Origin of the sequence: Micromonospora sp. NPDC050200, assembly GCF_040656135.1 — a bacterium.
GTDB lineage: Bacteria > Actinomycetota > Actinomycetes > Mycobacteriales > Micromonosporaceae > Micromonospora.
The window spans coordinates 1-57671 of the sequence record NZ_JBFALG010000034.1 but is presented as its reverse complement, the minus strand read 5'-3'; the positions used below and the strand labels follow the sequence as shown (position 1 = coordinate 57671).

Below are 57671 nucleotides of genomic sequence, written 5' to 3'. Positions count from 1 at the left end.
GCGCCGGGCGCCGAGGCCGGTGGGAGGTCCGGGTTGCGGCCCTGCCGGGGTGGGCCGGACCGCATGGGTGTCGCCACGGTCAGGCCGCCTCCCGGGATCGTTGGTGCGTCGTCTGGCGGGAAGTACAACGACGAAGGGTCCCGGAAGAAGGACTTCCGGGACCCGACGTCGTGACTACCCTCTGCTGCTTACTTGGTGAGCGGCGAGAGCTTCGGGTCGTTCGCGTACGCCTCGGCCGCGTTGGCCTTGGTGACGGCGACCGGCGGGAGCAGGTACGTGTCGACGACCTTGCTGCCGTTGTTGTAGGACTTGGTGTCGTTCACCTCGGGGGTGTTACCGGCCTGCAGGGCCTTCACCATGGCGATGGTCTGCTTGACCAGGTTCCGGGTGTCCTTGTTGATCGTCATGTACTGCTCGCCAGCCATGATCGACTTGACCGACTCGACCTCGGAGTCCTGGCCGGTGACGACCGGGACCGGCTTGCCGGCACCCTTGATCGAGGTGATGATCGCGCGGCCCAGGGTGTCGTTCGGGGAGAGGACGCCGTCCAGCTCCTTGTTGCCGTAGGTCGAGGTCAGCAGCTGGTCCATGCGGGCCTGCGCACCCTCGGCCTTCCAGCCCTGGATGGCGGTCTGCTTGACGTCGGTCTGCTTCGAGGCGACGACGACGTTGCCCTTGTCGATCTCCGGCTTGAGGACGTCCATCGCGCCGTTGAAGAAGACACCGGCGTTGTTGTCGTCCGGCGAGCCGGAGAAGAGCTCGATGTTGTACGGGCCGTTCGGCTTCTTGGCCTTCATGCCGTCCAGCAGGGCCTGGCCCTGGAGCTGGCCGACCTTGAAGTTGTCGAACGCGACGTAGTAGTCGAGGTCCGGGGTGTTGGTGATCAGCCGGTCGTACGCGATGACCTTCGCGCCGGCCTGGTGGGCCGCGGCGACCTGGGTCGACAGCTGCGCGGCGTCGGTCGCGCCGATGACGATGACCTTGGCGCCCTTGGTGACCATGGCGGTGATCTGGGCCTGCTGGTCGGCGACGGTGGTCGACGCGCCCGCGTACTGGACGTCGCTCTTGAAGCCGGCCTCCTTCAGGCCGTTGGTGAACAGGTCACCGGCGAGGACCCAGTTCTCCGAGGTCTTGGACGGCAGGGCGACGCCGATCAGGGAGTCCGCCGCGAAGCCCTTGGTCGGGGCGTCCGAGCCGCCGGACTCCCCGTCACGGCCGGAGCCGCAACCGGTCAGGGCCAGCGTCGCGATGGCGCCGATCGCCACTGTCTTGGCAAGGAGATTGCGCATGAGGAGGTAGTGCCCTTCTGCAGAGGTGATACGGAGTGAGGCCGGTGGCCGTCAGCCGGACACCGTCGTCGTGGCGGGCTCGCGCTCCGCGTCGGACGCGGACGTGGGAGTGGCGGGTGTGTCTCGGCGGAACGAGCGGGTGATGCTGCCGATGACGGAGAAACGCCCCTGGCTCTTGTTGTAGACGTCGAGCGCGACGGCCAGCAGCAGGACCAGGCCCTTGATGATCTGGACGCGGTCGGTGCCGACGCCCAGGAGTTGCAGGCCGTTGTTGAGCACGGCCATGACCAGACCACCGACGATCGAGCCGCTGATGGTCCCGATACCGCCGGAGACGGCCGCGCCGCCGATGAAGACCGCAGCGATCGCGTCCAGTTCCCAGCCGTTGCCGTCCTGCGGACCGGAGGCCGCCGAACGGGCCACGAAGATCATGCCGGCCAGCGCCGCCAGAACCGACATGTTCATCATGACGAAGAAGTTGACCCGCTTGAGCTTCACGCCGGAGAGCTCCGCGGCCCGGGAGTTGCCGCCGACCGCGTAGATGTGCCGGCCGCCGGCGGTGTTGCGGGTGTAGAAGGAGTAGGCCAGGACCAGCGCCACCAGGATGATGCCGGAGACCGGGAAGCTGGTGCCCACGCGGCCGCTGGCGAAGCGCAGCGAGGCGAAGACGATCACACCGACCATGACGGCCATCCGCAGCACCGAGATCCACATCGGCGCGAGGTCGGCGTCCATCTCCCGGCGCGTCTTGCGGGACTGGAACTCCCGCCACACCACGGCCACGCACGCGGCCAGGCCGAGCAGCAGGGTCAGGTTGTTGTAGCCGGTGTTCGGGCCGACCTCGGGCAGGAACCCGGAGCCGATCACCCGGAAGCCCTCGGGCACCGAGATGGTGTTCGCGTTGCCGATGAACTGGTTGCCGCCCCGGAAGAGCAGCATGCCCGCCAGGGTGACGATGAACGCGGGCACCCCGATGTAGGCGACCCAGAATCCCTGCCAGGCGCCGATCACCGCGCCGATGGCGAGGCCGTAGAGGATGGCGACCGGCCAGGGCAGCGCCCAGTCCGCCATCGACTTGGCCACCAGGATGCCGGCGAAGGCCGCGATCGAGCCGACCGACAGGTCGATGTGCCCGGCCACGATCACCATCAGCATGCCGATGGCCAGGATGAGGATGTAGGAGTTCTGCTGGAACAGCGCGATCAGGTTGTCCGACCGCAGGGTCAGGCCGTCCGTCAGGATCTGGAACAGGACGACGATCGCCACCAGGGTGAAGATCATCCCGAACTGGCGGGCGTTGGAGGTGGTGCCTCCGAAGAGGTTCTTCTGCAGGTCCTTGATTCGGCTCATCGTGTCTGCATCTTCTTCGTCGAGGTCATCTGCTTCATGAGGGTCTCCGGGTCCGCGTCCTGCCGGTCGATCTCGCCGGTGATGGTTCCTTCGAACACCGTGTAGATGCGGTCGCAGAGCCCGATCAGCTCAGGCAGTTCCGAGGAGATGACGACGACGCCCTTCCCCTGGTCGGCGAGCCGCTGGATGATTCCGTAGATCTCGTACTTGGCACCCACGTCGATGCCGCGGGTCGGCTCGTCGAGGATCAGCAGGTCGGGGTCGGTGAACATCCACTTCGCCAGGACGACCTTCTGCTGGTTGCCGCCGGAGAGCTTGGAGACGCTCTCGTCGACCGTCGGGGCCTTGGTCCGCAGCTCCCTGCGGTACGACTCGGCCGCCTGGTACTCCGCGACCTCGTCGAGGACGCCGTGCCGCGAGATCTTGGACAGCTTGGCGGCCACCGTCGACGCCTTGATGTCGTCGAGCAGGTTGAGGCCGATCGCCTTGCGGTCCTCGCTGACGTACGCGAGCCCGTGGGCGATCGCGTCCGCCACCGACTTCAGCACGATCTCCTTGCCGTCCTTGACGATCGTGCCCGACTCGTACACGCCGTAGGAGCGGCCGAAGACGCTCATCGCCAGCTCGGTGCGGCCGGCGCCCATCAGGCCGGCGAAGCCGACGATCTCGCCGCGGCGCACGACGAAGCTCTCGTTCTTGCAGACCTGGCGCTCGGCCGAGATCGGGTGCCGGACGTTCCAGTCGCGGACCTCGAAGAAGACCTCGCCGATCTTCGGGGTGTGGTCCGGGAAGCGGCTGCTCAGCTCGCGGCCGACCATGCCCCGCACGATCCGGTCCTCGTCGACCCCGTCCCCCTGGACGTCCAGGGTCTCCACCGTCCGGCCGTCGCGCAGGATGGTGATCTGGTCGGCGATCGCCTCGATCTCGTTCAGCTTGTGCGAGATCATGATCGAGGTGATGCCGCGCGAGCGGAACCCGCGCAGCAGGTCCAGCAGGTGCCGCGAGTCCGCCTCGTTCAGCGCGGCGGTGGGCTCGTCCAGGATGAGCAGCTTGACGTCCTTGGCGAACGCCTTGGCGATCTCCACCAGCTGCTGCTTGCCGACACCGATGTCCTTGATCAGGGTGTCGGGGTCCTCCTGCAGGCCCACCCGGGCCATCAGGTCCAGCGCCATCCGGTTCGCGGACTTCCAGTCGATCGCACCCCGCCTGCGGGGCTCGTTGCCGAGGAAGATGTTCTCGGTGATCGACATGTCCGGGATGAGCGCGAGCTCCTGGTGGATGATGACGATGCCCGCCTGCTCGCTCGCCCGGATGTCGGAGAAGCGGGTCTCGGCGCCCTGGTAGACGATGTCGCCGTCGTACGCACCGTGTGGATAGACGCCGCTGAGGACCTTCATCAGCGTGGACTTGCCCGCGCCGTTCTCGCCGCAGATGGCGTGGATCTCGCCCGCGCGCACCACGAGGTTGACATCGGACAGAGCCTTGACTCCGGGGAACTCCTTGGTGATGGAGCGCATCTCCAGGAGGATGGGGGCTTCGCTCATAGCTCGCTCCACCTCGCCAACGTCATGGATGCCTCCCGATGGGTCCGGCTGTCACATGGTTTTGTTGCCTACCACAACTTATTCACGCGCGGAGGCGATCCGCAAGTTTCCAGGTCACCTGATTTGTAACAATCCGGCAATCTGGAGTTCGCCCAGGTCAGCGGCGCGCCGGCTGGCCGGTTCTCCCGGCCGGTGCCGCTGTCGCCGGTCGCACGCCTCCGGCCGCCGCTGGGCGTGCTGAGCGCCGCGACCTCTCGGCGGCCACCGGCCGTGCTCGCGGGCGGCCCCGCCGGCGAAGGACGACGAGGCGGCCAGCCAGGCCGGCGAGCGCCCGCGAGTGGGACCTGGAGTGGGCCGAGCGGCGGGCCCTCCACGCTCCCTTCGGAGCTGATGACGTCAACGATTCACCGCAGGCGGGCGCTGCCGAAGGTTCTGCTGCCACGGGGACCGGACTGAACCCGGCCGGACCGCGATCCGTACCCCACGGGGCGAGGGTCGGACGCCGTCGTTGAACCGTTCATGTCATCAGCTCCAAAGGGCCGCACGGACATGGTTCGTTGACACCGCGGCCCGCGCCGACCAATCCGGCAGACCGTGCCGCCGGTTCGCCGGGTGGGCCCGGATGACACCTGCCGCCCGGGGCCGTCTGCGGTCCATCCTTCATGCTGGCGAGCGGGGTGGAAATACAAAGATTCCCCGGCGTGCACGCCGGGGAATCCTCGTTCGTCGTCTTGTCGCGGAGCCTGCTCCTGCGGTGTGTGCCCCCGGCAGGATTCGAACCTGCGCCCCCGCCTCCGGAGGGCGGTGCTCTATCCCCTGAGCTACGGGGGCTCGGCGACCCGAGAAGAGTATCAAACCCCGTTCGGGAACACCGAATCGGTATCCGCTGATCCAGTCCGGGTGGGGATCAGGCAGCGACGAGGGTGCGGCCGCAGCTGGGCAGCGGGTGCAGGACGATGCGCCGGGGCAGGCGGCGCGGCCACTCGTTCTTCGGCCACGAGCCGTCCACGATCAGGTGCACGGTGCGCTCCTCGGCGCCGCTGAGCCGCAGCACGAAGTCGCGGGGGAGCGGCGCGTCCACGCCGGGCGTGGTCACCATGAACCGGACCCGGCCCCGGGACGACACCGCGGAGATCACGTCCGCGGCCGGCATGGTGCCGCGCAGGCGTACCCGGCCGATCCAGTAGACCTCCGCGGAGTGTTCCTGGGCGGCCCGGGTGATCGCCGGATACTCGCTGCGCACCCAGCGCTCGACCGCGCCGACGCAGAGCCCGCAGGCCCGCTCCCGCGGCTCCCGCGGACCCAACCCCCAGGCCCGCAGGTACGCCCCGACCGTGCCGGCGTCCAGCGCCAGGTCGAACTGGCGCTGGATCAGCGTGGTCAGGCTCTGCCGCGTCCACAGCTGCTCCTCCAGCCCGAACTCGTCGGGGTGGACGCCCCGCAGGACGTCGATCAGTTCGAGTTCCTGTTCGCGGCTGAGCGTTCCGGGCTCGCCCTGCCGGTGTCCGCGACGGACGGCTGCCACCGCTCCGTCACCGCCGATGGTGTGGCGCCGGCACCAGCTGGTGACGGAACGCCGCGCGTCTCTCAGTGCAACCCCCACGTCCTGCGCAACGAGCCCGAATCGCAACTGGTCACGATATGTGGGTAGAAAAGTCTCCAACAACCGCAATGGGTCAGAGCGCTCAAAGCGCTTCAAACGGGCATGGGTGCCCGGATCGCCGGGGACGGGACGGACGGAGGCCCGCGTCCGCCGGGGCGGTACGCGGGCCTCCGTGGCGCCGGTTGGCGGGGTCAGCCGCCCAGGCGCTTGAGCGCGTTCTGGAGGTTGACCAGATCCGTCTGCTGGGTGTTCTTCATGGTCTGGGCGACCTTGAGCACGTCGTCGTCCCCGCCGTGGTCGAGGATCCCCTGGATCATGTGGATCCCACCCAGGTGGTGCTTGATCATCATGCGCAGGAAGAGCACGTCCAGGTCGTGCCCCTGGGCGGCACGCAGCTGTGCCATCTCCTGCGGCGTCGCCATGCCGGGCATCAGCCCGTCCTGGACGCTGTCCTTGCCGTCCGGCATCCAGGCCATCGCCGGCTCGGAACCCGTCGGGTCCAGCCCCCACGACCGCAGCCAGGTCTGCATGGTGCCGATCTCGCCCTGCTGGCCGGTGGCGATGTCGCCGCCGATCTGGCGTACCTCCGGGTCGGTGCCCTTCTGGAAGGCGATCAGCCCCATCTCCACCGCCTGGGCGTGGTGGCTGGTCATGTCCCGGGCGAAGCCCGCCTCCGCCGAGGTGTCACCCGGACGGGTGAGGCTCGGCGTCAGCAGGCCGCCCGCGTACCCGAGGAGGAGGCCGACCACGATGGCGGCGGCCACCGCCAGGGTGCCGAAGCGGCGCCCGGACCGCGGGTCACCGTCCTCGGTGACCGGGGTCTCGTCGGGCGCGCTCTCCGTCGTGGCGGGTGCGGTCATCGGATGCCCCTCTTACTGGGTCTGGTCACGCGGGGTGGTGCCGGTGGCCGTGATGCCCTGGCCGCAGTTGGCGTTCGGGCCCTCGACCGAGGCGTTGACACGCAGCGTCTTGATGAAGTCGTCGATCCGGCCGTCGTCGGCCTTGTCGACCTTGAGCTGGTAGCCCCAGGCCTGCAGCGAGATCGGCTTGTCCAGCCCCTCGAACGGGCTGAGCATCAGCTTCTCCGTGCCCTGGACCTTGCTCTTGAGCGTCGCCACCTGGTCGGCCGGCAGGTCGGGGCGGTAGGCGATCCAGATCGCGCCGTGCTCCAGGCTGTGCACCGCGTGCTCGTTGGAGATCGGGGCGTCGTAGACGTCACCCATGCAGTTCTGCCAGGCCGCGTTGTGCGGGCCGGCTACCGGCGGGTTGATGTCGTACTTGATCGGACCCTGCTGGTGCTGACCGCCTTGGACGAGCTTGGCGTCCTTCTTGCGGAAGTCGACGATGCCGTCGATGTCGGCGGCCCGCTTCTCCCACGGCTTGGAGCCCTGGAAGGCCGCGTACGCGCCGTAGCCGATGATCGCTGCGGCGAGCACGCCGACGGCCACGAAGAGCGCGATCGGGCCCCAGGCCCGGCCCTGGCTCACCTTGACCGGGGTGATCGGCTTGCGGGGGCCCTTGCCACCCGAGGTCTGGCGGGGGGCGCCCGCCGACTTGCCGGCCCCGGGCTTGGCGCCGGACGCGGGCCGGCCAGCCGCCGGCTTCTTGCCGGTGCTGACCACGGTCGGACGGCGCTCTGGGCCGCCCGGGGTGCTGATGCTCATCGTGCCTCGTCAGGTCGGTCGGTCAGGGGATTGGCGGGCCGGATGACGTGCAGGGTCGCCGCCGAGTGCCCGAGTCTACCCCCGTTAGCATGGATCGGTGACTCCTGCAGAACTCGCCGAGGTCGTCCTCTCCGCAGCCCACGCCGTCTTCACCGAGCGGGGTCTGGACCCTGCCGCGCTCCCCGAGCGGGCGGCGGTGGAGCGACCGCGTAATCCCGAGCACGGCGACTACGCCTCGACGCTGGCGCTGCAGCTCAGCAAGAAGGTGGGGGTCCCGCCGCGGGAGCTGGCCGCCGCGCTGGCCGACCAGCTCGGCCGCGCCCCGGGGGTCAAGTCGGTGGAGATCGCCGGCCCGGGCTTCCTCAACATCCGGCTCGACGCGGCCGCCGCCGGCCAGCTCGCCCGGGTGATCGTCGAGGCCGGCACCGGGTACGGCCGCAGCGACGCCCTCACCGGCCAGAAGATCAACCTCGAGTTCGTCTCGGCCAATCCGACCGGCCCGGTGCACATCGGCGGCGTCCGGTGGGCGGCCGTCGGCGACGCGCTGAGCCGGCTGCTGCGGGCCACCGGCGCGGAGGTCGGCACGGAGTACTACTTCAACGACGCCGGATCCCAGATCGACCGGTTCGCCCGGTCGCTGCTCGCCGCCGCGAAGGGCGAGCCGGCCCCCGAGGACGGCTACGGCGGGGCGTACATCACGGAGATCGCCGATTCGGTCCGGGCCGTCCGCCCGGACGTGCTGGAGCTGGACGACGCCGCCGCCCAGGAGGTCTTCCGGGTCGAGGGCGTCGCGCTGATGTTCTCCGAGATCAAGTCCTCGCTGCGCGCCTTCGGGGTGGAGTTCGACACCTACTTCAACGAGAAGGACCTGCACGACCGGGGTGAGCTGGATCTCGCCCTCGACCGGCTGCGTGGGCAGGGGCACATCTTCTCCTCGGAGGGCGCGACCTGGCTGCGCACCACCGACTTCGGCGACGACAAGGACCGGGTGCTGCGCAAGTCCAACGGCGAGTGGACCTACTTCGCCGCCGACTGCGCCTACTACCTGGACAAGCGCGAGCGCGGCTTCGAGCGGGTCGTGATCATGCTGGGCGCCGACCACCACGGCTACCTCGGCCGGATGCGGGCGATGGCCGCCTGCTTCGGCGACGACCCGGACCGCAACCTGGAGATCCTGATCGGCCAGCTGGTGAACCTGGTCCGCGACGGCGCCCCGGTGCGGATGAGCAAGCGGGCCGGCACCGTGGTCACCCTGGAGGACCTGGTCGACGCGATCGGAGTGGACGCCGCCCGGTACGCGCTGGCCCGCTACTCCAGCGACTCGCCGATCGACATCGACGTCGAGCTGTGGACCCGGGCCACCCGCGACAACCCGGTCTACTACGTGCAGTACGTGGCCGCCCGGACCGCCAGCGTCGGCCGCAACGCCGCCGAGGTCGGGCTGACCCGCGGCGACGCCGACGCCTTCCGGGCCGAGCTGCTCGGGCACGAGAAGGAGAACGAGCTGCTCAAGGCGCTCGCCGAGTTCCCCGCCGTGGTGGCCACGGCGGCCGAGCTGCGGGGGCCGCACCGGGTGGCGCGCTACCTGGAGGAGCTGGCCGGGGCGTACCACCGGTTCTACGACAACTGCCGGATCCTGCCGCGCGGCGACGAGGAGGTCACCGACCTGCACCGGGCCCGGCTCTGGCTCAACGACGCGACCCGGGTGGTCATCGCCAACGGCCTGCACCTGCTCGGCGTCTCCGCCCCGGAGAGGATGTGACCACCCGTGCGCGCTCATGAGGCCGGTGCCCTGCACGGCGACATCGGCAACCGGGAGCCGGCCTGGCTGCGTACCCCGGTCGACGTCAACGTCCTGGTGCCGCAGCTGTGGCCGCGCAACGTGGCGCGCGCTGCGGGCGGCGCGCTGGCGGTCGCGGGCCTGGACGTCCGCGCTCTGGCCGCCGAGTTCGGCACCCCGGCGTACGTGCTGGACGAGGACGACCTGCGGTCGCGCTGCCGGGACTTCCGGGCCGCCTTCCCGGACGCCGACGTGTACTACGCCGGCAAGGCCTTTCTCTGCCGGGCGGTGGTCCGCATGATCGCCGAGGAGGGCCTGTTCCTCGACGTCTGCACCGGCGGCGAGCTGGCCACCGCGCTGTCGGCGGGGATGCCGCCGGAGCGGATCGGCTTCCACGGCAACAACAAGTCCGTGGCCGAGCTGACCCGGGCGCTGGACGCCGGGGTGGGCCGGATCATCCTCGACTCGTTCACCGAGATCGACCGGCTCACCGCGCTGGCCCGTGAGCGCGGGGTACGCCCCAGGGTGCTGGTCCGGGTCACCGTCGGCGTGGAGGCGCACACCCACGAGTTCATCGCCACCGCGCACGAGGACCAGAAGTTCGGCTTCTCGCTGGCCGGCGGGGCGGCTGCGGCGGCGGCCTTCAAGATCCTCGACGAGGGCGTGCTGGAGCTGCGCGGGCTGCACTCGCACATCGGGTCGCAGATCTTCGACGCCAGCGGCTTCGAGGTGTCCGCCCGCCGGGTGCTCGGCCTGCAGGCGCAGATCCGCGACGCCCGCGGGGTGGAGCTGCCCGAGCTGGACCTCGGCGGCGGGTTCGGCATCGCGTACACCACCCAGGACGACCCGGCCGCGCCGCAGGAGCTGGCCAAGCGGCTGCGCAAGATCGTGGACGGCGAGTGCGCGGCGGAGCGGCTGGCCGTGCCGCACCTGTCCATCGAGCCGGGCCGGGCCATCGTCGGCCCGGCCGTCCTGACCCTGTACGAGGTCGGCACGGTCAAGGACGTCGACGGGATCCGGACGTACGTCAGCGTGGACGGCGGGATGAGCGACAACATCCGTACCGCGCTCTACGACGCCTCGTACTCGGCGACGGTGGCGAACCGGGCGTCGGCGGCGGAGCCGCTGCTCGCCCGCGTGGTGGGAAAGCACTGTGAGTCCGGGGACATCGTGGTGAAGGATGAATTCCTGCCCGCCGACGTGCAGCCCGGAGATCTTGTCGCGGTGCCCGGCACGGGCGCGTACTGCCGCAGCATGGCCAGCAACTACAACCACGTGCCCCGACCCCCGGTGGTCGCCGTGCGGGACGGCCGGGCCCGGCTGATCGTCCGGCGGGAGACCGAAGAGGACCTGCTCGCTTTGGATGTGGGATGACGTCACCTGTGCGTTTGGCGCTGCTCGGCTGCGGGACCGTCGGCAGCGAGGTGGTCCGGTTGCTGCACGAGCAGTCGGCCGACCTCGCCGCCCGGATCGGCGCTCCGCTGGAGATCGCCGGCATCGCCGTACGCCGGGTCGGGCGGGACCGCGGTGCCCTGCCGGTCGACCCGGCGCTGTTCACCACCGACCCGCTCGGGCTGATCAAGCGCGACGACGTGGACGTGGTGGTCGAGGTGGTCGGCGGCATCGAGCCGGCGCGGAGCTGGCTGGTCGAGGCGCTGCGGGCCGGCAAGAGCGTGGTCACCGCCAACAAGGCGCTGCTCGCCGAGGACGGCGCGGCCCTGCACGACGCGGCCGCCGAGGGCGGCGCCGACCTCTACTACGAGGCCAGCGTGGCGGGGGCGATCCCGCTGCTGCGCCCGCTGCGCGAGTCGCTGCACGGCGACCGGATCAACCGGGTCACCGGCATCGTCAACGGCACCACCAACTTCATCCTCTCCGCGATGGACGCCACCGGCGCCGGCTTCGCCGAGGCGCTGGAGGAGGCCACCGAGCTCGGGTACGCCGAGGCGGACCCGACCGCCGACGTGGAGGGCTTCGACGCCGCTGCCAAGGCCGCCATCCTCGCCTCGCTGGCGTTCCACACCCGGGTCGGCGCGGCCGACGTGCACCGCGAGGGGATCACCGAGGTGACCGCCGCGGACGTGGCCAGCGCCAAGGCGATGGGCTGCACGATCAAGCTGCTCTGCATCGCCGCCCGGGGCGCCGACGCCCAGGGCCGGGAGACGGTCAGCGTCCGGGTGCATCCGGCGATGATCCCGCTGACCCATCCGCTGGCCAGCGTCGGCGACGCGTTCAACGCGGTCTTCGTCGAGGCGGAGGCGGCCGGGCAGTTGATGTTCTACGGCCGGGGCGCGGGTGGCGCGCCGACCGCCAGCGCGGTCCTCGGCGACGTGGTGGCGGTGGCCCGCAACCGGCTCGCCGGGGCGCGGGCGGCCAGCGAGTCCGCGTACGCCGACCTGTCGGTGCGGCCGATGGGGGAGGCGCTGACCCGCTACCACATCAGCCTCGACGTGGCCGACCGCCCGGGCGTGCTGGAGGCGGTGGCCGGGGTGTTCGCCCGGCACGAGGTCTCCATCGCCACCGTGCGGCAGGGCCCGGCGGGCGGCGGGCCGGCCGGTCGGGGTGAGGACGCCGAACTGGTCATCGTCACCCACGTCGCGCCGGACGCGGCGCTCGCCGCGACCGTACGCGAGCTGCGCGGGCTGGACATCGTCGGATCGGTGACCAGCGTGTTGCGGGTGGAGGGCGGGCTGTAGGTCGCGTCCCGTCTGGTGGTTGGCGGCGGGTGCGCCGGTCGCCGTCCCGCGCGGCTGGTCCAGGCTTGAGGTGCCCCCGGTGCGACGGGGCGAGGCGAGGAGAGCGACATGTGGCGGGGTCTGATCGAGACGTACCGGGACCGGCTGCCGGTCACCGACGCCACCCCCGTCGTCACGCTGCACGAGGGGAACACCCCGCTGCTGCCCGCGCCGGTGCTCTCCGGCCGGCTCGGCTGCGACGTGCACCTGAAGGTCGAGGGGGCCAACCCGACCGGCTCGTTCAAGGACCGCGGCATGACCGTCGCGGTCTCCAAGGCGGTCGAGGCCGGCGACAAGGCGATCATCTGCGCCTCCACGGGCAACACCAGCGCCTCCGCCGCGGCGTACGCGGCCCGCGCCGGGATCACCTGCGCGGTGCTGGTGCCGCAGGGCAAGATCGCGCTGGGCAAGCTGGCCCAGGCGCTGGTGCACGGGGCGAAGCTGCTCCAGGTCCAGGGCAACTTCGACGACTGCCTGTCGCTGGCCGCGAAGCTCGCCCAGGACTTCCCGGTGGCGCTGGTCAACTCGGTCAACCCGGACCGGCTGCACGGTCAGAAGACCGCCGCGTTCGAGATCGTCGAGGCGCTCGGCGACGCCCCCGACATCCACTGCCTGCCGGTCGGCAACGCCGGCAACATCTCCGCCTACTGGATGGGCTACGGCGAGGACGTGGCGGCCGGCAACGCCACCCGTGCCCCGAAGATGTACGGCTTCCAGGCCGCCGGCGCCGCGCCGATCGTCACCGGCCGGGTGGTGAACGAGCCGTCCACGATCGCCACCGCGATCCGGATCGGCAACCCGGCGAGCTGGACCAGGGCGGTCGACGCCCGGGACGCCTCGCAGGGGCTGATCGCGGCGGTCACCGACCGGGAGATCCTGTCGGCGTACCGGCTGCTCGCCCGGGAGGTGGGGGTCTTCGTCGAGCTGGGCAGCGCGGCCAGCGTGGCCGGCCTGCTCCAGCAGGCCGCGGCCGGCCGGATCCCGCCCGGTTCCACGGTGGTCTGCACGGTCACCGGCCACGGCCTCAAGGACCCGGAGTGGGCCATCTCCACCGCCCCCGCCCCGGTGACGATCGCCAACAACCCCCTCGCCGCCGCCCGCTCCCTCGACCTCGCCTGACTCCCCCACCCCACCCCCGGGTTTACGCGCGTCACGAAGTTGTTGCTCTGGAGAGCGCCTTCCGGTGGCCAACTTCATGATCGACGAGGTGGTGGGCGGGGGGAGGGGCGGGGTGGAGCCCGGCGGGGGTGGGGGAGAGCGGGTCGGGCACACTTTGCGTACCTCGCCGACCCCCTTTCCAGGAGTGAGTCACGCCGATGTCGCTGCTCGCCAGATCCAGTCTCGCCAACCGGGGTCTCGTCGCCCTGATCGCGGTGGTGACCGCGGCGTTCGGGGCGTTCGCGGTGCCCTCGCTGAAGCAGCAGCTCCTGCCTTCGCTGGAGTTTCCCGGGGCGTTCGTCGTCGCCGTCTGGCCGGGCGCCGGGCCGGAGCTCGTCGAGTCCCAGGTCACCGAGCCGATCGAGAACAGCCTCCAGGGCCTGCCCGGGCTGGAGAAGGTCACCTCCACCTCGCGCGAGGGCTCGGCGACCGTGTCGGTGAAGTTCGAGTTCGGCACCGACATCGACGCCGTGGTCAACAAGATGCAGACCGCGTTGAGCCGGATCGACGGGCAGCTGCCCCAGGAGGTGGACCCGCAGGTCGTCACCGGGAGCACGGACGACCTGCCGGCGGTGGTGCTCGCCGCCAGCGGCGGCGGCGACGAGCGGGCCCTGGCCGAGAAGCTGCGCAGCACCGTCGTACCCGAGTTGGAGGGAATCGACGGCGTCCGCGCGGTCGCGGTGACCGGCACCCGCGACCAGGTCGTGACGATCACCCCGGACCCGGCGAAGTTCGCCGCCGCGAAGCTGGCCCCGACCGCGATCGGGACGGCGTTGAAGACCAACGGGATCTCCGTGCCGGCCGGCACGGTCACCGACGGCACCCGGGCGCTCCCGGTGCAGGTCGGCACGCCGATCGCCACTCTGGACGACCTGCGCGGCATCGTGCTCACCCCGGCCGCGCCGAAGGCGCGCCCGGTCCGCCTCGGTGACGTGGCCGCCGTGCGGCAGCAGCTCGCCCCGGTCACCGGGATCACCCGCACCAACGGCACCGAGAGCCTCGGCGTCCAGGTCACCGCCGCGCCGGACGGCAACGCCGTGCGCATCTCGCACGAGATCCGGGACCGGCTCGAGGACCTGCGGTCCGCCTCCGGGGCCGAGCTGACCGTCGTCTTCGACCAGGCGCCGTTCGTCGAGAAGTCCATCGAGAGCCTGACCACCGAGGGCCTGCTCGGCCTGCTGATGGCCGTGGTGGTGATCCTGGTCTTCCTGCTGTCGGTGCGCTCCACCCTGGTCACCGCCGTCTCCATCCCGCTGTCCGTGGTGGTGGCGCTGATCGCGCTCTGGGTCGGCGACCACTCGCTCAACCTGCTCACCCTCGGCGCGCTCACCATCGCGGTGGGCCGGGTGGTCGACGACTCGATCGTGGTGCTGGAGAACATCAAACGCCACCTGGAGTACGGCGAACCCAAGCGCGACGCGATCCTCGGCGCGGTCCGCGAGGTGGCCGGCGCGGTGACCGCGTCCACCCTCACCACGGTCGCCGTGTTCGCCCCGATCGCGCTGGTCGGCGGCTTCGTCGGGCAGCTCTTCGCGCCGTTCGCGATCACCGTGACGGTGGCCCTGCTGGCCTCCCTGCTGGTCTCGCTGACCGTGATCCCGGTGCTGGCGTACTGGTTCCTGGAGCCGCGCCGGGCCGGCGCGGACGACGCCGAGGTGCGCCGGGCCGCCGAGGAGAAGGAGCTGCGCAGCCCGTTGCAGCGGGCGTACCTGCCGACGATCGGGTACGCCACCCGTTCCCGCCGGACCCGCTGGATCACCGTCGCGGTGGGGCTGCTGGTGCTGCTCGGCACGTTCGGCCTCTCCCGGCAGTTGGAGACCAACTTCCTGGACGACTCCGGCCAGGACACCGTGAACATCACCCAGGAGCTGCCGGCGGGCGCCGGACTGGCCGGCACCGACCAGGCGGCCCGCCGGGTCGAGGAGGTGCTCGGCCGCACCGACGGCGTCCAGACGTACCAGGTCACCGCGGGCAGCAGCGACCAGCCCTGGCAGCGCGGCGGGGGCAACAACATCGCCCGCTGGTCGGTGGCGCTCGGCGGCGACACCGACGCCAGGGAGATGAAGCAGGTCCTGCGGGAGAAGTTCGACGCACTCGGCCCCGAGGTCGGCGAGCTCACCCTCGGCCAGGGCCAGGGTGACCAGCTCGCGGTGGTCGTCCGGGCCGCCGACCAGGAGACGCTGGCCCGGGCCGCCGAGGCCGCCCGCGCGGCGATGGCCGGCACGCCGGACGTCGAGGACGTCTCGACCAGCCTGGCGACGCGGGTGCCCCGGGTCGACGTCACCGTCGACCGGCTCGCCGCGGCCCGGGCCGGGCTGAGCGAGGCGGCGGTCGGGCAGCTGGTGTCCCAGGCGTACCGGGGTGCCCCGCTGGGGCGGGTGACCCTGGACGGCGGTCAGCAGGACGTGGTGCTGCGGACCTCGGCCACCCCGCCGACGACCGTGGAGCAGCTCCGTGCCCTGCCGGTCGGCCCGGTCAAGCTGGACGACATCGCGAACGTCACCCAGGGCGAGGGGCCGCAGCAGGTCACCCGGATCGACGGCGAGCGCAGCGTGTCGGTGACCGGCACGGCCACCGGCTCCAACCTGGGCGCGACCACCAAGGAGCTGCGCAAGCGGCTCGCCGACATCGACGTGCCCGGCGCGACGGTGACCGTCGATGGCGCCAGCGCCCAGCAGGAGGACGCCTTCGGCGACCTGCGCCTGGCGGTGCTGGCCGCGATCGCCATCGTCTTCCTGATCATGGTGGCGGCCTTCCGCAGCATCACCCAGGCGCTGATCCTGCTGGTCTCGATCCCGTTCGCCGCGACCGGCGCGATCGGCCTGCTGCTGGTCACCGGCACCCCGCTGGGCGTGCCGGCACTGATCGGCGTGCTCATGCTGGTCGGCATCGTGGTGACCAACGCGATCGTGCTGCTGGACCTGATCAACCAGTACCGGGCGCAGGGGATGGGCGTGACCGAGGCGGTCGTCGAGGGTGGCCGGCGGCGGCTGCGCCCGATCCTGATGACCGCGGTCGCCACCATCTTCGCGCTGCTGCCGATGGCCTTCGGGCTCACCGGCGAGGGCGGCTTCATCTCCCAGCCGCTGGCCGTGGTGGTGATCGGCGGCCTGCTCAGCTCGACGCTGCTGACCCTGGTGCTGGTGCCGACGCTCTACACGATGGTGGAGCGCGGCAAGGAGTCGCTGCGGGCCTGGCGCTCCGGCGGCCGGGCCCCGGCCGTGCTGGCCGCCGTCGGGGTCGGGGCCGGCACGCCGGTCCCGGCCACGGTCGCCGCCAGCGGTACGCGGGCCGCCGAGCCGGCGACCCGGCCGGCCCCCTCGGCCGCGCTGCTGGACGGCACCGACCAGTTCGAGGTGCTCCGGCTGCCGAAGAGCCGGCGCTCACCGCTGCCCCCCACCGAGGAGTAGCCCGACCCGCGCGGCACGCCCCCGGCCCGGTACGACCGGCCGGGGGCGTCGCGCTGTCGGACGTTCGGCGATCCGGAAATGACCTTCGGCCCGGTGTCGGCGTTGCCACAATCACCTACTGTCGGTTGTCGGTCATCCACCTCGGGTGATCACGCGGGCGGGGGCGGGGATGGCGAGCGGGGACGGCGTGCGGTGGGGACGGCGGACGGTGCTGCGCAGGGGGGCGCTGCTCGCCGGTGGTGCCGCGGTCGGCGCGGTCGGGATGTCCGAGACCACGTTCATCGCCGACCGGCGGCTCCCGCTCGCCGGCGGGCCGGCCAGCGCCACGGTGGGCAGCCGGGAGCAGCAGGTCGGCGGCGGCGCGCTGGAGGTGCTCTGGCACGTCCGGACCAGCAGCCGGATGCTGGCGCTGACCTTCGACGACGGCCCGCTTCCCCAGTGGACGCCGATGGTGCTGGACACCCTCGACCGGTACGACGTGCCGGCCACGTTCTTCCTGGTCGGTCAGCGGGTCCGCCGGCATGCCGGGCTGATCCGGGACCGGCTCGGCCGGCACGAGGTGGGCAACCACAGCTGGCGGCACCGGGACCTGGCCCGGATGGACGCCGCCGAGGTCTACGACGACCTGCGTCGCTCCCACGATGCCATCGCCGAGGTCACCGGCCGCCCGCCCCGGGTGGCCCGCCCCCCGTACGGGCACCTCGGCGGCGCGGTCCTGCACGCCGCCGTACGCCTCGACTACCGCCTGGTGCTCTGGTCGCTCCAGATGGTCGAGGGCGAATATCCGGACGACCCGGCGGGGCACGCCCGGCGGATCGTGGCCGACGTCGTGCCGGGCACCATCCTGCTCGCCCACGACGTGGGGTCGGAGCGCCGCCAGGTGGCGCTGCGTGGCCTGCCCGCGATGATCGACGGGCTGCGGGAGCGCGGCTACACCTTCGTCACCGTCTCCGAGCTGTTGCGACGTAGCGCCGAGGTGTGAGTGGCCAGGTAAGGTTCGGGCCCGTGTCGCCCACCGTCTCGGTCCTCACCCGCAACCGGAACTTCCGCAACCTCTTCCTGGCCGAGCTGGTGGTCTTCGGCGCCGACTGGTTCGTCATGGTGCCGCTGCTGGTCCTGCTGCCGAAGCTGACCGGCAGCGGCGTGTGGGGCGCGCTGGTGCTCGCCCTGGACACCGGGGTGGTCGCGCTGCTGCTGCCGTACACGGGGACCATCGCCGACCGGTTCGACCGCAAGAAGATCATGATGGTGGCGAACGTCGCCGCTCTGCTCGGGGTCCTGCTCCTGCTCGGCGTCCGCAGCGCCGGCACGGCCTGGCTGGCCATGGTGGCGATCGCCGCGGTGGCGGTGGCCAAGGCGTTCTACTCGCCGGCCGCGCAGGCCGCCCTGCCCAACGTGCTCGACCCGGACGAGTTGGCCGCCGGCAACGCGGTCGCCGGCTCCGCCTGGGGCACGATGACCGTGGTCGGCGCCTCGCTCGGCGGCGTGCTGAGCGCGGCCGCCGGGCCGTACGTCTGCTTCTGGGTGGGGGCGGTCGGCCTGGCGCTGGCCGCGGGCCTGGCCGCGCTGATCCGCCGGCCCCTGCAGGCCCCCCGGGACGCCGACGCGCCGACGCCGCGCACCTGGGCGGCGATCCGCGAGGCGCTGGGCTTCATCGGGCACCGGCCGCGGGTGCTGGCGCTGGTCACGGTGAAGTCGGCGGTCGGGCTGGGCAACGGCGTGCTGACCGTCTTCCCGCTGCTCGCCGGGGTGTACGGTGTCGGGCCGGTCGGTGCCGGCCTGCTCTTCGCGTTCCGGGGCGCGGGGGCGCTGGTCGGGCCGATCCTGATGCGCCGGGTGCTCACCAACCGGGCCTGGCTGCTGCCCGGCCTGGCCCTGTCGATGTCCCTGTACGGCCTGGCCTACCTGGGCGCCTCGGTGGTCGGCTGGTTCCCGCTGGTGCTGGTCCTGGTCTTCGTCGCCCACTTCGGCGGCGGCAGCAACTGGGTGCTGTCGAACTTCGCCCTCCAGGGCGAGGTGCCGGACCGGCTGCGCGGCCGGGTCTTCGCCACCGACATGATGCTGGCGACGCTGGCCATCTCGGTCAGCCAGCTGGTGGTGGCCTCGATGGTGGACGTGGTGGACGAGCGGGTGGTGCTCGCCGGCTGCGGCCTGGTGACCCTGGTCTACGCGGTGGGCTGGCGGGTCGCCACCCGCCGCCTGTCGCTGTCCGACCCGGCCACCGACCCGGCCACCGAGCCGGCGCCCGCCCCCTGACGCCCGGCGGGTCAGCTCCGGTCGGTCGCGGCCGGCGGCGGGGGGAGATCGGTGCCGCCCCACTGGGTGGCGGCGGGGGCCGGCGCCGGCGGGACGGCGTCGGCGTGACCCGGGGCGTCCCCGGTCGGGGGCGTCCAGGCGCCCCAGTCGACGGCCGGCGTCCCGACCGGCCGGCCGGCGAGCACCGCGGCGACGAGCAGGCCGATGCCGATCGGGTGGCCGATCGAATACACCGCTCCTACCGCCACGCTGAGCAACTGGAACTGGCGGTAGCCGCCGCCGCCGGTCCAGCGGAAGTCCACCAGGTGCGGCAGGGCGATGTTCCAGCCCAGGGTGATCAGCCCGACCACCAGCAGCACGGCGATGCCGGTGGACATCAGCACCCGGGCCCGGCGGGGCAGCCGGTCGCGGCGCACCACGGCCAGCACCAGGCCGGTCACGAGCACGGCCAGGGAGGGCAGCTCCCCGGCGAGCTGCAGGATCGAGAAACCGTAGAGTTCCATGCCGCCTCCGACTGGCCGTGGTCGGGCGTCAGGTTAGCGGAAATGATCAGTTCCCACGGTCCGGGCGGAACCCCGCCACGTCGGTCCCGGGCCCTAGCATGAGCCGGTGCCGTTGACTTTCGCCTCCGGGCCGGTGCGGGTCCGGGTCCCCGCCACCAGCGCCAACCTGGGTCCGGGCTTCGACGCGCTGGGCCTCGCCCTCGGGCTGCACGACGACGTGGCCGCCGAGGTGACCTCGGCCGGCGTACGGGTGGCGGTGACCGGGGAGGGTGCCGGCGAGCTGCCCGAGGACGACCGCCACCTGGTGGCCCGGGCCATGCGCGCCGCCTTCGACGTCCTCGGCGGCCAGCCGCCGGGGCTGGCGCTGGAGTGCGTCAACCGGATCCCGCAGGCCCGCGGCCTGGGCTCCTCCTCGGCGGCGATCGTGGCGGGGGTGCTGCTGGCCCGCGCGCTGGTCACCGACGGGCCGGAGCTGCTGGACGACGGCGCGGTGCTCCGGCTGACCGCCGAGATCGAGGGCCATCCGGACAACGTGGCCCCCTGCCTGCTGGGCGGCTTCACCGTGGCCTGGGCGGAGCCCGCCGGCGCCCGGGCGGTGTCGCTGCCCGTCGCCGAGGGCGTCCGGCCCACCGTCTTCGTCCCGGCCGAGCGCGGTCTGACCGCGACCGCCCGCGCGGCGCTGCCGACGACCGTCCCGCATGCCGACGCCGCGCAGAACGCCGGCCGGGCGGCGCTGCTGGTGCACGCCCTGACCGCCGAGCCGGCGCTGCTGCTGCCGGCGACCGTCGACCGGCTGCACCAGGACTACCGCGCACCGGGGATGCCGGGGACGGCGGCCCTGGTCAGCGCGTTGCGTGCGGCGGATGTGGCCGCTGTGGTCAGTGGTGCGGGCCCCACCGTGCTGGCGCTGAGCGAGCCGCCGACCGGCTTCCAGGCGGGAACAGACTGGCAGGTCTGGCGGTTGTCGGTAGAGGCGCGCGGAGCATCGGTCGCGCGGGGTAGACTGGGACACGCCGAGCGGGACCCTGTTGCCGCAGGTCGGAAGAGTTGATTACGCTCTAGACTTAGCACAGCCGCGAAGCATGCGATCTCCCTGCGGGTCGGCGCACCCCCGAAGCTCTCGGCGGTAAGCCCGTCACCCCTGCCAAGGCCCACGCCGCGCCGCAGTTTTCACAGGTCGCCGCAGACGGCGAGACCTGCTCACCGATCGTGGTGAGTCGGGAAACCGACCAGCTGCTGTGCCACAGACTCCCGCGACGCGTCAATGCGAGGCGGGTGCACCGAGGCCGCCCGGCCACCTGAGCTTGTCGACTCCGGGCAGTCCCGGCCTATCGAGGGAAGGAATCCATTGAGCGACACCACCGACGTGACGTCGGATGTTTCCAACGTCGCTGGCGATGCCACCACCGCCGCCCCCGCCCGCCGTCGGCGCAGCGGCACCGGTCTGTCGGCGATGCTGCTGCCGGAGCTGCAGAGCCTGGCCGCGTCGCTCGGCATCTCCGGGACGGCGCGGATGCGCAAGGGCGAGCTGATCAGCGCGATCACCGAGCGACAGCAGGGCGGCGCCACCGGCACCCCTCGACCGCGGGCCGAGGTCGCGGCCGCGGCTGCGACCGTCCGTGACGAGGTGCACGCCGAGGTTCGCGAGACCGCCGAGCGGGCCGCCGAGCAGGCTCCGGCCGCGCCGGCTGCCACCGGTGAGGCCGAGGGCCGTACCCGGACCCGGCGCAGCCGGGCCGCCGCCGAGGGTCGTACTGCCGAGGCCGAGGGTCGTCCCGCCGAGGGTCGTCCCGCCGAGGCGCGGACCGAGGAGGCCGTTTCCACCGAGGCCGGCGAGCGTGCCGAGCGCGGCGAGGGTCGTGGTCGGGACCGTGCCGAGCGCGGTGAGCGTGCCGAGCGCACCGACCGTGCCGAGCGCACCGACCGTGCCGAGCGCACCGACCGTGCCGAGCGCACCGACCGTGCCGAGCGCACCGACCGTGCCGAGCGTGCCGACCGGGGTGACCGCAACGAGCGGGCCGACCGTGGCGACCGGGCCGAGCGCACCGACCGCGGTGAGCGGGCCGAGCGGGACCGCAACGACCGGGGCGACCGCAACGACCGCGGTGCCCAGCGTGACAACGACTCCGACGAGGACGGCGAGGGCGGCGGCCGGCGCGGCCGGCGCAGCCGGTTCCGCGACCGTCGGCGCGGCCGGGGCGAGCGGGCCGAGGGCGGCGAGGGTGGCCGCGAGGGCGGGCGCGAGGGCGGTCGCGAGCCGCAGGTCGGCGAGGACGACGTGCTCGTCCCGGTGGCCGGCATCATCGACGTGCTCGACAACTACGCCTTCGTCCGGACCACCGGCTACCTGGCCGGCCCGAACGACGTCTACGTCTCGATGTCCCAGATCAAGAAGTACGGGCTGCGTCGCGGTGACGCGATCACCGGTGCGGTGCGGGCCGCCCGCGACGGTGAGCAGCGGCGGGACAAGTACAACCCGCTGGTCCGGCTGGACACCATCAACGGCATGGAGCCGGACGAGGCCAAGCGCCGCCCCGAGTTCTACAAGCTCACTCCGCTGTACCCGCAGGAGCGGCTGCGGCTGGAGACCGAGCCGCACATCCTGACCACCCGGGTGATCGACCTGGTCATGCCGATCGGCAAGGGGCAGCGGGCGCTGATCGTATCGCCGCCGAAGGCCGGTAAGACCATGGTGCTGCAGGCGATCGCGAACGCGATCACGCACAACAACCCGGAGTGCCACCTGATGGTGGTGCTGGTGGACGAGCGGCCCGAAGAGGTCACCGACATGCAGCGCACGGTCAAGGGTGAGGTCATCGCGGCCACGTTCGACCGTCCGCCGCAGGACCACACCACGGTGGCCGAGCTGGCGATCGAGCGGGCCAAGCGCCTGGTCGAGCTGGGGCACGACGTGGTCGTGCTGCTCGACTCGGTGACCCGGCTCGGGCGGTCGTACAACCTGGCGGCGCCGGCCAGCGGCCGGATCATGTCGGGTGGTATCGACTCCACCGCGCTCTACCCGCCGAAGCGTTTCCTGGGTGCGGCCCGCAACATCGAGAACGGCGGCTCGCTGACCATCCTCGCCACCGCGCTGGTGGAGACCGGGTCCATGGCGGACACGGTCATCTTCGAGGAGTTCAAGGGCACCGGTAACGCGGAGCTGAAGCTGGACCGGAAGATCGCCGACAAGCGGACCTTCCCGGCGGTCGACGTCAGTGCGTCCAGTACCCGCAAGGAGGAGATCCTGCTCTCGCCGGAGGAGCTGGCCATCATCCACAAGCTCCGCAAGGTGCTGCACTCGCTGGACTCCCAGGCGGCGCTGGACCTGCTGCTGGACCGCCTCAAGAAGTCCCGTACCAACATCGAGTTCCTGATGCAGATCGCGAAGTCGACGCCGGGGGAGTGATCTCACCCGGGTGAGACCCGAAGGGCACGGCCGTATCGGCCGTGCCCTTCGTCGTACCCGGGCCTCCCGGGGTATGGAATTTTCCTTCGGTTCAGTCGCCAGGTATTGAAACTTCTGTGCATCGCCCGGTTGACTGTCGTCCATGCGTACCCGCAGTCGATCCGCCCGCCTTCCCGGCGTCCTGCTGCTGACGCCGCTGCTCGCGCTCGCCGGGGCCGTCCCGGCGACAGCCGCGCCGCCCGCCGCGCCGCCCGCCGCCGGCACCGCCGCCGAGGACGCGCCGCCCGCCTCGTCGTACCCGGCCTTCTCGGTGGCGCTCGCCCCGGCCGGCGTCGCGCCGGCCGACGGACTGGAGACCGCCCGGACCACCCGCCCGGTCGCGCCGGGGCTCGACCTCACCTCCTTCGACCGGTACGACGCCGCCGGCTGGCTGCGCGCCGACGCGCTCACCGCCGACCTCACCGGCGGGCTGCGGGTCGACTACGTCAACTCCGGGGAAGTGGCCCGGGCCGAGCCGCTGCGCGGCGCGGTCGACCGGTCCCGGGCCGTCGCCGCGGTCAACGGCGACTTCTTCGACATCAACAACTCCGGTGCCGCGCAGGGTGTCGGCATCCGCGACGGGGAGCTGATCCAGTCGCCGGTCGCCGGCCACCCCAACGCGGCCGCCATCACCGGTGACGGTCTCGGCCGGGTGGTCCAGGTGCACTTCGACGGCACCGCGACCCTGCCGGCCGGCCCGGTCACCCTGACCCAGTTCAACAACTTGGTGCAGGCCAACGGCGTCGGCGTGTTCACCGCGCTCTGGGGGTCGTACCCCCGGCGGCGGGCGGTCGAGGGGGCGACCCAGGTCACCGAGGTGACGGTCCGGGACGGCCGGGTCGCCACGGTGAGCGGCGCGGCGGGCGAGGGGCCCATCCCGGCCGGCACCACCGTGCTGCTCGGCCGGGACGCCGGCGCCTCCGCCCTCGCCGCGCTGCGCCCGGGCGACCCGGTCGACCTGACCTGGAAGCCGAAGCCGTCCGAGGACGTCCACCTGCACGCCGCCGTCGGCGGCGGCAACGTCCTGGTCCGCGACGGGGTGGTGCAGAGCATCGCCGATCCGACCCTGGCCCCGCGCACCGCGGTCGGCTTCTCCGCCGACGGGCGGCGCATGATCCTGCTCACCGTGGACGGCCGCCAGCTGGACAGCCGGGGTGTCACGCAGACCGAGATGGGCGCGATGATGGCCGAGCTGGGCGCCCACCACGCGCTCAACCTGGACGGGGGCGGCTCGTCCACGTTGCTCGCCCGGGAGCCCGGCGCGGCGGCCGTGCAGGTGGAGAACAGTCCCTCCGACGGCACCGAGCGCGCGGTCCCCAACGGACTCGCCGTCTACGCCCCCGAGGGCAGTGGCCGGCTCACCGGATACTGGCTGGAGACCGCGAGCGACCCGACCGCCGCGCCGGGCGTCGCGCCGGTGCGGGGCGGCCGGCCCGACCGGGTCTTCCCCGGGTTGACCCGCCGGCTCACCGCCGCCGGCCACGACGAGATGTACGGCCCGGCCGAGGGCGCGCCGGAGTGGCGGGCGAACCCGGCGGCGCAGGGCACCGTGACCGACGGCCTCTTCCGGGCCGGCGCCCCCGGCCGCAGCACCGTCACCGCCTGGCGCGGCAACGCCCGGGGCGCCCTCGACCTGACCGTGCTCGGCCCGCTGGCCCGGGTGGACTCCACCGTGGACCGGGTCGGCCTCGACCGGGCCGGCGACAGCGGACTGTTCGGGGTGGTCGGCTACGACGCCGAGGGCAACACCGCGCCGATCGAGCCGGCCGACCTGAGACTGGAGTACGACCCACGGCTGCTGGCGGTCACTCCGACCGCCGACGGCAACCTCTCGGTCAAGGCCCTCGGTGACAGCGGTTCCGCCCTGGTCACCGTCCACGTCGGCGACCACGCCACGGTGCTGCCGGTCACCGTCGGACTGACCGACGTGCCGGTGGCCACCTTCGACGACGCGGCCTCCTGGAAGTTCAGCCAGGCCCGGGCCAGCGGCGCGGTCGCCCCGGCGCCGGGTCACACCGGCACCGGCCTGCGGATGACGTACGACTTCGGCCAGTCCACCGGCACCCGGGCCGCGTACGCCGACCCGCCGGCCTGGATCGAGGTGCCCGGCCAGCCGCAGGCGTTCGGCATGTGGATCCACGGCAACGGCACCGGGGAGTGGCCCAGCCTGCACCTGCACGACGCGCAGAACACCCAGCACGTGCTGCGCGGCCCGCTGGTCACCTGGAAGGGCTGGCGGTACGTGGAGTTCGCGGTGCCGGCCGGCGTGCAGTACCCGGTGCGGGTCCGCCGGTTCTACGTGGCGGAGACCAACCCGGCCGCCCGGTACACCAGCGAGGTGGTGATCGACGACCTGGTGGCGAAGGTGCCGCCCACGGTCGACGTGCCGGCCGAGCCGCCCCGCACCGACCGGGTGGTGCTGCGCGACGGCACGGTGGACGGCGCGCCCTGGCGCTTCGCGGTGCTCTCCGACGCCCAGTTCGTCGCCGCCGACCCGGACAGCGACCTGGTCGCCCAGGCCCGCCGTACGCTGCGCGAGGTGAAGGCGGCGCGGCCGGACTTCCTGGTGATCGACGGCGACTTCGTGGACACCGCGTACCCGGCGGACTTCGCGCTGGCGAAGCGGGTGCTGGACGAGGAGCTGGGCGGCGAGCTGCCCTGGTACTACGTCCCGGGCAACCACGAGATCATGGGCGCGCCGATCGACAACTTCCGCGCCGTGTTCGGGGATCCGCAACGGGTGTTCGACCACCGCGGCACCCGGTTCGTCACGCTGAACTCGTCGACCGGGTCGCTGCGTGGCGGTGGCTTCGACCAGGTCCGGATGCTGCGCGAGGCGCTGGACTCGGCCGCCGCCGACCCGGCGGTCGGCTCGGTGGTGGTGCTGCACCACCACCCGCCGCGTGACCCGAGCCCCGCCAAGGCCAGCCAGCTCGGCGACCGCAAGGAGGCGGCGCTGGTGGAGCAGTGGCTGGCCGACTTCCAGCACCGCACCGGCAAGGGCGCCCTCTTCGTCGGCGGGCACGTCGGCGCCTTCCACGCCGACCGGGTGGACGGGGTGCCGTATGTGATCAACGGCAACGCGGGCAAGAACCCGTCGGCGCCGCCGCAGCTCGGCGGCTTCACCGGCTGGACCGAGTTCGGCGTGGACCCGGTGACCCCGGCCGAGGCCGACCGGGCCCGGCGGGACCCGCTGGCCGAGGGCCCGCGCTGGGTCGCCGCGGAGTTCCACGCCCACACCGACCGGCTCGCGGTGACCGCGCCGGCCGCCGTCGCGGTGGGCACGCCGGCCGCGGTGACCGCGACGCTGACCCAGCCGGGTGGTCGGGCCGTGCCGGTGGCGGCGCCGGTGAGCGCCGACTGGTCCGCCTCGCCGGGCGTCCACATCGGAGCGGCGGACGGGGTGCGACCCTGGCACGTGGCCCGCTTCGACCCGGCCACCGGGGAGTTGACCGCGCTGCGGGCCGGCGCGCAGGTGCTGCTCGCGGTGACCGTCAACGGCGTCCGCGCCGAGGCGACGGTCGCGCTGACGGCGGCGGAGCAACCTGGGGAGGCGCCCGCCGCCTGACGGGCCCCGGTGTGCGCCGGGAGCCACCCGCCGGCCGGCCCCCTTCCGGGCCGGCCGGCGGCGCCTTCCGCACCTGCCGGCAGGGCGCGGACGGCTCAGAAGTCGCCCTCGGCGACCTGGAAGACGGTCAGGCCGAGGGACCGCCACATCCGCACCACCTGCTGCCGGTCGTCGAAGACCCCGACCACCCGGTACCGGTCGCGCACCTCGCGCTCGTAGATCTCCTGCTTCACCACGGCGTCCTTGCGGGAGTCGCCCACCGCGCGCAGGTGCAGACCGAGGTACGGCACCCGGACGTGCCGGTCCAGCCAGGCCGCCGTGGCGGCCCGAGCGGTGGCGTCCCGCCCGGAGCAGAAGACCACCCCGTACCCGGCGGCGTGCATCGCCCGGACCGCCGCGATCACCGCCTCGTTGGGCTCGTCCTCGCCGACCCGGGTCATGTCGTACGGGCTTCGGGAGACGTTCACCGCGATCGTGCCGTCGATGTCCACCAACACGATCTCCGGCGGGGCGGCCGGGGCCGCGTCGACGGTGCCGGGCCGGCCGGTGCGGGCCGTCGGCACCGGCAGCGGCAGCGGGCGGTCGGCCAGGTACCGCTCGTGCAGCCGGCGGATGGCCGACTCGCCGACCCGGTCCGCCTCCGCCCGCGCGGCGTCGCGGCGCAGGCACTCGTCCAGCGCCACGTCGGTGAAGTCGTGCACCTCGAAGTCGGCGTCGTACCGGGCGGCCAGGTCGGCCCACTCCCGCAGGGTGCGCGAGCGCAGGTTGGTGTCGTCCACGCAGACGCTGGCCCCGGCCCGCAGCAGCGCCTCCACCTGGGCCCGCTGGACGAGCGTCACCTGGTACTCGGCCCGCTGGGTGAACAGCCGCTCGCCGTGCAGCATCCGACGCAGGTCGTCCCGGTTCACCCGGACCACGGCCGGTTGGAGGGTACGGGCGAAGGTGGTCTTGCCGGAGGCGGGCAGCCCGCGGGTGGCGATCAGTCGGGGCATCCTGCCCATCCCACTCGGCTAGGGGACGAATCGGGCACGGCTTCACCGTACGCCGGTGGCGGGAATGCCGGTCCCCAGCGGCGGGAATGCGGGGAGCGGGGCGGGGGTTTGCACTACCGGACCGATCGTGCGGCCCGCCTGCCGGGTCGGCTCACGCCCATGGCACACTGGTCAATCGGCCACCGGTTCCGGTTCACGCCCGAGTCCGTCGCGCACCACGTGACGGGGAGATCAGCGGCGACCCGGCGACCACCCACGAAAGGACCGAGGCGACATGAAGCCCAACATCCACCCGGAGTACACGACCACCGAGGTCAAGTGCTCCTGCGGCAACTCCTTCACGACCCGCAGCACCGCCAAGGGCGGCTCGATCAGCGTCGAGACCTGCAGCGCCTGCCACCCGTTCTACACCGGCAAGCAGCGCGTCCTCGACACCGCCGGCCGGGTCGCGAAGTTCCAGCAGAAGTACGCCAAGGTTCAGGCGAAGAAGGCCAAGTAGCTTCACCGACGACGCCCGTGTCCGGCTTTCGCCGGGCGCGGGCGTTCGTCCGTTCCGCCCCCGGTTCCGTCCGATCGTCGTCGAAGGAGCACCCCCCGCATGAGCAGCGAGCGCCTGGCCTCCCTCCTCGACGAGTACGCCGAGCTGGAGAAGCGGCTGGCCGACCCCGCCATCCACGCCGACCAGGGCACCGCGCGCCGGGTCGGCCGCCGGTACGCCGAGCTGGTCCCGCTGCACAAGGCCGCCGGCGAGCTGGAGCAGGCCCGCGCCGACCTGGTCGCGGCCCGGGAGTTGGCCGCCGAGGACCCGTCCTTCGCCGCCGAGGCCGAGGCGATCGCGGCGAGCCTGCCGGCGCTGGAGGAGCGCCTGGCGGAGCTGCTGATCCCGCGCGACCCGCACGACGCCAAGGACGTGATCATCGAGATCAAGGCCGGCGAGGGTGGCGAGGAGTCCGCGCTCTTCGCCGGCGACCTGCTGCGGATGTACACCCGGTACGCCGAGCGGCGCGGTTGGCTCACCGAGGTGATCGACGCGCAGGACTCCGACCTGGGCGGGGTCAAGGACGTGTCGCTGGCGATCAAGACCAAGGGCGTCCCCGAGGGCGGCAACGGCGTCTGGTCGCGGCTGAAGTGGGAGGGTGGCGTGCACCGGGTGCAGCGCGTGCCCGTCACCGAGTCGCAGGGGCGCATCCACACCAGCGCCGCCGGCGTGCTGGTGCTCCCCGAGGCGGAGGACGTCGACGTCACCATCGACCCCAACGACCTGCGGATCGATGTGTTCCGCTCGTCCGGGCCGGGCGGCCAGTCGGTGAACACCACCGACTCGGCGGTGCGGATCACCCACCTGCCGACCGGCGTGGTGGTCTCCTGCCAGAACGAGAAGTCCCAGCTGCAGAACCGTGAGCAGGCGATGCGCATCCTGCGGGCCCGGCTGCTCGCCGTCGCCCAGGAGCAGGCCGACGCCGCCGCCTCGGACGCCCGCAAGGCGCAGGTGCGCACGGTGGACCGCTCCGAGCGGATCCGCACCTACAACTTCCCACAGAACCGGATCACCGACCACCGGATCGGCTACACGGCGTACAACCTCGACCTGGCGCTCGCCGGCGAACTGGACGGCGCCCTCGACGCCCTCGCCGGGGCCGACCGCGCCGCCCGCCTCGCCGGCACCCCCGACCTCACCCGCCGCTGACCCCACACCCCTGCGACACCGCACTTGACAGCAAGAGTGGCCATTCCGCGACGGACAGCCACTCTTTCTGTGAAAGAGGCCCCGAGGGGGTGGGGTGGGGTCAGGAGGCGCGGGGGCGGGTCTTGGCGCGGAGCATCTCGCGGTCGGCGATCTCGAAGGCGGTGCCGAGCGCGTCGCGCAGCGCGCCGTTCGCGCCGTCCACCTCGGCGAAGCCGATGCTCACCCCGACCGGGGTGCCGGGCACCAGGGACTCCCAGTCCTCGGTGCGGACGGCCGCGTCGATCCGCCGGGCCACGTCGGCGGCCTCGGTCATCCCCGCCCCGGTGAGCACCACCACGAACTCGTCCCCGCCGTAGCGGGCCACGAAGTCTCCCCGGCGCATCACCCGGTTGATCACCCCGGCGATGCGTTGCAGGACCAGGTCGCCCGAGTGGTGGCCGTGTGAGGTGTTGACCGCCTTGAAGCCGTCCAGGTCGCAGACGCCGATCACCACCCGCTCGCCGCGCGAGGTCACCGAGGCGATGTAACGCTCCAGCCGGCGCCGGTTGGGCAGGCCGGTCAGCGGGTCGGTCAGCGCCTCGCCCTCGTACCGGGCGGCCTCGCGGCGCATCTCCTCGTGGTCGATCCGGGCGGCGATGCCGTCGATGTACACGTCCCGCAGCCGGTCGTTGCGCTGCGCGGCCAGCCGGAACGCCATCCGGTCGGCCCGGTGCGCCGCCACGTGGTCGCCGGCCCGGGCGTACGCGATGCTGCGCAGCCGGGACGGCTCGGCCGCGCCGAGCGTCTCGTTGGAGACCAGGGCGGTGTCCAGCCGGGTGATCGCCTCGATCGGTCGGCCGCCGGCGACCGCCAGGCAGACCTGGCCGAGTTGCCGCATGTCCCGGGCGCGGGCGCTGTCCCCGCCGTGGCCGAGCAGCCGGACCGGGTCGGCCTCTGTGCCGGTCTCCAGCGGGTCGCCGAGGGCCGCCCGCCGGGCCGCCGCGTAGCCGTACGCGGCCAGGCTGCTGGGGCGGATCCGGTCGCTCCGGCCGTCCCGGACGAACCGGTTCAGGTCGGTGGCGATGTCCCGCAGCACCCGCAGGCAGCCGTCACTGTCGCCGTTGTGGTCGAGGGCGACCGCGTTGCGCAGCCGGATGCCCGGCGCGGCGAAGACCTCCTCGGGGATGCCGGCGGCCAGCCCGTGCTGCCGGGCCCGTTCGATCGCGCCGAGGGCGTAGCCGTGGAAGCTGAGGTACGAGTAGGCCATCGCCAGGTCGTGCCAGCCCCAGGCGGTGTCCCGGTCCCGCTCCTCGGCCGCGCCCAGTGCCCGGGCGGCCCGGACCAGGTGGGTGACGCACCGGTCCAGCGCGCCCTGGTGATGTGCGGCCAGCGCGGCCAGCGCGTTGAGGTGCCCGTGCAGGTACGGCTCGGGCAGGTCGCGGACGGCGGTGGACGCCTCCTCGATGGCCCCGGTGAACTCGGCCGTCCGGCCGAGATTGATCAGCGCGCAGAGGCGCTGCACGAGCGCGTCGGCGCGGGTGTGCGGGTCGGTGGTGGTGCGCAGCACCCGTTCGAGCAGGCCGCACGCCTCGGCGGACCGGCTCGACTCCTGTAGAGCGCGGGCACGCTGGAGAGCGTCAACCTGGTCATCGACCCGGTCGAGCCACCCCACCTGCGAACCTCCTGTCGGTGTGCGTCGGGACGCACCCGCTCGTGGCGTGACCCGCGACGCTTCATGATTATGTCGTGACCTTCCTTCCGCGCCACCCCTCCGAAGGGACAGAAGGCGAGCGACCCTCGCTCGCCGTGGCCCGCGCCACCCGTGTCCTGGCCGCCGCCGGGGTGGCCTCGGCCCGGGCCGAGGCGGAGCTGCTCGCCGCGTACGTGCTGGACGTGCCCCGGGGCCGGCTGGCGCTGGCCGACGGCTTCACCGCCGCCCAGCGGGAGCGGTTCGAGGCACTGGTCGCCCGCCGGGCCGACCGGGAGCCGTTGCAGCACCTCACCGGCCGGGCCGGCTTCCGGCACCTGGAGCTGGCGGTCGGGCCGGGGGTCTTCGTGCCCCGGCCGGAGACCGAGCTGCTCGCCGGCTGGGGGATCGACGCGGCCCGGACCCGGCCGGCGCCGCTGGTGGTGGACCTGTGCAGCGGCTCGGGGGCGATCGCGCTCGCGGTCGCCCAGGAGGTGCCGGGCGCCCGGGTGGTGGCCGTGGAGCGGTCGCCCGCCGCGTTGGGGTGGCTGCGGCGCAACGCCGCCGACCGGGCCGCCGCCGGGGACCGGCCGGTCGAGGTGGTCGCCGCCGACGTCACCGACCCGGAGCTGCTGGCCGCGCTGGTCGGCGAGGTGGACGTGCTGCTCTGCAACCCGCCGTACGTGCCCCGGGCGGTGGCCGTACCCCCCGAGGTGGCCGGGCACGACCCGGACGAGGCGGTCTTCGGCGGGGCGGACGGGTTGAGCGTGATCCGGCCGGTGCTGGCCCGCGCCGCGCAGCTGCTGCGCCCCGGCGGCGCGCTGGGCGTGGAGCACGACGACACCCACGGCGCGGCGGTGCCGGCGCTGCTCGCCGCCGACGCCGGGTACGCCGACGTGGCCGAGCACCGGGACCTGGTCGGGCGCCCCCGCTTCGCCACCGCGTCCCGGCGTACGGACGGCCCGCGCTCCGATGCGGCCCCGGCGTGGCAGACTGGCTCCTCGTGATGCTCTACGACTGTCGGTCGCCCGCCGACCGGGACCGCGGCATCGCCGCTGCCATCGAGGCGGTCAAGAACGGCGAGCTGGTCGTCCTGCCGACCGACACGGTCTACGGGATCGGCGCGGACGCCTTCACCCCGTACGCCGTCAAGGCGCTCGCGGATGCCAAGGGCGGCAGCCGGCAGGCGCCGCCGGTGCTGATCGGCTCCCGACACACGCTGGACGGCCTGGTCTTCTCGCTGCCGCGCGCCGCGCGTGACCTGGTCGAGGCGTTCTGGCCGGGTGCGCTGACCATCGTGGTGGAGCACTCGCCGAGCCTGGCCTGGGATCTGGGCGACGCCAGCGGCACGGTGGCGGTCCGGATGCCGCTGCATCCGGTGGCGCTGGAGGTGCTGCGGGAGACCGGCCCGATGGCGGTCGCCTCGGCGAACAAGGCGGGGCAGCCGGCCGCGTTGACCGCCGAGGAGGCCCGCGACCAGCTCGCCTACTCGGTCCGCGCCTACCTGGAGGCCGGGCCCTGCCCGGACCCGGTGCCGAGCACGATCGTCGACCTCACCGGCGAGGTGCCGCGGGTGCTCCGGCTGGGCGCGATCGGCCTGGACAAGCTCCGCGACGTGGCGCCGGACATCCTCGACGAGCGGGGGGCGTGAGTGCCCCCGTTCACCGTGCTGCATGTGTGCATGGGCAACATCTGCCGCTCGCCGATGGCGGAGCGGCTGCTGGTGCTCGCGGTCCGGGAGCGGCTGGGTCGGCTCGGCGTCGACCCGGCCAGCTCCGACGAGCTGCTGCACAGCCACAGCGCCGGGACCGGCGGCTGGCACGCCGGCGAGGAGATGAACCCGCCGGCGGCCCGGCAGGTGCTGGCGCGTGGCGGCGACGTGGTGGGCTTCGCCGCGCGCAAGCTGCGCTCGGATCTGATCGACGCCGCCGACCTGGTCCTCACCGCCACCGCCGACCAGCAGGAGTACGTGGTGGCGCTGCGGCCGGACGCCGCGTCCCGCACCTTCGTGCTGGGGGAGTTCGGCCGGCTGCTCGGGCTGGTGGACGACGCCGCCCTGCCGCCGGCGGAGGCCACCGGGGAGGCGGTGTACGCCCGCGGCGTGGCCCTGGTGGCGGCCGCCGACGCGGCCCGGCAGGGCGCGTCCGCGCTGCACTCCGACGACCTGGACGACCCGTGGGGTCGGGGCGACCAGTGCTTCAGCCGGGTGGCCGACGAGATCGAGGAGAGCGTCCACCCGCTCACCGCGGCGCTGCTGCCCGGATCCCCGCCCGGGTGAACCGGGCGCCGTGTCCCGTGTTCCGCACCGCGTCCCGCTCGCGAATTTCCTCCGGATTTCGGGAAAGGTGAGGGCGGAAGGGGCATTTCGGGCCATTCTGAATGGGTCCTGACGGCTCCTGCGGGGAGTGCTGATGATCCGGGCTCGATTTGACAAACTGTTCACCGTGGCGGTCGCCGGCGTGCTCGCCGGGCTGGTGCTGGCGGCGGCGGCCCTCCCGGTCGCCCTGGTGGTCGGGCTGGGCTTCGGCGCGCTCGCCACGCCCTACTCCGAACTGCCCGCCAGCCTGCGCACCCCACCCACCGCGCAGCGGTCCAACCTGTACGCCAACGACGGCCGCACCCTGATCACCTCGTTCTACACCGAGGACCGCGTCGAGGTGCCGCTGGAGAAGGTGGCGCCGGTGATGCGCCAGGCCATCGTCGCCGCCGAGGACGCCCGCTTCTACCAGCACCGGGGCGTCGACGTGCGCGGCGTGATCCGGGCCTTCACCGTCAACCGCAGCGGCGGCACGACCCGGCAGGGCGCCTCCACGCTGACCATGCAGTACGTGCGCAACGTGCTGGCCAGCGATCCCCGGCTGACCCGGGAGGAGCGCACGGCGGCCACCGAGATCACCGCCGCCCGCAAGCTGCGGGAGATGCGGTTCGCCCTGTCGCTGGAGCGGGAGCTGGACAAGGACGAGATTCTCCGGCGCTACCTCAACATCGCGTACTTCGGCGCCGGGGCGTACGGCATCGCGGCCGCCAGCAAGCGCTACTTCTCCACCGCGCCGGCGAACCTCACCCTGGCCCAGGCGGCCCTGCTCGCCGGCCTGGTCCGCTCGCCGGACACCGACGACCCGATCAACGGCGACGCCGACGCGGCGCTGGGCCGCCGGGCGTACGTGCTGGACCGGCTGGTCGAGGCGCAGCAGGTGCCGGCGGCCGAGGCGGCGGGGGCGAAGGCCGCCCCGCTGGCCCTGAGCCCCAGCCAGACCCCGAACGACTGCGCCGCCGTGCCGCAGGAGCAGAACGACTGGGGCTTCTTCTGCGACTGGTTCAGCCAGTGGTGGAGCGCCCAGCCGGCCTTCGGCGCCTCGACGGCGGAGCGGCAGGACACCCTGCGCCGGGGCGGCTTCCGGATCGTCTCCTCGCTGGACCCGGCCGTGCAGCGGGCCACCACGCGGCAGGTGCTGGACATCTACCGCGTCACCGACCGCCAGGCGGTGCCGACCGCGGTGGTCCAGCCCGGCACCGGCCGGGTGCTGGCCATGGCGGTGAACCGGAACTACAGCGTGGCCGACAACCCGAGCGGCCAGAAGAACTACCCGAACACGGTCAACCAGCTCATCGGCGGCGGCAACGGCATCGAGGGCTACCAGGCCGGCTCGACCTTCAAGCTCTTCACCATGCTGGCCGCCCTGGAGTCCGGCCTGCCGCTGGATACCAGCTTCACCGCCCCGAGCCGGATCGTCACCCGGTTCCCGAACGGCGCCGGCGCGGCCAGCTGCGACGGCTCCTGGTGCCCGGCCAACGCCACCCCCGACTGGATGGACGGGCCGCACACCATGTGGACCGCCTTCGGCCGCTCGGTGAACACCTACTTCGCCTGGCTGATCGAGCGGGTCGGCGCGGACCGGGTGGTGGAGATGGCCGAGCGGCTGGGCATCGTGTTCCGGGCCGAGGACGACGCCCGGCTGGCCCGCAACGGCGCGCGGAACTGGGGTCCGTTCACCCTCGGGGTCTCCTCGACCACCCCGCTCGACCTGGCCAACGCGTACGCCACGGTGGCCGCCGAGGGAACCTGGTGCGCGCCGCTGCCGGTCGTGTCGATCACCGACAGCGCCGGGCACGAGGTGGCCGCCGGCCGACCGGACTGCCGGCAGGCGGTCGACACCGACGTGGCCCGGGCGGCGGCGGACGCGGCCCGCTGCCCGGTCGGCGACCAGTCGATGTACAACCGCTGCGACGGCGGCACCGCGGAGCGGCTCCGCCTGCTGCTGGGCCGTCCGGTGGCCGGCAAGACCGGCAGCTCGGAGGGGTACGAGACCGAGACCGTGGTCGCGTTCACCCCGCAGCTCGCCGTCGCCTCGATCGCGGCGAACCCGGACAACCCCCGCGACGCGGTCGGCGCGACGGTGCAGGCCCGGATGGTCGACGCGGTGGGCCGGGTGCTCGGCGCCGCCCTGCAGGGCCAGCCCGTCCGCGACTTCGTCCCGCCCAGCGAGGCGGTCGCCTACCGCCGGACCGCCCCCCGCGACGGCAACTGACCCACGGCCACCCGGGATACCGACCGGGCGTGTCCCGGTCCGGAGCCACCAGGTCGCAGGAGCGATATGACGGTCAGGCATACCTGTGACTGACCGTCATATCGCTCAACCCGGCGTCCGTCACCACGGACATCACGCTCTGTGATGTGTGGTAACCCGTGGCTCGGTGACGAGGCATCTCACGGCTTCCGGTGTCCGGCCCATAGACTCCTTCGCTGTGGAGAACGCGAGGGACACCTTCTGGGGGCCGGACTTCCAGCAGCTCAGCACCGTCGACCCGGAGATCGCCGGGGTGGTGCTGGGCGAACTCGACCGGCTGCGCGGCGGCCTGCAGCTGATCGCCAGCGAGAACCTCACCTCCCCGGCGGTGCTCGCGGCGCTCGGCTCGACGCTGACCAACAAGTACGCCGAGGGCTACCCGGGCCGGCGCTACTACGGCGGCTGCGCCGAGGTCGACCGGGCCGAGGAGATCGGCATCGCCCGGGCGAGGGAGCTCTTCGACGCCGAGCACGCCAACCTCCAGCCGCACTCGGGGGCCAGCGCCAATCTCGCCGCGTACGCCGCCCTGGTGCAGCCCGGCGACACGGTGCTGGCGATGGAGCTGCCGCACGGCGGGCACCTCACCCACGGCAGCCGGGTGAACTTCTCCGGCAAGTGGTTCCACACCGTCGGCTACACCGTCCGGCGGGACACCGAGCTGATCGACTACGACGAGGTCCGCGACCTCGCCCTGGCGCACCGACCCAAGATGATCATCTGTGGGGCGACCGCCTACCCCCGGCTGATCGACTTCGCCCGGTTCCGGGAGATCGCCGACGAGGTCGGCGCGTACCTGATGGTGGATGCCGCGCACTTCATCGGGCTGGTCGCCGGCCGGGCCGTCCCGTCCCCGGTGCCGTACGCCGACGTCGTCTGCGCCACCACCCACAAGGTGCTCCGCGGCCCGCGCGGCGGCATGATCCTCTGCCGGGAGCCGCTGGCCGCCCGGATCGACAAGGCGGTCTTCCCGTTCACCCAGGGCGGCCCGCTGATGCACGCCGTCGCCGCCAAGGCGGTCGCGCTGCGCGAGGCCGCGCAGCCCGAATTCCGGGCGTACGCCGCTCAGGTGGTGGAGAACGCCCGGGCGCTCGCCGCCGGGCTGGCCGCCGAGGAGATGCGCCCGGTCTCCGGCGGCACCGACACCCACCTGGCGCTGGTCGACCTGCGCGCTACCGGGGTGACCGGTGCCGAGGCCGAGGCCCGCTGCGACGCCGCGACCATCACCCTGAACAAGAACGCGATCCCGTACGACCCGCAGCAGCCGATGGTCGCCTCCGGCATCCGGGTCGGCACGCCGAGCGTCACCACCCAGGGGATGGGCGTGCCGGAGATGCGGCAGGTCGCGTCGCTGATCGCCCGCGCGGTACGCACCGACCCGGCCGCACCCGGGGGTGCCGACACGCTCGCCGGGATCGCCGCCGAGGTCGCCGAGCTGGCCGCCGCCTTCCCGGCGTACCCCCGTGGCTGAGCCCGGGGTGCGCGCGCCGGACGCGGTCGCGGACCGGCGCTGGCGACTGCGCCACCTGCCGGTGCTGCTGCTCGCCTCGGCGGTGCTTGGCGCGGCGGCCGCCCTGGTCGGCGGGGTGACCGGCGGCGGCGACGCGGCGCTGGGCGCCGCGGCCGGGGTGGCCGTGACGGTGGTCAGCTACACCCTGACCACCGTGGTGCTGGCCTGGGCCGACGCGGTCAACCCGCAGCTGGTGCTCCCGTTCGGGCTGGGCCTGTACGCCGCCAAGTTCACCCTGCTGGGTGTCGTGATGGTGGCCGTGGCGTCGACCGGTTGGGGCGGGCTGATCCCGCTCTGCCTCGGCATCGCGGCGGGGGTGGCGGTCTGGACCGGGGTGCACATCTGGTGGCTGACCAGGATGCACCGCCGCGGGCTGTCCCGCTGACCGCCCGCCGCACACCGGCCGTGGTCGATCCGTGACGCGGTCCCACCTGGCGGGCGGCGCGCGTGTCTGTCCATGTTCGGTCATTTTCTGGCTGGCGGAAGGGGAGTAGCGTGCCTCCAGACGACTTCACCCGCCAGATACCCACACAACCACGGTTGTGCGGGGGGTGAGGCACAGCCTCGTATTCCCGGCTGATATCGTTCGCCCCGTCATGGCTGGTGACCAAACCCCCCGACCCACCGGCGGCCCGGACGATGTTCCGACCGGCGCCGGCCAGGGTTGGACCGCGCTCTCGTACCTCATCGGGGGCATGCTCGTGTGGGGTTTCATCGGCTGGCTGGTCGACCAGTGGCTCGACTCCGGTGGCATCGCCACCGGCATCGGCGTCGTGCTCGGCATGGCCGGGGGGATCATCCTGGTCGTCCGCCGACTCGGCACGCCTACTTAGGAAGGGACGCGGTGTTCGGACAGGCGAACGTCCTGGCAGCGGGCCAGGCGGCATTCCCACCCAGTGTGGAGGACTTCTACCTGCCCAGCATCCTGCCCTGGGGTGCGCACAACTCCTACTGGTTCACCAAGATCACGGCGATGGTGTGGATCGCCGTCGGTGTCCTGATCATCTTCTTCCTCGCCACCTACCGGAATCCGCAGTTGGTGCCGACGAAGAAGCAGTGGTTCGCCGAGTCGATCTACGGCTTCGTGCGGAACAACATCGCGGTCGAGATGATCGGGCACGCGGGGGTGCGGTTCGCGCCGTACTTCACCACGCTGTTCTGCTTCATCCTGCTGACCAACTTCTTCGCGATCCTGCCGCTGTTCCAGATCTCGCCGAACTCGCACATCGCCTTCCCGGCGTTCCTCGCGGCGATCAGCTACGTGCTCTTCATCTACGCCGGCATCAGGCACCACGGCTTCGGCAAGTTCGTCAAGAACTCGCTGATCCCGCCGGCGCCCTGGTACATCCTGCCGCTGCTGATCCCGATCGAGTTCTTCTCGACCTTCCTGGTCCGGCCGTTCTCGCTGGCCGTCCGTCTCTTCGCGAACATGTTCGCCGGCCACATGCTCCTGCTGGTCTTCACGCTCGGCGGCTTCGCGATGCTCAGCGCCAACGCCTGGCTGGCGCCGGTCTCGGTGCTGTCCTGGGTGATGACCATCGCGCTCACCTTCCTCGAATTCCTGGTGATCGTCCTGCAGGCGTACGTCTTCACGGTGCTGACCGCCAGCTACGTGCAGGGCGCGCTCGCCGACGAGCACTGATCCACTTCGTACCAACAGTTGTCGTCCCGCGTGACCGTCACGCGTGATAACCAGGAGGAACCAACCAATGGACGTTCTCGCCGCGGTTTCCGGCAGCACCGCCGCCATCGGCTACGGCCTCGCCGCCATCGGTCCCGGTATCGGCGTCGGCCTGGTCTTCGCCGCCTACATCCAGTCGACCGCCCGGCAGCCGGAGTCGTCCCGGATGACCCTGCCGTACGTCTGGATCGGCTTCGCCGTCATCGAGGCGCTCGCGCTGCTGGGCATCGCCTTCGGCTTCATCTGGCAGGGCACGCTTTCCTGATCCCGCCCTTCGACCGGGAGGTTTCCCATGTTCTTCCTCGCCGCTGAGGGTGGTGCAACGACCCACAACCCGATCATCCCTGCCTGGCAGGAGATCGTGGTCGGTGGGATCGCCTTCATCCTGCTCTGCGTCGTGCTGATGAAGTTCGTCTTCCCGCGCATGGAGCAGACGTTCCAGGCCCGGGTCGACGCGATCGAGGGTGGCATCAAGCGCGCCGAGGCCGCCCAGGCCGAGGCCAACCAGCTCCTCGAGCAGTACCGCGCGCAGCTCGCCGAGGCGCGGACCGACGCCGCCAAGATCCGGGACGACGCCCGGGCCGACGCCGAGGGCATCCGCCAGGACGTCCTCGCCAAGGCGCGGGAGGAGTCCGACCGGATCATCGCGGCCGGCAAGGAGCAGCTCGCCGCCGAGCGGGCCACCATCGTGCGTGAGCTGCGCACGGAGGTCGGCACGATCGCGGTGGACCTGGCCAGCAAGATCGTCGGTGAGTCGCTCGCCGACGAGGCTCGTCGCAAGGGCACCGTCGACCGGTACCTGAGCGGTCTCGAGAGCGCGGGGGCCCGCTGATGCAGGCCGCCAGCCGGGAGTCGTACAAGGTCGCGGCCGAGCGCCTCGACGCGTACGTCCGCGGCGCGGAGCCGTCGGTGGTGGCCTCCACCGCCGACGACATCCTCTCCGTCGCCGATCTGCTGCGGCGCGAGCCGCGGCTGCGCCGGGCGCTGTCGGACCCGGCCCGGTCCGGCGCGGACCGGGCCGGCCTGCTCGGCGACATGCTGCGGGGCAAGATCGGCGCGGACGCGCTCGACCTGCTCGCCTCGCTGGTCTCCGGCCGGTGGTCGGCGCCGTCGGAACTGCTCGACGGCACCGAGCGGCTCGGCGTGGAGGCACTGCTCGCCAGCGCCGACTCCTCGGGTGACCTCGGTGAGGTCGAGGACGAGTTGTTCCGCTTCGGCCAGGTGGTCTCCGGTCAGTCGGCGCTGTCCAACGCGCTGTCCGACCCGATCGCCCCGGTCGGACAGCGGGCCGCGCTGGCCCGTGAGCTGCTCGCCGCCAAGGCCCGCCCGGTGACCGTCCGCCTCGTCGAGGCGGCTCTCGGCGGGTTCGGGGGACGCTCCTTCACCGGGGCGCTCACCCGGCTGGTCGAGCTGGCCGCCGACCGGCGGGACCGGCAGGTCGCGTACGTGACCGTGGCCGCCCCGTTGAGTGACGAGGAGGAGCGACGCCTGGGTGCCCGCCTCTCCGCGATGTACGGTCGAGAGGTTTCCGTCAAGCAGACGGTTGACCCGGAGGTGCTCGGTGGGGTGAGCGTGCGGGTCGGTTCCGACCTGTACGACGGCACCGTCCTGCGCCGCCTCAACGAGACCCGTAACGCGCTCGCGAAGCGCTGACCAGCGTCTCCGCAGCCCCCTGATCGACGCCATTCGGACCGGTCGGTACTAGGTATCCCGGGACCCTGATACTTAAGGAAGCAGAGGATGGCCGAGCTGACCATCTCGACGGAGGAGATCCGCGGCGCCCTGGAGCGCTACGTCTCCTCCTACACCGCCGAAGTCTCCCGCGAGGAGGTCGGCACCGTCGCCGACGCGGGCGACGGCATCGCCCACGTCGAGGGCCTCCCCTCGACCATGACCAACGAGCTCCTGGAGTTCGAGGACGGCACGCTCGGTGTGGCGCTGAACCTCGACGTCCGGGAGATCGGTGTCGTCGTCCTCGGTGACTACGGCGGCATCGAAGAGGGTCAGCGCGTCAAGCGCACCGGCCGGGTGCTTTCCGTGCCGGTCGGCGACGCCTTCCTCGGCCGCGTGGTCAACGCGCTCGGCCAGCCGATCGACGGGCTCGGCGACCTCGCGAACGAGGGCTTCCGTGAGCTGGAGCTCCAGGCCCCGAACGTGATGTCCCGGCAGTCCGTCTCCGAGCCGCTGCAGACCGGTCTCAAGGCCGTTGACGCCATGACCCCGATCGGCCGGGGGCAGCGGCAGCTGATCATCGGTGACCGGAAGACCGGCAAGACCACCGTTGCGCTGGACGCCATCCTCAACCAGCGGGACAACTGGCGCTCCGGCGACCCGAAGAAGCAGGTCCGCTGCATCTACGTCGCCATCGGCCAGAAGGCGTCCACCATCGCCTCCATCAAGGGCCAGCTGGAGGAGGCCGGCGCGATGGAGTACACCACCATCGTGGCCTCCCCGGCCTCCGACCCGGCCGGCTTCAAGTACCTCGCCCCCTACACCGGCTCGTCCATCGGGCAGCACTGGATGTACGGCGGCAAGCACGTCCTGATCGTCTTCGACGACCTGAGCAAGCAGGCCGAGGCGTACCGGGCCGTGTCGCTGCTGCTGCGGCGCCCGCCGGGCCGCGAGGCCTACCCGGGTGACGTCTTCTACCTGCACTCCCGTCTGCTGGAGCGCTGCGCCAAGCTCTCCGACGAGCTGGGCGGCGGCTCGATGACCGGCCTGCCGATCATCGAGACGAAGGCCAGCGACATCTCGGCCTTCATCCCGACCAACGTCATCTCGATCACCGATGGCCAGATCTTCCTCGAGACCGACCTGTTCAACCAGGGCGTCCGGCCGGCCATCAACGTCGGCACCTCGGTCTCCCGGGTCGGTGGCGCCGCGCAGGTGAAGCCGATGAAGAAGGTCGCCGGTTCGCTCCGGCTCAACCTGGCCCAGTACCGCGAGCTGGAGGCGTTCGCCGCCTTCGCCTCCGACCTGGACAGGGCCTCCCGCGCCCAGCTGGAGCGCGGTTCCCGCCTGGTCGAGCTGCTCAAGCAGGCGAACTACGCGCCGTACCCGGTGCAGGAGCAGGTCGTCTCGGTCTGGGCCGGCACCGAGGGCAAGCTGGACGACATCCCGGTGGGCGAGGTCCGGCGCTTCGAGTCGGAGTTCCTCCAGTACCTGCGCCACAAGCACGAAGGCGTCCTCGCCGCGATCGCGGACAACAAGTGGGACGACGAGATCATCGGCTCGCTCGACTCGGCCATCACCGAGTTCAAGCAGCTCTTCCTCGGCAAGGAGGACGAGCAGCGGATCAACGAGGCGCCGGCCAAGCCGCTGGAGGGCGAGGAGAACCGCGAGTCGGTGACCCGCTTCCGGGACGGCTCGACCGACCGCCCGGTAGAGAGCTGACCCATGGCGGCCCAGGTTCGCGTTCTTCGTCAACGGATCCGCTCGGCGAAGTCGATGAAGAAGATCACCAAGGCGATGGAGCTCGTGGCGACGAGCCGGATCGCCAAGGCCCAGGCCCGGGTGGCGGCGTCCCTGCCGTACGCCCAGGCCATCACCGGCGTGCTCACGGCGCTGGCGTCCAACGCGCGGATCGACCACCCGCTGCTCACCCCGCGCGAGCGGGTGCGGCGGGCCGGCGTCCTGCTGGTCACCAGCGACCGGGGTCTCGCCGGTGGTTACAGCTCCAACGCGATCAAGACCGCGGAGTCGCTGATCGCCCGGCTGAAGGCCGACGGCAAGGAGCCGGTGCTCTACGTCATCGGGCGTAAGGGCGTCACGTTCTACCGGTTCCGCAACCGGCCGATCGAGGCGAACTGGACCGGCTTCTCCGAGCAGCCGTCCTTCGCCGACGCCCGTCAGGTGGGCGAGACGCTGATCAAGGCGTTCACCGCCGGCGCGGACGACATCGACGGCGGAGCCGGGGCGGACGGGGTGCTCGGGATCGACGAGCTGCACATCGTCTACACCGAGTTCCACTCCCTGATGACCCAGACGCCGGTCGCGAAGATCATCGGGCCGATGCAGGTCGAGGACCGTCCGCGGTCCGAGGGTCTGCTGCCGGCGTACGAGTTCGAGCCGGAGGCGGACGCGCTGCTCGACGCGCTGCTGCCGAAGTACATCAACACGCGGATCTACGCGGCGTTGATCGAGTCGGCGGCGAGCGAGTCGGCGGCTCGGCGGCGGGCGATGAAGAGCGCCACCGACAACGCCGAAGAGATGATCGAGAAGTACACGCGTGAGATGAACACGGCCCGCCAGGCCGGGATCACCCAGGAGATCAGCGAGATCGTCGGCGGCGCGAACGCGCTCGCCGCGTCGGGAAGTGAAGTGTGATGACTGCCCCAGTAGAGACCAAGACGGCCACGGGTCGCGTGGTCCGGGTCATCGGCCCGGTCGTCGACGCCGAGTTCCCGCGCGACGCCATGCCGGCCCTGTTCAACGCCCTGAACGTCGACGTGACGCTCTCCGGCGGCGAGAAGACGCTGACCCTGGAGGTCGCCCAGCACCTGGGTGACAACATGGTCCGCGCCATCTCGATGCAGCCGACCGACGGTCTGGTCCGCGGCACCGAGGTGCGCGACAGCGGCTCGCCGATCAGCGTGCCGGTGGGCGACGCGGTCAAGGGTCACGTCTTCAACGCGATCGGCGAGTGCCTCAACCTCACCGAGGGCGAGACACTGAACCCGGACGACCGGTGGGGCATCCACCGCAAGGCCCCGGCCTTCGCGGACCTGGAGCCGAAGACCGAGATGCTGGAGACCGGCATCAAGGTCATCGACCTGCTCGCCCCGTACGTCAAGGGCGGCAAGATCGGCCTGTTCGGCGGCGCCGGCGTGGGCAAGACGGTGCTCATCCAGGAGATGATCACCCGGGTCGCCCGGAACTTCGGTGGTACCTCGGTCTTCGCCGGCGTGGGTGAGCGCACCCGTGAGGGCAACGACCTCATCGCCGAGATGACCGAGTCCGGCGTCATCGACAAGACCGCGCTGGTCTACGGCCAGATGGACGAGCCGCCGGGCACCCGGTTGCGGGTGGCGCTGTCCGCGCTGACCATGGCGGAGTACTTCCGCGACGTGAAGAAGCAGGAGGTGCTGCTCTTCATCGACAACATCTTCCGCTTCACCCAGGCCGGTTCCGAGGTCTCCACGCTGCTCGGCCGCATGCCGAGCGCCGTGGGTTACCAGCCGACCCTGGCCGACGAGATGGGCGAGCTCCAGGAGCGGATCACCTCCGTCCGGGGCCAGGCCATCACCTCGATGCAGGCGATCTACGTGCCCGCCGACGACTACACCGACCCGGCGCCGGCCACCACGTTCGCCCACCTGGACGCGACCACCAACCTGGAGCGGTCGATCTCCGACAAGGGCATCTACCCGGCCGTGGACCCGCTGGCGTCCTCGTCCCGGATTCTCGCCCCGGAGTTCGTCGGCCAGGAGCACTTCCAGGTCGCCACCGAGGTGAAGCGGATCCTGCAGCGCTACAAGGACCTGCAGGACATCATCGCCATCCTCGGTATCGAGGAGCTCTCCGAGGAAGACAAGATCACCGTGCAGCGCGCCCGGCGGATCGAGCGCTTCCTGTCGCAGAACACCTACGCCGCCGAGCAGTTCACCGGCGTGCCGGGCTCGACGGTCCCGATCAGCGAGACCATCGAGGCGTTCAAGAAGATCAGCGAGGGCGAGTACGACCACTTCCCCGAGCAGGCCTTCTTCATGTGCGGCGGTCTGGAGGACCTGGAGCGCAAGGCGAAGGAACTGATGTCGGAGGGCTGAGAACTCCGTCACAGCGAACGAAGGCCACCCCGGCTCGCCGGGGTGGCCTTCGGCCTGTCCAGGCCTGTTCGGGCCCGGTGTCCGGTTGCCGGGTGAGCGCTTCCCACGGCGGCGCGGTACCGTTTCGGGCGCGACGCCCGCGAACCGGCGTCGATCCGGTGCAACTTTTCGGCTGCGTACGCCCGTCTCCAGAGTCGTGGGCGTGACGACGAATGGAGAAGCTCGTGGGTAAGGCCGGCAAGGGCGGCGGCAAGCCGTCCATGTGGTCGGGCGTGCCGCGGTGGGCCAGGACGTGCACCGTCTTCGGCGCCGTGCTCATGCTGCTCAGCGGCGTGGTGCTGGTCGGCTACGAGGCGCTGCTGGCCCGGTACGAGGGCGCCGTCGGCAAGGCCGACCTCTTCGGCGACCAGGCGGCCGGGGCGCAGGAGCGCAAGAGCGACATCAAGGGCCCGCTCAACATCCTGCTGGTCGGCATCGACCCGCGCAAGCCGGAGACGCCGCCGCTGGCTGACTCGATCATGGTGCTGCACGTGCCGGAGTCGATGGACCGGGCGTACCTGTTCTCCATGCCCCGCGACCTCGTTGTCGACATCCCCAAATTCGACAAGGCCGGCTACCAGGGCGGCACCGGGAAGCTCAACGGGGCCATGTCGCACGGCAGCCTCGTGCAGGGGCAGAACCCGAGCGCCCCGCAGGGCTTCGAGCTGCTCGCCAAGACCGTGCAGAAGGTGACCGGCATCGAGCGGTTCGACGCCGGTGCGATCATCAACTTCACCGGCTTCCAGAAGATCGTCGACGCGATGGGCGGCGTCGACATGTACATCGAGCGGGACGTGACGTCGGAGCACCGCGAGCCGGACGGCACCCACCGCAAGGGCAACCCGAACGGCCCCGGCTACATCGGGCCGCAGGCGGAGTACAAGAAGGGCAACCAGCACCTGAGCGGCTGGCAGGCGCTGGACTACGTGCGGCAGCGCTACCCCAAGAACGGCGTCCCGGACTCCGACTACGGCCGCCAGCGCCACCAGCAGCAGTTCGTCAAGGCGATGGTCAAGCAGGCGTTCAGCGCGGACGTGGTGACCAACCCGATCAAGCTGGACAAGGTGATCCGGGCCGCCGGCCAGTCGTTGACCTTCAACGGCCGGGGCAGCAGCGTGGTCGACTTCGCCGTCGCCCTCAAGGGCGTCCGGGCGGAGAACGTCGAGCTGATCAAGCTGCCGGGCGGGGGGATCGGCACCGGCAACAATTACAAGGGCGAGCAGTTCGTGCCCGCCGTGAGCGACTTCTTCACCGCCCTGAAGAACGAACAGCTGGACGCGTTCCTGCTCGAACACCCGGAGTTCCGCAACCGGAACAAGTGAGCCCGCGCCACCGCCGGGCCGGCTTCCCGCCGGTCCGGCTCGGCGTGTCACCACGCCGGGTGGCGCAGGTCTCGCCACCCGCGTTGGGGAGCTCCCGGCGGCGGGACTAGACTTTCGGCAATCCGCCGCCGCAGCAAGGAGACAGCGTGGCACAGCAGCTTCACGTCGAGCTCGTAGCCGTCGAGGAGAAGGTCTGGTCCGGTGAGGCCGAGATGGTCGTCGCCCGGACGACCGAGGGTGAGCTGGGTGTGCTGCCGGGGCATGCGCCCCTGCTCGGCCAGCTCGCGGAGCCCAGCCAGGTCCGCATCAAGCAGGCCGGCGGCCAGCAGGTCGCGTACGACGTGGCCGGCGGCTTCCTGTCGGTGACCGGTGAGGGCGTCACCGTCCTCGCCGAGAGCGCCTCCCCGGCCACCCCGGCCCGCTGAGCCGACCCGCCGATGGAGATCGTGGAAGGGATCGGAATCGGCTTCGCGGTGATCGTCGCCGCAGCCCTGATCCTCTTCATCCGGCGGGCCCTCGTCACGCGTAGCGGAGGCATCATCCGGCTCGGCGTCCGGGTCACCACCGTACTCGACGGCCGGGGCTGGTCGCCCGGCTTCGGGCGGTTCGCCGGCGACGAACTCCGGTGGTACCGGATGTTCAGCTTCGCCCTGCGGCCCAAGCGGGTGCTCTCCCGCAAGGAGCTGGTGGTGGAGCGCCGGCGGCTGCCCGAGGGGCAGGAGCGCCTCTCCATGCCCGCCGACTGGGTGATCCTCCGGTGTACCAGTCACCACGCTCCGGTCGAGATCGCCATGGCGCGTTCCACCGTCACCGGATTCCTCAGCTGGTTGGAGGCCGCCCCGCCCGGGGCGGCCTCCCCGCGTCTGGCCTCCCAGGACTGGCCGGCCGCCTGACGTCAGGTGCGGAAGGGGCTCGCCGCCTGGCGAGCCGCCTCTCCGACGGCCCGCGCGAGTCGGCACGCCCGGACCGCTCCGGGCCCAACCCGGCGGCGCGCCCGGGACTTCAGCGGGCCGTCCGCAGTGGTACACCAGGGCCGGCGGCACGTTCGCCCAGACCGTTCGGCCCACGGTCACCTCCTCGAAGAGCGCGTCCAGCAGCCGGCGGAACCGTCGCGCCGGCGGGGTGGGCCGCGCGTGCCGGTAGGCGAAGGTGGTGAAGACGCCGTTCGCACCGAGCGCGCCGACCACCGCGTCGAGGATGGCGCGCTGCCGCTGGGCGGGAAACGCCGCCCAGGGCAGCCGGAGGCGGGTGGCCCCGCACCGGGGTTGCGGCTGCTCAGTCGCCGGGAACGGGAGGTGCTGGCCCTGGTCGGCGCCGGTCTGTCCAATGCGGAGATCGGCGCGCGGCTGCACCTGGGGGTGACCACGGTGAAGACCCACGTGTCCGCCGCGATGGAGAAGCTGGAGCTGCGCAACCGGGTCCAGGCGGCCGTGGTGGCCCACCGGCTCGGGCTGGTCGACGACGACTTCCGTCCGGTCCCGGACCCGGAGGCGCCCTAGCCGGGGGCCGGGGCCTCCGTAGGGGGACGGCCGGCCACCAGGAGGAGCGCGGCCGGCCGCCGGGAGGACGGCGGAGCCACGCGACCGGGGCACGCTGGATCCGTGGCCTTCCTGGATTCGCTGCTCGACCGGCTCGGCGTCCTGCCGCCCGGCCAGGTCCTGCTGGTCGCCGCAGCGGTGCTCGCCGCCGAGGTCGGACTGCTGGTCGGGGTCGTGCTGCCCGCGGCCAGCACCATGCTCGCGGTCGGGCTGCTGGCCCGGGCCGGGGAGCTGGACCTGGGCGTCGCCCTCGCGGTGACCACGCTGGCCGCCTTCGCCGGCGACCAGCTCGGCTACTGGGAGGGGCGGCTGCTCGGTCCGCGCGTCCGGAACGGCCGGGTCGGCCGGTGGATCGGGGCGGCCCGGTGGCGTCGGGCGGAGGCGCTGATCGCCACCAGGGGCGGCACGGCGGTGCTGGTGGGACGGTGGACCGCGTTCGCGCGGACGCTGGTGCCCCGGGTGGCGGGGATGGCCGGGCTGCCGTACCGGCGGTTCCTCCTCTTCGACGCCCCGGCCGTGGCGGTCTGGGTGCCGGGGACGGTGCTGCTCGGCTGGGCGGTCGGCGCCGTACCGGCCGGGCTGCCCGCCGCCGGGGTGGCGTTCGTCGCGGCGGTCGCCGTCGCGGTGGGGCTGCCACGGGTACGCCGTCGACGGTCCGCCGGGCGGCGCTGCCCGCGACCGGCTCGCCGCCCGCGCGGGCTGACCGGACGCGTGCCGGGCTCCCGCCGGCCGGGTGCCGCGCACGGCGCCCCGACCCGACGGGGGCCGCCGACCGTTCCTGACCGGTCCCGGCCGTTCAGCCGGTCGAGGCGACCAACTCGACTTCGTACCCCTGTCCGTCGCTGAGGTAGGCGGCGTACGTCCCGGGGCCGCCGGCGTGCGGGTGCCGGTCCGGGAAGAGCAGTTCCCAGCCGTGCGCCGGTGCGGCCGCGACCAGCCGGTCCACCGCGGCGGGCGGACCGGCGTGGAAGGCCAGGTGGTTGAGCCCCGGCGCCAGCCGGTCGTGCACCCGCCCGGAGAGCGCCGGCGACTCCTCCAGCACCAGGTAGGTCGGGCCGAGCCGCCAGGACCGGCCGGCCGGCCAGTCCTGGTACGTCGTCCAGCCCAGCTCCCCGAGGAGCCAGCCCCAGCTGGGTTTCGCCGCGTCGAGGTCGGGCACCCAGACCTCGACGTGGTGCAGCGCGCCGGCGCTCAGCGCTCACCGCCCGGCACCCATAGCACATCTCCGTTCGGATTTGCCGTTCTTGACAGGATGAAGAGCAGATCCGAGAGGCGGTTGAGATACTTTGCCGGAAGGGAGCTGGTGCGATCCGGGTCGTGCGCGACCAGTGCCCAGGCGGCCCGTTCGGCGCGCCGGGCGACCGTCCGTGCCACGTGCAGCAGTGCCGCGCCAGCGGTGCCGCCGGGGAGGATGAAGGAGTCGAGCTTGCTCAGGCGTGCGTTGTACTCGTCGCACCAGCTCTCAAGGCGCTCCACGTACTCCTCGGTGACCCGCAGCGGCGGGTACTTCGGGTCCGGCTCGACCGGGGTGGCCAGGTCGGCGCCCACGTCGAACATGTCGTTCTGGATCGACCCCAGCACCGCTCGGAGCTCCTCGTCGAGCTGCCCCAGGGCGAGCGCCACGCCGATCGCGGCGTTGCACTCGTCGACGTCCGCGTACGCGGCGATCCGGGGGTCGGTCTTCGACACCAGCTCGTTGTTGCTCAGCCTGGTCATGCCGGCGTCGCCGGCCTTGGTGTAGATGCGCGTGAGGTGGACGGCCATGACGCACAGCCTACGGATACCGGACCTGACGATCCCGGCCCGGCCGGGCCCGGCCCCCGGGTGGCCGGGCGGAGCGGGGCCCGGTGACGCCGGTGACCTGGCGGTCAACGACGTCGACGTCATCCGGGTCGACGGCGACGCCCGCCTGGCCGGCACGGTGCACGTGGTCGGGGCCAAGAACTCCGCGCTCAAGCTGATGGCGGCGGCGCTGCTCGCCCCGGGCCGCAGCGTGATCACCAACGTTCCCCGGATCACCGATATCGCGATCATGGGAGAGGTGCTGCGCCGGCTGGGCTGCGGCGTGCGGTTCGAGGCCGACGATCCGGTCGACCCGATGGTCGCCCTGGGCGGGGTCGCCCGGTCCCGCTCGGTGGTCATCGACGTGCCCGAGCGGCCCGGCGCGGAGGCCGACTACGACCTGGTCCGCCGGCTGCGCGCGTCGATCTGCGTGCTGGGCCCGCTGCTGGCCCGCCGGGGGCACGTGCGGGTGGCCCACCCCGGCGGGGACGCGATCGGCTCCCGCGGGCTGGACATGCACATCTCCGGGCTGACCCGGATGGGCGCCGACATCTCCGGTGAGCACGGCTTCGTCATCGCCTCCGCCCCGGACGGCCTGCACGGCGCGGAGATCGTGCTGGACTTCCCCAGCGTGGGGGCCACCGAGAACCTGGTGATGGCGGCGGTGCTGGCCCGGGGCGTGACGGTGATCGACAACGCGGCCCGCGAGCCGGAGATCGTCGACATCTGCACCATGGCCAACCAGATGGGTGCCCGGATCTCCGGCGCGGGCACCTCCACCCTGCGCATCGTCGGGGTGCCCGAGCTGCGTCCGGTGCGGCACGCCACGGTGGGGGACCGGATCGTCGCCGGCACCTGGGCGTTCGGCGCCGCGATGACCCGGGGGGACGTCACCGTCACCGGCCTGGACCCGGCCTACCTGGAGGTCGCGCTGGACAAGCTGGTCTCGGCCGGCGCCCTGGTGGAGACCCGCGGCGACGCCTTCCGGGTACGCGCCGACGACCGGCCCGCCGCTGTCGACGTGGTCACCCTGCCGTACCCGGGCTTCGCCACCGACCTGCTGCCGATGGCGATCGGCCTGGCCGCGCTGAGTGACGGGGCCTCGCTGATCACGGAGAACATCTTCGACGGCCGGTTCATGTTCGCCAACGAGATGATGCGGCTGGGGGCGGACATCAAGACCGACGGCCACCACGCGGTGGTACGGGGCCGCGACCGCCTCTCCGGCGCCCCGGTGCGCGCCACCGACATCCGGGCCGGCGCGGGCCTGATCATCGCGGGGCTCTGCGCGCAGGGGGTCACCGAGGTGTCCCACGTGCACCACGTCGACCGGGGCTACCCGGACTTCGTGGCCGACCTGCGGGCGCTCGGTGTGGAGGTGGAGCGGGGGACCACGCCGGAGGCGCCGGACCTCACCATCTGAGGGGGCCCGCCGCCGCGCCGGGGCCTTAGCCGTCGTTCAGGCTCGCCGACTAGGGTGCAGACAGACACTCAATCGCAGCGAGGGAGAAGCAGATGGCGGGTCGACTCGCGGTCGTCGGTGCCGGGCTGATGGGTTCGGGCATCGCCCAGGTCGCGGCGCAGGCGGGCTGGCAGGTGACGCTGCGCGACCTGGACGACGCGGCCACCGGGCGGGGCGTCGACGGCATCCGGAAGTCGCTGGAGAAGTTCGCCGAGAAGGGCCGCATCGACGCGTCCGAGGTCGAGGCGACGCTGGGTCGGATCACTCCCACCACCGACCTGGAGGCGGTCGCCGACGCGGACATCGTGGTCGAGGCGGTCTTCGAGCGGCTGGAGATCAAGCACGAGGTGTTCCGCGCGCTGGACAAGATCTGCAAGTCCGACGCGGTGCTGGCCACCAACACCTCGGCCATCCCGGTGACCCAGATCGCCGCGGTGACGCAGCGCCCGGAGTCGGTCGTCGGCACCCACTTCTTCTCGCCGGTGCCGATGATGAAGCTCTGCGAGCTGGTCCGGGGCTACAAGACCAGCGACGAGACCCTGGCCCGCTCCAAGGCGTTCGCCGAGGGAATCGGCAAGACCGTGGTGGTGGTCAACCGGGACATCGCCGGTTTCGTCACCACCCGGCTGATCTCGGCGCTGGTCGTCGAGGCGGTCAAGCTGGTCGAGTCCGGCGTGGTGTCGGCGGAGGACCTGGACACCGCCTGCCGGCTCGGCTTCGGCCACGCCATGGGCCCGCTGGCCACCACCGACCTGACCGGCGCGGACGTGCTGCTGCACGCCTCGAAGAACATCTACACCGACACCGCCGACGAGAAGTTCTTCCCGCCGGAGCTGCTCCAGCGCATGGTCACCGCCGGCGACCTGGGGCGCAAGACCGGCAAGGGCTTCTACACGTACTGAGTCCGGTCAGACGGCAGGGGCGGGCACCGGGCGCCCGTCCCTGTGTCGTCGTCAGCCGTCGCGCTTGGTGGTCCAGCGGAAGGTGGTCAGGCAGAGCACCAGGCCGATCACGCACCACAGCGCCAGCACCAGGGCGACCCGGCCCAGCTCGAACGAGCCGGCCGGTTCCTGGGCGCCGAAGCTCTCCGGCAGGAAGACCGCCCGCAGCCCCTGGCACATCCACTTGAGCGGGAAGAGCGCCGCCGCCTGCTGCATCCAGGCGGGCAGCTCGGTGAAGACGAAGAACACCCCGGAGATGAACTGGAGCACCAGGGAGACCGGGGTGACCACGGCGGAGCCGCTGCGCGCGGTGCGGGCTAGCGAGGAGATGGCGATCCCGCACAGGGTGCAGGCGGTCACCCCGAGCACGGCGACCCAGCCGAAGGTGAACCACTTCGCGGCGGTGCCCGGCAGGTCCAGGTCGAACAGCGCCACGGCCACGGCCAGGAGCAGCGCGGTCTCGGCGACGCCGATCGCCACCACCATGATCACCTTGCCGGCGAACCAGACCCACTTCGGCATCGGGGTGCCCCGGTAGCGCTTGAGCACCCCCCGGTCCCGCTCGATCGGGATCCAGATGCCGAGGTTCTGGAAGCTCACCGTCATCAGCCCGGTCGCGATCATGCCGGTGATGAAGTACTGGGTGAACTTCACCCCGCCGCTGATCGTGCCGTCGAAGATCGAGGCGAAGATCAGGATCATGATGATCGGGAAGCCCATCGTGAAGACGACGGATTCCCGGCTGCGCAGGAACTGGGTGATCTCCAGCCGGCCCTGCCGCAGCGCGAGGGCGCCGGGCTTCACCCGCCGGCCACCGGTGGCGGCGACCGGGGCCGCCGGCTTCGTCGTGGTCGTCATCAGTGTCCGATCATCCGCAGGTAGACGTCTTCCAGGGTCGGCCGGGTAACCGTCAGGCCGGGGACCTCGCCGCCGAAGCGCCCGGCCAGCTCCGCCACCAGGGCCGTCGGCGTCGCGCTCTCCACGCTCTCCGGCAGACCCTCCGGGGTACGCCAGGAGACGGTCGCCAGGGCCTCCTGCCGGTTGCCGAGCTGGTTCGGCGGGGCCACCTCGACCAGCCGGCCGCCGGCGATCACCCCGACCCGGTCGGCGAGTGACTCGGCCTCGTCCAGGTAGTGGGTGGTGAGCACGATGGTGGTGCCGGCCGCCGCGAGGTCCCGGATCAGTTCCCAGAACTCCCGCCGGGCCTCCGGGTCGAAGCCGGTGGTCGGTTCGTCGAGGAAGAGCAGCTCGGGGCGGCCGATGATGCCCAGCGCCACGTCGAGGCGGCGCTTCTGCCCGCCGGAGAGGGTGTGCGTGCGGGCCTTCGCCTTGCCGGTCAGGCCGACCCGCTCGACCACCTTGTCCGGGTCGTCCGCGTCCGGGTAGAAGCCGGAGAAGTGCCGGACCACCTCGGCGACGGTCAGCTCGTCGAACTCGCCGGTGCCCTGGAGCACGATGCCGACCCGGGAACGCCAGTCTCGGGCCGGGTGTCGTGGGGCGCGCGAGGAGCGAGCTTGCGAGCCCCGCAGTCGCGACCCGAAGACAAACTCAGGGTCGCTGCCCAGCACGGAAACCTCGCCGGCGTCGCGCTGCCGGTAGCCCTCCAGGATCTCCACCGTGGTGGTCTTGCCCGCGCCGTTCGGGCCGAGCAGGGCGAACACCTCACCGCGCCGGACGTCGAGGTCGACCCCCGCCACCGCGACGTTGTCGCCGTACGCCTTGCGCAGTCCCCGTACGGAGATCGCGAGCTCGTCATCCATGACGTCCAGTGTGCGACCCGGCCGCCACCTGCGGCGGGCCGGGGTGTGGTGGTGTCGGCCATGTCGCGCCGCTCGTGCCCGGTGGTCCGCTCCATGGACGTGTGTGGTTTTCCACAGCCCGTTTTACTGAACGGTAACTTAGACTCCGGCCATGGACGAGAAGGCACTCCCGGGCCGGCTGCCGGAGCGCGACCGCCCCTGGGTGATGCGCACGTACGCCGGGCACTCCTCCGCCGCGGCCACCAACGCGCTCTTCCGGCGCAACCTCGCCAAGGGGCAGACCGGTCTGTCGGTCGCCTTCGACCTGCCGACCCAGACCGGGTACGACCCGGACCACGAGCTGGCCGCCGGCGAGGTCGGCCGGGTCGGGGTGCCGGTCGCCCACCTGGGCGACATGCGGGCACTCTTCGACGGCATCCCGCTGGCCGAGATGAACACCTCGATGACCATCAACGCGCCGGCGATGTGGCTCCTCGCCCTCTACGGCACGGTGGCGATGGAGCAGGGTCACACCGCCTCGATGCTCTCCGGCACCACGCAGAACGACATCATCAAGGAGTACCTGTCCCGGGGGACGTACATCTTCCCGCCGGCGGCGTCGCTGCGGCTGACCGCCGACGTCATCGCGTACACGCTGCGCGAGATGCCGCGCTGGAACCCGACGAACATCTGCTCGTACCACCTCCAGGAGGCCGGCGCCACGCCGGTGCAGGAGATCGGCTTCGCGCTGGCCACCGCCGTCGCCGTGCTCGACGCGGTCCGCGACTCCGGCCAGGTGCCCGCCGAGCGGATGGGCGACGTGGTGCAGCGGATCTCCTTCTTCGTCAACGCCGGGGTGCGCTTCGTCGAGGAGATCGCCAAGATGCGCGCCTTCGGCACCCTCTGGGACGAGATCGCCCGCCAGCGGTACGGCGTGCAGAACCCGAAGCAGCGCCGCTTCCGCTACGGGGTGCAGGTCAACTCGCTGGGCCTGACCGAGGCGCAGCCGGAGAACAACATCCAGCGCATCGTGCTGGAGATGCTCGGCGTCACCCTCTCCCGGGACGCCCGGGCCCGCGCGGTGCAGCTGCCCGCCTGGAACGAGGCGCTCGGCCTGCCCCGCCCGTGGGACCAGCAGTGGTCGCTGCGGATGCAGCAGGTGCTCGCGTACGAGTCGGACCTGCTCGAGTACCCGGACCTCTTCGAGGGTTCGCACGTGATGGCCGCGCTGGTCGACGAGATCGTCACCGGCGCCCGCGTCGAGCTGGAGAAGGTGCTGGAGATGGGCGGCGTGGTGGCCGCCGTGGAGACCGGCTACCTCAAGAGCGCGCTGGTCGCCTCGCTGGCCGACCGGCGCCGCCGGATGGAGTCCGGCGCCGACGTGGTGGTCGGCGTCAACCGGTTCACCGGGACCGAGCCGTCCCCGCTGACCGCCGCCGGGGCGGAGGCCGTCGAGCAGGTCGACCCGGCGGTCGAGGCGGCGGCCACCGCCTCCGTACGCGAGTGGCGGGCTGGGCGGGACGGCGCGGCGGTCGACGCGGCACTGGCCCGGCTCCGCACGGACGCCGCGACCACGACCAACCTGATGCTGGCGACGCTGGAGTGCGTGCGGGCCGGGGTGACCACCGGCGAGTGGGCCGGCGCGCTGCGCCAGGTCTTCGGCGAGTACCGGGCGCCGACCGGGCTGACCGGCGTGGCCGGGGTCGGCGGGGACGCCACCCTCGTCGCGGTCCGGGAGCGGGTCGCCGCCACCGCCAGGGAGCTGGGCAGCGGCCGGCTGCGGCTGCTGGTCGGCAAGCCCGGCCTGGACGGGCACTCCAACGGCGCCGAGCAGATCGCGGTACGCGCCCGGGACGCCGGCTTCGAGGTGGTCTACCAGGGCATCCGGCTGACCGCCGGGCAGATCGTCGCGGCCGCCGTCGAGGAGGACGTGGACCTGGTCGGCCTGTCGGTGCTCTCCGGCTCGCACCTGGCGGCCGTGCCGGCGGTGCTCGACGGGCTGCGCGCGGCCGGGCGCGGTGACCTGCCGGTGGTCGTCGGCGGGATCATCCCCGCCGGGGACGCCGAGGCGTTGCGGGTCGCCGGGGTCGCCCGGGTCTTCACCCCGAAGGACTTCGCCCTGACCGGCATCATCGACGAGTTGGTCGGCGTGATCCGGGAGGCCAACGGCCTGACCGGCTGACCCACGGCCCGCGCCGGCGCGACCGGGTCAACGGCCTGACCGGCCCGCGGCCGGCCGCTCACCTGCGGCTGGTCGCCGTGGTCAGCGGCTCTGGTACGTCATGCAGTCGGCCATGTCGTTGTCCGGGCCGACGGTGATCGCCGGGGCGCGGCACTCCAGCTCGGAGTTGTGCCGGCAGTCCGACCGGCTGCAGGCGCCCACCTGGGCGATGAGCTGCTCGAGCCCGCCCCGCACCGGCATCTCCACGAAGGTGTGGCAGTGGGCGTGGTCGCTGCTGCCGATCGTGATGGCGAAGGCGTGGCAGTCGTTGCTGCGGTTGTAGGCGCAGGACGCGACGGCGCACTCCTGCACCCGGGGCATCTCCATCGCTGCGGTCATGACGGCCTCCCTCTCGGCTCCTGCCCCGATGGTAGGCATTTGCCCGATTTTGGGGTGGACTTCCCGGGGACGGTCACCCACAGAGGCGCCAGGCCCCGTCCTCCTTGACGAGGCTCAACACCTGGGTGCGCTCACCGCCGGTCTCCGTCGTCAGCCGGACGGTGGCGGTGCCCCGCACCCGGCCGTTGGTGTTGTTGACGGCCAGCCCCGCGATGTCGTAGTCGACCAGTCGCGGCTCGGTCTCCTGCCGGCGGCTGAAGTCGGCCAGCGACGTCCGCTCCCGCTCCTCGCGGCAGAGCAGCTCGTACGCCCGCTGGTGGTCGCCGGCCCGGACGGCGTCCAGGTAGCTGGTCGTGGTGTCCCGGACCGGCCCGACCGCCTCCTTCGCCGCCCCGTAGACGAAGAAGCCGGCCGGCGGGCCGGGCCCCCGGCGGGCAGATCAGCTGTCCGCGTTGCGTCTCACCGGGCGGGGGTGGCCGGGCCGAGCACCTCGGAGAGGGGAGCCGGCTCCAGACCCCGCTCGGCCAGTCCGGCCAGGATGTGCGGCAGCGCCTCGTCGGTCATCGCCGCGTTCGCCTCGGTGACGTGCATGATGATCACCGAGCCGGGCCGGACCTGGCTCAGCACCGCCCGGACGATCGGCTGCCAGGCGGTGGCGAAGGGATCGCCGCTGACCACGTCGCCGTCCACCACGGTCAGCCCGAGCGGCGCCAGTTCGGCCAGCGCCGCCCGGTCGTGGCAGAGGCCGGGGAAGCGGAAGTAGCGGGTCTGCCGGCCGCCGTACCGGCCGATCACCTCGAAGGTCCGCGCCACGTCCCGGGTCATCTCCCGCCGGGGCAGCGTCGTCAGCTGGTAGCAGCGCGGGGTGAACGCCGCGTGCCCGTAGGTGTGGTTGGCCAGCTCGAACCGCGGATTGGCGGCCAGCCGGCGGGTCAGCTCCGGGTACTCCTCGACCCACTTGCCGGTGAGGAAGAAGGTGGCCGGCACCCGCTCGCGCTCCAGCAACTCGACGATCGTCAGGTTCGCGTACGACGGCGGGTGCGGCCCGCGCAACTGCCGGCGCATCGCGTCGGTCATGTCCGCGTCGAAGGTGAGCGCCACCCTGCCCCCGGTACGGGGACCGTGGTCGACCACCGGCGGCAGGGTGCCCGGCGTGGTCGCCCCGGGCAGGCCGCCGCCGTCCCCGGGCGGCCCGCTCCGATCGGGCGTCGGCGTCGTCCCACCCGGCCCGGTCGTCCCGTCCGGCCCGACCTGCCCCGCTGTGCCGTCGGGCCCGACCTGCCCCGCCGTGGCGTCCGGGGCGGCCGGACCGGTGGTGGCCGCGCTGCCGGGCATCCTGAGCACGGTCGCCCGTACCGGCGCCCGTAGCGGCGTGACGAGGAGCGCGACGACGGCGATCAGCGCGACCGCGACCAGCGGGACGCGGGAGTTCTTGACGTGCACTGCCTGATCATGGCAGTGCCGGCGGGATCGCGGTGGCCCCCTTTACGGATCCCTCCGTACCCGGCGCTCGGTGGATCGGTCCCGGTTCCATCTCGGCGGGTGACCCTTCCTCACGCGGTTGCTCGCTTGGCCCGCGCCAGGCCGGCTGATCGACGCCGTTCTCCACGCTGTGGCGCTGTCCGGGTGCGGTGAGCGACTCCGTATCGGCGCTGTGGCGGTGTCGGGGTGGGTGAGCGCCTCCCTGTCGGCGATGTGGCGGTGCCGGCAAGGGACGTGGGGTCCTGGGCCGCCGATCGGCGGGTGCTACGTCGCCGCCCCACCGGGCGGTCTCGTTCGACTGGGCACTTTTCCATGCCAAGCGGTATATCCGGATAGCGCCCACAGAGCATGAGGTGGGGCTCCGGCTGTCCGGCTCGACCGCGTCGGACCCGCGAGGGCGTCCGGGCGGGGAATGTCCGGTTCCACGGTCGATCCGGCGCGCCCAGGTGTCCCGGTCTGGGCCGCTCAGTATCGGCCTGTCCCGTGGCCGGCGGCACCCGGGCGGCGGAATGATGGCCGGCCCGGGGTCGTTACATCACCTGGACGATCGCAGCAGCAGTCCCCGCTGGCCTGGCCCGATGGCCGCCGCGGGGTGCGGGCCCCCGGGAATGGTGGTGGGCCGCCGGTCGTTACAC

Annotated in this window: 49 protein-coding genes, 1 tRNA gene and 1 pseudogene (1 of these 51 running past the window's edge); 34 read left to right on the top strand and 17 right to left on the bottom strand. The window is 72.4% G+C overall.

Going from position 1 to position 57671, the window contains the following annotated elements; translation table 11 throughout:
• The 8 genes from AB0I41_RS22090 to AB0I41_RS22055 form a co-directional block, all read right to left on the bottom strand.
• Nucleotides 1–77, bottom strand: partial view of an ROK family protein gene (locus AB0I41_RS22090; RefSeq protein ID WP_357110525.1) — the beginning only. The gene continues 1162 nt to the left of window position 1, outside the view; only the first 77 of its 1239 coding nucleotides appear in the window; its start codon is at nt 75–77; its stop codon lies off the left edge, out of view.
• 111 nt (nt 78–188) lie between these two features.
• On the bottom strand, nt 189–1289 hold the full coding sequence (locus AB0I41_RS22085; RefSeq protein WP_357110523.1) for a sugar-binding protein: 1101 nt from the start codon (nt 1287–1289) through the stop codon (nt 189–191).
• A 51-nt stretch (nt 1290–1340) separates the two neighbouring features.
• Nucleotides 1341–2639 carry a multiple monosaccharide ABC transporter permease gene (gene mmsB / locus AB0I41_RS22080; protein WP_357110521.1) on the bottom strand — a complete coding sequence of 433 codons (1299 nt, stop codon included), beginning with the start codon at nt 2637–2639 and terminating at the stop codon, nt 1341–1343.
• Entirely contained in the window at nt 2636–4183 is a 1548-nt protein-coding gene (mmsA, locus tag AB0I41_RS22075; protein ID WP_357110518.1) for a multiple monosaccharide ABC transporter ATP-binding protein, read from the bottom strand. Before mmsA ends, mmsB begins: the two co-directional genes overlap by 4 nt.
• A gap of 759 nt (nt 4184–4942) precedes the next feature.
• Nucleotides 4943–5014, bottom strand: a tRNA-Arg gene (locus AB0I41_RS22070).
• Nucleotides 5015–5090: 76 nt separating this feature from the next.
• The gene (locus tag AB0I41_RS22065) at nt 5091–5786 is read right to left on the bottom strand and encodes a winged helix-turn-helix domain-containing protein (RefSeq protein ID WP_357110582.1); all 696 of its coding nucleotides are present in this window, start codon (nt 5784–5786) and stop codon (nt 5091–5093) included.
• 191 nt (nt 5787–5977) lie between these two features.
• Nucleotides 5978–6646, bottom strand: coding sequence for a DUF305 domain-containing protein (locus tag AB0I41_RS22060; RefSeq protein WP_357110516.1), 669 nt, complete (start codon nt 6644–6646; stop codon nt 5978–5980).
• 12 nt (nt 6647–6658) lie between these two features.
• Nucleotides 6659–7450 carry a DUF3105 domain-containing protein gene (locus AB0I41_RS22055; protein WP_357110513.1) on the bottom strand — a complete coding sequence of 264 codons (792 nt, stop codon included), beginning with the start codon at nt 7448–7450 and terminating at the stop codon, nt 6659–6661.
• 97 nt (nt 7451–7547) lie between these two features.
• Here AB0I41_RS22055 and argS point away from each other — a divergent pair, with 97 nt between their 5' ends.
• From argS to AB0I41_RS22020, 7 genes are all read left to right on the top strand, one after another.
• Nucleotides 7548–9212 carry an arginine--tRNA ligase gene (gene argS / locus AB0I41_RS22050; RefSeq protein ID WP_357110510.1) on the top strand — a complete coding sequence of 555 codons (1665 nt, stop codon included), beginning with the start codon at nt 7548–7550 and terminating at the stop codon, nt 9210–9212.
• Between the two features lie 6 nt (nt 9213–9218).
• On the top strand, nt 9219–10604 hold the full coding sequence (lysA, locus tag AB0I41_RS22045) for a diaminopimelate decarboxylase (RefSeq protein ID WP_357110508.1): 1386 nt from the start codon (nt 9219–9221) through the stop codon (nt 10602–10604).
• An 8-nt stretch (nt 10605–10612) separates the two neighbouring features.
• Nucleotides 10613–11926, top strand: coding sequence for a homoserine dehydrogenase (locus AB0I41_RS22040; protein ID WP_357110579.1), 1314 nt, complete (start codon nt 10613–10615; stop codon nt 11924–11926).
• Nucleotides 11927–12034: 108 nt separating this feature from the next.
• A complete protein-coding gene (gene thrC / locus AB0I41_RS22035; RefSeq protein ID WP_357110505.1) occupies nt 12035–13084 on the top strand; it encodes a threonine synthase in 1050 nt (349 codons plus the stop codon).
• Nucleotides 13085–13281: 197 nt separating this feature from the next.
• Nucleotides 13282–16533, top strand: a complete 3252-nt coding sequence (locus AB0I41_RS22030) for an efflux RND transporter permease subunit (protein ID WP_357110502.1) — start codon at nt 13282–13284, stop codon at nt 16531–16533.
• Between the two features lie 145 nt (nt 16534–16678).
• Nucleotides 16679–17515, top strand: a complete 837-nt coding sequence (locus AB0I41_RS22025) for a polysaccharide deacetylase family protein (protein WP_357110499.1) — start codon at nt 16679–16681, stop codon at nt 17513–17515.
• A 23-nt stretch (nt 17516–17538) separates the two neighbouring features.
• Nucleotides 17539–18789 carry an MFS transporter gene (locus AB0I41_RS22020; RefSeq protein WP_357110496.1) on the top strand — a complete coding sequence of 417 codons (1251 nt, stop codon included), beginning with the start codon at nt 17539–17541 and terminating at the stop codon, nt 18787–18789.
• Between the two features lie 11 nt (nt 18790–18800).
• On the opposite strand, the gene AB0I41_RS22015 is transcribed toward AB0I41_RS22020, so the two are convergent.
• A complete protein-coding gene (locus AB0I41_RS22015; RefSeq protein WP_357110493.1) occupies nt 18801–19292 on the bottom strand; it encodes a hypothetical protein in 492 nt (163 codons plus the stop codon).
• A gap of 106 nt (nt 19293–19398) precedes the next feature.
• Between AB0I41_RS22015 and thrB the strand changes: the two genes are divergently transcribed.
• From thrB to AB0I41_RS22000, 3 genes are all read left to right on the top strand, one after another.
• Nucleotides 19399–20343 (top strand): homoserine kinase, encoded by a 945-nt coding sequence (gene thrB / locus AB0I41_RS22010; protein WP_357110490.1) that lies wholly within the window; start codon nt 19399–19401, stop codon nt 20341–20343.
• Between the two features lie 297 nt (nt 20344–20640).
• Nucleotides 20641–22698: a transcription termination factor Rho gene (gene rho, locus AB0I41_RS22005; protein ID WP_357110487.1), complete on the top strand. Its 2058-nt coding sequence runs from the start codon at nt 20641–20643 to the stop codon at nt 22696–22698.
• 142 nt (nt 22699–22840) lie between these two features.
• A complete protein-coding gene (locus AB0I41_RS22000; RefSeq protein WP_357110484.1) occupies nt 22841–26305 on the top strand; it encodes a phosphodiester glycosidase family protein in 3465 nt (1154 codons plus the stop codon).
• 95 nt (nt 26306–26400) lie between these two features.
• On the opposite strand, the gene AB0I41_RS21995 is transcribed toward AB0I41_RS22000, so the two are convergent.
• Complete coding sequence (locus AB0I41_RS21995) at nt 26401–27297, bottom strand: AAA family ATPase (RefSeq protein ID WP_357110481.1); 897 nt, start codon at nt 27295–27297, stop codon at nt 26401–26403.
• A gap of 274 nt (nt 27298–27571) precedes the next feature.
• Here AB0I41_RS21995 and rpmE point away from each other — a divergent pair, with 274 nt between their 5' ends.
• Nucleotides 27572–27796: a 50S ribosomal protein L31 gene (gene rpmE / locus AB0I41_RS21990; RefSeq protein WP_088642795.1), complete on the top strand. Its 225-nt coding sequence runs from the start codon at nt 27572–27574 to the stop codon at nt 27794–27796.
• Between the two features lie 99 nt (nt 27797–27895).
• On the top strand, nt 27896–28984 hold the full coding sequence (gene prfA / locus AB0I41_RS21985; protein ID WP_357110479.1) for a peptide chain release factor 1: 1089 nt from the start codon (nt 27896–27898) through the stop codon (nt 28982–28984).
• 100 nt (nt 28985–29084) lie between these two features.
• Here the strand turns inward: prfA and AB0I41_RS21980 are convergent, their stop codons facing one another.
• Complete coding sequence (locus AB0I41_RS21980) at nt 29085–30635, bottom strand: GGDEF domain-containing protein (RefSeq protein WP_357110477.1); 1551 nt, start codon at nt 30633–30635, stop codon at nt 29085–29087.
• A gap of 74 nt (nt 30636–30709) precedes the next feature.
• Between AB0I41_RS21980 and prmC the strand changes: the two genes are divergently transcribed.
• The 19 genes and pseudogenes from prmC (at nt 30710) to AB0I41_RS21885 (ending at nt 47916) form a co-directional block, all read left to right on the top strand.
• Complete coding sequence (gene prmC, locus AB0I41_RS21975; RefSeq protein ID WP_357110475.1) at nt 30710–31657, top strand: peptide chain release factor N(5)-glutamine methyltransferase; 948 nt, start codon at nt 30710–30712, stop codon at nt 31655–31657.
• Entirely contained in the window at nt 31657–32301 is a 645-nt protein-coding gene (locus AB0I41_RS21970; RefSeq protein ID WP_357110577.1) for an L-threonylcarbamoyladenylate synthase, read from the top strand. The genes prmC and AB0I41_RS21970 overlap by 1 nt, the downstream gene beginning before the upstream one ends.
• A complete protein-coding gene (locus AB0I41_RS21965) occupies nt 32302–32928 on the top strand; it encodes a phosphotyrosine protein phosphatase (protein ID WP_357110472.1) in 627 nt (208 codons plus the stop codon).
• A gap of 133 nt (nt 32929–33061) precedes the next feature.
• Nucleotides 33062–35179 carry a transglycosylase domain-containing protein gene (locus AB0I41_RS21960; RefSeq protein ID WP_357110469.1) on the top strand — a complete coding sequence of 706 codons (2118 nt, stop codon included), beginning with the start codon at nt 33062–33064 and terminating at the stop codon, nt 35177–35179.
• Between the two features lie 217 nt (nt 35180–35396).
• On the top strand, nt 35397–36686 hold the full coding sequence (glyA, locus tag AB0I41_RS21955) for a serine hydroxymethyltransferase (protein WP_357110466.1): 1290 nt from the start codon (nt 35397–35399) through the stop codon (nt 36684–36686).
• Entirely contained in the window at nt 36679–37110 is a 432-nt protein-coding gene (locus tag AB0I41_RS21950; protein ID WP_357110464.1) for a hypothetical protein, read from the top strand. Before glyA ends, AB0I41_RS21950 begins: the two co-directional genes overlap by 8 nt.
• Nucleotides 37111–37321: 211 nt before the next feature.
• A complete protein-coding gene (locus AB0I41_RS21945; protein WP_302746006.1) occupies nt 37322–37558 on the top strand; it encodes an AtpZ/AtpI family protein in 237 nt (78 codons plus the stop codon).
• An 11-nt stretch (nt 37559–37569) separates the two neighbouring features.
• A complete protein-coding gene (gene atpB, locus AB0I41_RS21940; protein WP_357110462.1) occupies nt 37570–38367 on the top strand; it encodes a F0F1 ATP synthase subunit A in 798 nt (265 codons plus the stop codon).
• Nucleotides 38368–38434: 67 nt separating this feature from the next.
• Nucleotides 38435–38671, top strand: coding sequence for an ATP synthase F0 subunit C (locus AB0I41_RS21935; RefSeq protein ID WP_357110459.1), 237 nt, complete (start codon nt 38435–38437; stop codon nt 38669–38671).
• Nucleotides 38672–38698: 27 nt separating this feature from the next.
• On the top strand, nt 38699–39238 hold the full coding sequence (locus AB0I41_RS21930; RefSeq protein ID WP_357110456.1) for a F0F1 ATP synthase subunit B: 540 nt from the start codon (nt 38699–38701) through the stop codon (nt 39236–39238).
• Nucleotides 39238–40059: a F0F1 ATP synthase subunit delta gene (locus AB0I41_RS21925; RefSeq protein ID WP_357110453.1), complete on the top strand. Its 822-nt coding sequence runs from the start codon at nt 39238–39240 to the stop codon at nt 40057–40059. Before AB0I41_RS21930 ends, AB0I41_RS21925 begins: the two co-directional genes overlap by 1 nt.
• Nucleotides 40060–40146: 87 nt before the next feature.
• A complete protein-coding gene (gene atpA / locus AB0I41_RS21920; RefSeq protein WP_357110451.1) occupies nt 40147–41799 on the top strand; it encodes a F0F1 ATP synthase subunit alpha in 1653 nt (550 codons plus the stop codon).
• A 3-nt stretch (nt 41800–41802) separates the two neighbouring features.
• Entirely contained in the window at nt 41803–42732 is a 930-nt protein-coding gene (locus tag AB0I41_RS21915; protein WP_357110448.1) for a F0F1 ATP synthase subunit gamma, read from the top strand.
• On the top strand, nt 42732–44171 hold the full coding sequence (gene atpD / locus AB0I41_RS21910; protein ID WP_357110445.1) for a F0F1 ATP synthase subunit beta: 1440 nt from the start codon (nt 42732–42734) through the stop codon (nt 44169–44171). Before AB0I41_RS21915 ends, atpD begins: the two co-directional genes overlap by 1 nt.
• Before the next feature lie 212 nt (nt 44172–44383).
• A complete protein-coding gene (locus AB0I41_RS21905) occupies nt 44384–45532 on the top strand; it encodes an LCP family protein (protein ID WP_357110442.1) in 1149 nt (382 codons plus the stop codon).
• A 146-nt stretch (nt 45533–45678) separates the two neighbouring features.
• Nucleotides 45679–45957, top strand: a complete 279-nt coding sequence (locus AB0I41_RS21900) for a F0F1 ATP synthase subunit epsilon (protein WP_088960575.1) — start codon at nt 45679–45681, stop codon at nt 45955–45957.
• 12 nt (nt 45958–45969) lie between these two features.
• Nucleotides 45970–46425, top strand: coding sequence for a DUF2550 domain-containing protein (locus AB0I41_RS21895; RefSeq protein WP_357110439.1), 456 nt, complete (start codon nt 45970–45972; stop codon nt 46423–46425).
• A gap of 381 nt (nt 46426–46806) precedes the next feature.
• Nucleotides 46807–47031, top strand: a pseudogene (locus AB0I41_RS21890) (response regulator transcription factor); the annotation flags it as partial.
• A gap of 102 nt (nt 47032–47133) precedes the next feature.
• Nucleotides 47134–47916 (top strand): DedA family protein, encoded by a 783-nt coding sequence (locus tag AB0I41_RS21885; RefSeq protein WP_357110437.1) that lies wholly within the window; start codon nt 47134–47136, stop codon nt 47914–47916.
• Here AB0I41_RS21885 and AB0I41_RS21880 read toward each other — a convergent pair.
• Both AB0I41_RS21880 and AB0I41_RS21875 read right to left on the bottom strand, forming a co-directional pair.
• Entirely contained in the window at nt 47867–48265 is a 399-nt protein-coding gene (locus AB0I41_RS21880) for a VOC family protein (RefSeq protein ID WP_357110574.1), read from the bottom strand. The genes AB0I41_RS21885 and AB0I41_RS21880 overlap by 50 nt on opposite strands.
• A complete protein-coding gene (locus AB0I41_RS21875; RefSeq protein ID WP_357110434.1) occupies nt 48262–48834 on the bottom strand; it encodes a cob(I)yrinic acid a,c-diamide adenosyltransferase in 573 nt (190 codons plus the stop codon). The genes AB0I41_RS21880 and AB0I41_RS21875 overlap by 4 nt, the downstream gene beginning before the upstream one ends.
• On the opposite strand from AB0I41_RS21875, the gene murA reads away from it, so the two are divergent.
• The gene (gene murA / locus AB0I41_RS21870) at nt 48833–50275 is read left to right on the top strand and encodes a UDP-N-acetylglucosamine 1-carboxyvinyltransferase (protein WP_357110431.1); all 1443 of its coding nucleotides are present in this window, start codon (nt 48833–48835) and stop codon (nt 50273–50275) included. The genes AB0I41_RS21875 and murA overlap by 2 nt on opposite strands.
• Nucleotides 50276–50367: 92 nt before the next feature.
• Complete coding sequence (locus tag AB0I41_RS21865) at nt 50368–51216, top strand: 3-hydroxyacyl-CoA dehydrogenase family protein (RefSeq protein WP_357110428.1); 849 nt, start codon at nt 50368–50370, stop codon at nt 51214–51216.
• A gap of 51 nt (nt 51217–51267) precedes the next feature.
• Here AB0I41_RS21865 and AB0I41_RS21860 read toward each other — a convergent pair whose 3' ends face one another.
• Both AB0I41_RS21860 and AB0I41_RS21855 read right to left on the bottom strand, forming a co-directional pair.
• Entirely contained in the window at nt 51268–52113 is an 846-nt protein-coding gene (locus tag AB0I41_RS21860; RefSeq protein WP_357110425.1) for an ABC transporter permease, read from the bottom strand.
• On the bottom strand, nt 52113–53015 hold the full coding sequence (locus tag AB0I41_RS21855; protein WP_357110423.1) for an ABC transporter ATP-binding protein: 903 nt from the start codon (nt 53013–53015) through the stop codon (nt 52113–52115). The genes AB0I41_RS21860 and AB0I41_RS21855 overlap by 1 nt, the downstream gene beginning before the upstream one ends.
• 151 nt (nt 53016–53166) lie before the next feature.
• Here AB0I41_RS21855 and AB0I41_RS21850 point away from each other — a divergent pair, with 151 nt between their 5' ends.
• Nucleotides 53167–55176: a protein meaA gene (locus AB0I41_RS21850; RefSeq protein WP_357110421.1), complete on the top strand. Its 2010-nt coding sequence runs from the start codon at nt 53167–53169 to the stop codon at nt 55174–55176.
• A gap of 81 nt (nt 55177–55257) precedes the next feature.
• Here the strand turns inward: AB0I41_RS21850 and AB0I41_RS21845 are convergent, their stop codons facing one another.
• Nucleotides 55258–55554, bottom strand: a complete 297-nt coding sequence (locus AB0I41_RS21845) for a DUF1540 domain-containing protein (RefSeq protein WP_357110418.1) — start codon at nt 55552–55554, stop codon at nt 55258–55260.
• Nucleotides 55555–56013: 459 nt separating this feature from the next.
• A complete protein-coding gene (locus tag AB0I41_RS21840; RefSeq protein WP_357110415.1) occupies nt 56014–56997 on the bottom strand; it encodes a polysaccharide deacetylase family protein in 984 nt (327 codons plus the stop codon).
• Nucleotides 56998–57671 lie beyond the last annotated feature (674 nt).

Bases quoted from the DNA above. Each gene is read 5' to 3' on its own strand.
- AB0I41_RS21945 (WP_302746006.1), top strand. From the start codon at position 37,322: ATGGCTGGTGACCAAACCCCCCGACCCACCGGCGGCCCGGACGATGTT.
- AB0I41_RS22015 (WP_357110493.1), bottom strand. From the start codon at position 19,292: ATGGAACTCTACGGTTTCTCGATCCTGCAGCTCGCCGGGGAGCTGCCC.
- atpD (WP_357110445.1), top strand. From the start codon at position 42,732: ATGACTGCCCCAGTAGAGACCAAGACGGCCACGGGTCGCGTGGTCCGG.
- AB0I41_RS21930 (WP_357110456.1), top strand. From the start codon at position 38,699: ATGTTCTTCCTCGCCGCTGAGGGTGGTGCAACGACCCACAACCCGATC.
- AB0I41_RS21995 (WP_357110481.1), bottom strand. From the start codon at position 27,297: ATGCCCCGACTGATCGCCACCCGCGGGCTGCCCGCCTCCGGCAAGACC.
- AB0I41_RS22055 (WP_357110513.1), bottom strand. From the start codon at position 7,450: ATGAGCATCAGCACCCCGGGCGGCCCAGAGCGCCGTCCGACCGTGGTC.
- AB0I41_RS21970 (WP_357110577.1), top strand. From the start codon at position 31,657: ATGCTCTACGACTGTCGGTCGCCCGCCGACCGGGACCGCGGCATCGCC.
- AB0I41_RS21850 (WP_357110421.1), top strand. From the start codon at position 53,167: ATGGACGAGAAGGCACTCCCGGGCCGGCTGCCGGAGCGCGACCGCCCC.
- AB0I41_RS21925 (WP_357110453.1), top strand. From the start codon at position 39,238: ATGCAGGCCGCCAGCCGGGAGTCGTACAAGGTCGCGGCCGAGCGCCTC.
- AB0I41_RS21865 (WP_357110428.1), top strand. From the start codon at position 50,368: ATGGCGGGTCGACTCGCGGTCGTCGGTGCCGGGCTGATGGGTTCGGGC.
- AB0I41_RS22030 (WP_357110502.1), top strand. From the start codon at position 13,282: ATGTCGCTGCTCGCCAGATCCAGTCTCGCCAACCGGGGTCTCGTCGCC.
- AB0I41_RS21860 (WP_357110425.1), bottom strand. From the start codon at position 52,113: ATGACGACCACGACGAAGCCGGCGGCCCCGGTCGCCGCCACCGGTGGC.
- mmsB (WP_357110521.1), bottom strand. From the start codon at position 2,639: ATGAGCCGAATCAAGGACCTGCAGAAGAACCTCTTCGGAGGCACCACC.
- AB0I41_RS21935 (WP_357110459.1), top strand. From the start codon at position 38,435: ATGGACGTTCTCGCCGCGGTTTCCGGCAGCACCGCCGCCATCGGCTAC.
- atpA (WP_357110451.1), top strand. From the start codon at position 40,147: ATGGCCGAGCTGACCATCTCGACGGAGGAGATCCGCGGCGCCCTGGAG.
- mmsA (WP_357110518.1), bottom strand. From the start codon at position 4,183: ATGAGCGAAGCCCCCATCCTCCTGGAGATGCGCTCCATCACCAAGGAG.
- AB0I41_RS21960 (WP_357110469.1), top strand. From the start codon at position 33,062: ATGATCCGGGCTCGATTTGACAAACTGTTCACCGTGGCGGTCGCCGGC.
- thrC (WP_357110505.1), top strand. From the start codon at position 12,035: ATGTGGCGGGGTCTGATCGAGACGTACCGGGACCGGCTGCCGGTCACC.
- murA (WP_357110431.1), top strand. From the start codon at position 48,833: ATGACGCACAGCCTACGGATACCGGACCTGACGATCCCGGCCCGGCCG.
- AB0I41_RS22000 (WP_357110484.1), top strand. From the start codon at position 22,841: ATGCGTACCCGCAGTCGATCCGCCCGCCTTCCCGGCGTCCTGCTGCTG.
- AB0I41_RS21895 (WP_357110439.1), top strand. From the start codon at position 45,970: ATGGAGATCGTGGAAGGGATCGGAATCGGCTTCGCGGTGATCGTCGCC.
- AB0I41_RS22060 (WP_357110516.1), bottom strand. From the start codon at position 6,646: ATGACCGCACCCGCCACGACGGAGAGCGCGCCCGACGAGACCCCGGTC.
- AB0I41_RS21905 (WP_357110442.1), top strand. From the start codon at position 44,384: ATGGAGAAGCTCGTGGGTAAGGCCGGCAAGGGCGGCGGCAAGCCGTCC.
- rpmE (WP_088642795.1), top strand. From the start codon at position 27,572: ATGAAGCCCAACATCCACCCGGAGTACACGACCACCGAGGTCAAGTGC.
- AB0I41_RS21875 (WP_357110434.1), bottom strand. From the start codon at position 48,834: ATGGCCGTCCACCTCACGCGCATCTACACCAAGGCCGGCGACGCCGGC.
- AB0I41_RS21855 (WP_357110423.1), bottom strand. From the start codon at position 53,015: ATGGATGACGAGCTCGCGATCTCCGTACGGGGACTGCGCAAGGCGTAC.
- AB0I41_RS22085 (WP_357110523.1), bottom strand. From the start codon at position 1,289: ATGCGCAATCTCCTTGCCAAGACAGTGGCGATCGGCGCCATCGCGACG.
- AB0I41_RS21915 (WP_357110448.1), top strand. From the start codon at position 41,803: ATGGCGGCCCAGGTTCGCGTTCTTCGTCAACGGATCCGCTCGGCGAAG.
- prfA (WP_357110479.1), top strand. From the start codon at position 27,896: ATGAGCAGCGAGCGCCTGGCCTCCCTCCTCGACGAGTACGCCGAGCTG.
- AB0I41_RS21845 (WP_357110418.1), bottom strand. From the start codon at position 55,554: ATGACCGCAGCGATGGAGATGCCCCGGGTGCAGGAGTGCGCCGTCGCG.